This is a genomic window from Spongiimicrobium salis (genome assembly GCF_043678055.1).
Classification (GTDB): Bacteria; Bacteroidota; Bacteroidia; order Flavobacteriales; family Flavobacteriaceae; genus Spongiimicrobium; species Spongiimicrobium salis.
Map to the genome: position 1 here is coordinate 573,519 of NZ_JBHEQA010000002.1, position 57,671 is coordinate 631,189.

The following is a 57,671-nucleotide window of genomic DNA, read 5'->3' on the forward strand; positions in this document are numbered from 1 at the left end:
TGTTGAATACGGGAGGGGTCAAAAACGGTAATGCCCTGCACGCCACCAAACCATAGGTCATGACCTACTTGAAGCACCGATTTACGATTGAACTCAATATTTTCAATGCCGTCATTGGCGGTATACTGATTGATTTCCTTGGTTTTGTGATCGTACATGGCCAACCCGGCTCCCGTTCCTATCCACAAACGATCTTGATCATCCGCAGCAATACTAAAAATAATCTGATTGCTCACCTTTGGCGATAATGTTATTTTTTGGAATTCCCACTGAGAGGTATCCAAATGGAATAGTCCATTGCTGCTTCCCAGCCACAATGTGTTTTCTTGGACAAACAATTCCCAGATAGGGGTATTCTGAATTTTGATAGCTTCAGGGGTATATTCGGATAATAAGCCCATTTTTTCCGTAAGGGTATGGTATACAAAAATACCTTGACCTTCTGTAGCCACAAAAAGGTAGTCCCCTATCAAGGCAATGTCTTGAATGATGGCATTGACTACTTCCGCGGCAAAGGAAACCGATTTTAAAATTTGCCCCTCCTTTTTATCCAATAAATGAATATCACGAGCCGTAGCCACCCAGATATGGTCATCTCCTGCGGAAAGTATTGAGAAGGACACTTTAATGGTATTTGGACCTGTGGAAGGGAAAGAAATTTGTTTGGAGCGCTTTGTCAATGGATCATAGAGCACCAAACCAGCATCGGATGCAATCCAGACCGGATATTGGGAGTCCGGTACTTCTTCGATATCCCAGATAAAATGGACTCCTTCAGATGCGCCAATTTCCCAATCCAACTTATGGAATGTACCACTTGTTTTGGAATATCCATACAGTCCTTCGCCCAATCTATTTAACAAAACTTGATCGTTGTAGGTGCCCATACCCATAATAACGTCCCCTGCGTTGGGAGAGATCTTGAGGTTATTAAACTCCTTTTGATAGGGATCAAAGTGAAAAACCCCACTCAATGTGCCTACCCAAACGGCTCCGGTATCCTCTTGATAGATGCTCTTAATGGATTGCGATAAGGTAGAGGCTTCTTGGCCAAAATTTACTGGGGTCAGGCGATTTTGTTCTGGTTCATAAATGTATAATCCTTGCTCGTTTCCCAGCCATAATTCCCCATTTTCAGTTTCTAGAACGGTTTTAGGCAGTGTATTGTCCGGTAGTTGTGGTAGCGCTTTCATTTGTGTGTTTCCTTGGGGGACAGGAAAACTGGCATCTACCCATAACTTCTTGGAGTATGGTCCATAGGCCACTGCATAATCACCTGGTCGGGGGCTTTTGCTTACGGTACTCCACTGTTGCGTCTGCGGTTGATGCTCCAAAAGCTTTCCATCTTTGGTCATGATCCATGCCGTATTTTCAGGACCAATTTCCATATCGTACAAGTACAGTGAAGGGCCCGTAAATTCATAACGCCTGGATTGGACGTTGAACTTGCCAATGGTACCTTTATAAAGGAACCAGAGTTTTCCATCTCCGCCCCATCGCATGAATTGCATATCCAGCCGGTCAGTGGGTAATTTCGAATGACCGGAATAACGTGTAAAGGTTTTGGTCTCGGGGCGATATAGATTGATGCCGTTAAAAGTACCTATCCATAGATTGCCCTCCTGATCTTGCTCCAATGAACGGATAATATTACTGGAGATCGAAGTGCTATCTTCTGCATGATGATAGAACACTTCAAAAGTATACCCATCAAAACGGTTGAGTCCATTGTCCGTTGCGATCCAAATATACCCCTGTTGGTCTTTAAGAACATCGTATACAATATTACTGGAAAGGCCAGACTGTGTGTTGATCAAATTAAATGCAGGTATCTTTTGGGCGCTAAGAATGGGAATGCCTAGAAATAAAAAAAACAGGGTATGCCATAGACCACCTAAGCGATTTTTGGGCATATCCTGTCTCTGCATTAATTTATAATTCTTTGCTATTATTCTGCACTGGCTACTGCGGTATCCGCATAAGATACCCTGTAGATCGCTCCGGCAAAATCATCAGAGATTAGAAAAGAACCATCATCCAGCATTAAAATATCTACGGGTCTTCCAAAAGCCTCTTGTGAGGGCTCGTCCAACCAGCCTTCAATAAAGGGCTCATAACGCACTGCTTTATTGTTTTCCAAGGTCACCAGGGAAATCTTGTACCCCACTTTGGAAGAACGGTTCCAAGAGCCATGCTCGGCAATAAAGGCCTTTCCTTTGTATTTTTCAGGAAACATATCCCCAGTATAGAATTTCACGGCCAATGGCGCTACATGTGCCCCTAAATTTTGTTCAGGAACGACAAAATCGGCACAGGGATATTTGTCCCCGAATTCAGGATCTTTTATGGTTCCCCCATGACAATAGGGATATCCAAAATGCTGTCCCAACTGCGTTGCTTTATTCAATTCACAGGGAGGTACATCATCGCCTAAACGATCTCGTCCATTATCCGTAAACCACAATTCTTTAGTTTCTGGGTGCCATGTAAAACCAACAGTATTCCGAACTCCTTTGGCATAAACCTCCCTGTCACTTCCATCTGGATTCATTCTTGTTATGGAAGCGTACATTTCATTGGTATCTTCATTGTCACAGATATTACAGGGCGCACCTACGGGAACATACAATTTTCCATCAGGGCCAAATGCAATGTATTTCCAACCATGGTGCAAATCCGTGGGATAATCATCATAAATGACTTCTGGTTCTGGCAATTTGGTCAAATCCTTTTCAATATCCTTATAACGTAACAGCCTGCTAACATCAGCAACATACAGATTACCATCCCTAAAAGCTACGCCATTGGGCATGGTGTAGGCACTATCTAAAATCATGATATTATCCGCCTTATGATCCCCATTGGTATCCTGGACTGCATATAATTTCTTTTTACTACGGGTGCCAACAAATAGCGTGCCCTTGTCCCCCATGGTCATTGATCTGGCATCCGGAATCCCTTCTGCAAAGAGTTCTATTTTAAAGCCTTCAGGAAGCTGTAAGCGATCCAAAGGAAGTCCTGTTACATTTTCAGTAACCGCCTCTTTTTCTTTGGTTACTTTCTGTTTTTCTTCCTTTTTCTCCTTGCAGGAAAATAAAGAAATGGATAACAATAATAGGGCACTAATTCCAAATAATGCTTTTGTTGGTTTCATTCTAAAGGTGTTTTGTACGCTAAAATAACATTAACTGGGCTTATGTCATAAAATCAAAGTGATTTTCCCATAGGATTCCTATTGTATTTTATTCTTTTGGGGTGAGTTGAATGACATTATCTTCTATATGGCGATCGATCAGTTTATGCTTTGGATCAATACCTGCCCTCCCGGGTTTTTGAGATACGATGATATCTATAGTGGTTTCCTGGGCCATAATATGATGTTTTTTTAGATAGATCAATTCTTCGGAATCTGCAGCATATACCCCAATATCGATCCAATCCCCGATAGGAATAGTTTCCTCCATCCCTTTTTCGTTGAGCTTTAACTTAAGGGCTTTAATATCCAAACTGACCCCATAGCGTTGATCGTCCAGTTTTTCATAAGTGGCATCAATAGTCTTGTTTTCATATAAGATAACCGATTCAAAGAGGTCCTTGATGATATATTGCAGACTGTCCGGAGTTACTTCCCTAAAATAAGGCAATAGATCTTGGGTGGTGCTGTAATTTTCCGTTTTTGTTTTCTTAAGACCAGTGTAGCTATCCCAATCTTTAACGAAGCGTTGTAATGCTACATTTACACTATCTTCAGACACATAATCTTGAAAAGCATTAAGGTTGACCATGCCCTTCCCATAGTGAATATATTCTTGTCCGGATTCTACTAAGGCTAGCGGCAACTCTTCTTCAGATTCCTGTGTTCTTCCGGAAAGGTAGCGGTTCATATGATTTTCTAGGAGCGCAAGCGTTTTTTCCTCTGGATATTCTTGCCGAAATATCATTAAGGCGGCATACTGGGCTAAAGCTTCCGTAATCATAGCGCCTCCTTGTACATTGGCAGGATTCACTTGGTGTCCCCACCACTGATGTGACACTTCATGAGCGGTTACATAAAATACCAGATCAACATCTTGTTGTGGATCTATATCAGTAATAAAGCCAATAGCTTCAGAAAAAGGGACCGTATTGGGAAAGGATTGGGCGAAAGATCGATATCGAGGGAATTCCATAATCCGCATTTGCTGGTATTGATATGGACTGAAATGAGTATTAAAATAGGCTAAGGATTTTTTCATGCCTTTCATCATCCGATCTAGGTTGTATTCATGACCTTTATGATAGTAGATTTCAAGGTCAATGGGGGTATTTTTGTTTTCGTTGGAAAGCATCATTTGATCTGCCCTTTTTTCATAACGGGCGGATACTATGGAGTAAAAATTAGACATGGGCTTGTCCATTTTATAATGAAAGTAATGTCGATCTCCTTCCATCCACTGCTTTTTGAGATAACCCGGTGCAATTGCCGTTTGATCTTCCTCCGTACTCAAGATAACTTCAAAATGGATTTCTTCTCCATTACCCTTGGATAGCGCTTCTTTTAAAGCCTTCGTATTATCTATGGAGAAACTTCGAGGTTTTGGTCCCAGTCCATATTCCTTCCGAAGCGCAAGATCTTCCAATTCAATGGCTTCCTTATACCCTATGGTGGGTAAGCTAAAATTGTCGAAAAAACTTCCATTATAAACTATTGAAGTATTGGTTCTTTCTTTAAAACCTTTGGTCCTGTACCGTTGTTTGAAGGTCATCTTTATGGTATCTCCAGTTTGCAATGGTCGCGAAAGAGTATACCCATTAAAATGATAGCTATTGTGGGTGGAATCCACTATTGCTCCCCCTTCAAAATGAATAACATCGATATGGCTATCCGGGTTTGGGTGTTTCTGGATATAGACTTTTGAAATGGCTTCCTTATGCGGATTGGTAAGCATAAAATAACCTTCCGCATCATAATTTCGTTGTGAAGGATACAAGTCTATGTTCAGGTTGACATCAATGATTTTAGGTTGCGGGATATGTTCCAGATGTTTCAAGGTCCTTTCATAACCCGCACGATACCTATTATTGGTTTGGACCAGCCTGTAATCATTTAAAACATTGGTATTATAGAAAATATAGCTTCCTGTTCCAAGAAATAGTAATAAGGCTACCAAGCCTGTGTTCTTTATTGGTTTTGTTAAACGAAGAGGACTTAGTTTTAGCCTAATTTTTAAGGCGGCTTCCGGACTACGAACAGAAAGTAGAATGCTTAGAAGAAACAGGAGTATGGCAAAAAAGCCCCAGTAAGCCTTAATCCAGAGATAAGGCGTTAAAAAATGACCATAAGCGTTCATATCAGAATATGTCCCCAAATCTCCTCCTCCAAAAGTATATAAGCCATGATCGAATCCGAAAATCCGCAAGCCCAATACACTGATGAAGACGATAAAAATACTGGCGAAATGTGCCATAAACTTATGGTTGACCAATACTTGGAAGAAAAAAGTGATTACCGTAAAAAGAACCAGGAAAGGAAAAACGCCTACAAAGAAGGTCATCAAGTAGACCCCTAGTTCAAACTGATCATAGCCATGTAGGGATTGAAACAAAATACCTCCTCCGATCATTAAGACCAATAAAAGGATATAGGAAAGGACCAAACCTGTAAATTTACTACTCAAACGGAGCGAATCTGATATCGGTAAGGCATCATAGATAGCGTTTAGGCGGGCATCCCTTTCCTTCCAAATGAGTTCTCCAGAATAGAATAAAATGATCAATAGAAAGAATACCAGCGTATTTTCCAATAATTCCTCGATGACGATATAGGTTACTGGATAACTATTCACCCCAAAAGAAGTTCCTAAATTGATGGACCCCATGAATAAAATCCCTATAGCGCAGCCCACAATGGCCCAAAAAGGGACTTCTTTAACGATAGCCTTAAAATAGAATAGGGAATGACGAAGAAAGATTGTAAGGGGATGGCTTTGGCCACTGAATTTAGGATAAGAAAGCGAATGGGATACCTCTTTGTCCGAAATCTTTGGGACGTTCTTCTTTTTATGTTTTTTACCAGGATTCACTTGAAATTTAAAGCGAGAATAGCCTACAACTAAGATCAGGATTCCCATAACTCCCCAAAGAAGTCTATTGTACCCTAGAATACCTTCTAATGGAATCAAATTTATATTCTGTTCCGCTATGGTCCAATATCGGGACAATACATTGATGGTTTGCCGCCCGAAAGGATCGAATAAAGATCCTAAATATTGGTTTTCGGCCGTTCTGATCAATTGAGACGACAATAAATAAATCATTAGTACGGCAAATCCTTGAACATATACTACCATTAATTTGCGACTTAAAGCACCACTGACAAAAAATAGAGCGCCCCCAAAAAATAAGGTAGGGATTACGAGAAACAAGAAAGGTTGCAGGTAATGCCAGAAATTAAACGGTAAAAAAGAATCGGCATCGGCCCAAGGCATAAACGGGGCCAGCATCATCCCTAAGAGCAGGCCACTAAAGACAAGAAGGAGAATGACAAAAGACCCCAAAAATCTACCAAAGAGATACTCCTTTTTTGTTATGGGGTTAACGAACATAAGGGATTCCATATGATGATCAAAATCCCGTAATGCCGCAACGCCCATGATCATGGATACGACCATCATGAAGAGTGCGGAGGAAATGGCCATGGCCTTGGCAATGACTGTTGGCGCATTTGCTTTTAATCCATTGAGCTTACCTTCAAAGGCAATATCCACAGCTACAATGGCATAGAGAAAGAGGATAGCAAAATAGCCATAGGTATCTGGGCGTTTTAAGCGATATTTGATTTCAAACTTGAATATTTCGAATAACATAATGAATAAGAATTGATGTAGGTAGAATAGAAGTTGTTATATGATGAGCGTTATTGAAGCCCTCCAAAAATGTGTGAGAAATAAACGGATTCCAGGTCAGTGGGAATGGATTTGAATCCGTTAGCTGGGTCCTGTTCACTCAGAATATGGATCATGGGTTTTCCCAGCAGAAACTTTTCTGCAATGACTGTGTAGCGCTCTTTGTACTCGGGTATCTCCTCCTTTGCAATAGTTTTACGATAGACTTTTCCAGCCAATTGTTCGATCCCCCTATTGGGACTTCCCTGGAACAATACATTCCCTTGGTTGATAATGGCCATTTTGGTACATAATTCTTTTACATCATCTACGATATGAGTGGATAAAATAACGACTGCATCCTCCCCTAATTCGCTCAACAGATTATAAAACCTATTCCGTTCCGCAGGATCAAGTCCTGCAGTAGGTTCGTCCACAATAATGAGTTTAGGATTGGCCAATAAGGCCTGTGCAATACCAAAACGTTGTTTCATTCCCCCGGAATACCCGCCGAGTTTCTTTTTCCGATGATTGTAAAGATTGGTCTTGTGCAATAAGGCTTTTACAATGGCTTTCCGTTCCTTTTTATCGGTAATTCCCTTTAAAACGGCCAAATGATCCAAGAGCATTTCCGCAGATGTTTTTGGATAGAGTCCAAATTCTTGGGGCAAATATCCCAACAGTTTCCGTATGTTGTCCTTTTCTTGAAGTACATTGATGTCACCAAAAGTAATTGTGCCTTGATCGGCTTCCTGTAAGGTGGCAATGGTACGCATTAAGGTTGATTTTCCCGCACCATTGGGCCCCAGTAAGCCGAACATCCCCTTGGGAATTTCCAAGGAAATAGCATCTAGGGCATGAACGCCATTGGCATAGGTCTTTGATAGGTTGTTGATGTTGAGTAGCATAGTATATATTTTATTAGTTGTGTTCAATGGCTAAAGGCAATAGGCTTCCCTCAAGGGTTCCCCGGGTAAATTTCCCGGTATCCCAAAAGAGCAGTTCACCAGCTTTGCCACTTTTTAAATTGGCGTCTATGACAATTACCTTTCCTTGATAGTGGGTTTCGATATTGCGATGGGTGGTATGCCCAACAATAATGGTAGATGATCGGAAATGTGCCAACAATTGATCGATCTCTTCCATACGGGCACGATCTCCTTGGAAATACCCCCTATAATAGATGGGGCCATTTCCCTGATGGAGGTAGTTTCCCAAGTCATTGCGATCTTTCTCCATTTCTGAGGCCACCAATTGCTTTTGAAATTCATTGTTGAGCATTGCTAAACTGACTCCTTTGGAGACCAGATCGGGATGAAATCCACCATGGGTAAAAAGCAGATCATTTACTTTGATCGCCACAGGTTTTGTGCGCAACCAACTTCCCAAAATACTTTCTTTGGAGAAAAGCGTATTTAGGGGTTGTCCCAATATCTGGGAGACTTCTTTATATTTTGGATGTATGGAACGGAGGTTCCCATTCAGTACCATGACATCATGGTTTCCTAACAAAATATGGACTTTGCCCCCCTTCTCCTCTGCTTGAGCTTCCAGATCATATAAAAACCATAGCACTTCCATAACTTGGGGTCCTCTATCAAAAATATCTCCGGCAACAACAAAATGACCATTACCAAAATTCCATTTGTCATTAGGATCCAGAATACCATGGTTCTGTAATAGCGCTATAAAAGTATCGTACTGCCCATGGATATCACTTACGGCAGCTATCCTGAAGCTACCTTGATATTCTAAAGTTTTTGATACAGCGGATGCCGTATTTCTGGGACGGGCTTGCATTCCCTTGTACACTATAGGGTCTTGAATGTTCAATCCAAATGTTTTTTGGTGTGCTTTGCCCTTATGGACCCACATCGCGGTATAATGGGTCTTGTTTCTCGTGATATAGGGACCATCACTGACTTCTTCATAAGGAATCTGCAATAAAGCTGAAATTTCCCTATGATTCTCTTTCTTCGCCAAGGCCATTGCCGTATGCCCCTTGGAAATTTCCAATTTTGGATCTGCCCCAGCATCCAATAACAACTTAACTGCTTTTGGGTCCCTTCCCCTTATCGCAAAACTCAAAGCGGTTTCTTTATCCGGACTTATACGATTTACGTCAATATCATAGTTGATCAACGCCTGTATGCTATGGTGTTTTTGATAACCTACGGCAAACATCAGGGGACTAATTCCCTCCACATCCAAATTGGGGTCAGCCCCCTGCTCTAATAAGTACTTGACCATCTTAGCATTCCTATCATGCTTAATGGCATAGTGTAATAGACGAAATCCTTTATGGTATAGCGCATTGATATCGTTTCCTTTTTGAAGGAAAGCCGCCACCTTTTCCGTATTGCCCAACTCAATGTATTGATGAATATCATGTTCAAGGGCCTTGTTTGCCGTTCTTTTTAAGAGTTGTTCCTCGGTCAGCTCCCGATACATGTTCAAAACAAAGGATTTTCCCTGCGGCGTGCTCCAAGTACCTTTAATTTCATTATCGGTTATGGTACCTGTATAATGTCCTTCAGACTGAATGGAAAATGCTAACGAGCTTTCTGTATACTGCAATTCTTGCATTTCTAAGGTAGCCACACCCTTGGAAGCAGGTCCCATAAATCCTTTTAATGGTTGAGCATCCGAAGCTTCGAAATGCCAAAGAATACCAACGACCTTGTCTTCACTTAAGATAATATTACCTTCCCAATCCCCGGATAGATAATTGGGGTTTACCGGGCTTTCTTGCGCCTTAACGATTATTGGAAAGCTGCAGAGAAAACATAAGAACATAATAAATGCCAAGACGTATGATTTGCGATACATTTTTGATTTAGGGCCTTTTTGCCAATCCTTGTGACTATAATAAATATTCATGATGTGATTATTTTATGCCCCAAACCTATGGGATGAGGCATCGCTTTAAAAAGAATTGTGATGAACATCAGGGCGTTAGGGAAAGAAAAGCGATTACCGCATAACAACAGTGTTCATCCCAATTTCAGCACAATTTATCCCGCTGTAGTAGCTTCACATCAACTTTTTTGGTCGGCACATTTTATATTGCTAATATTGATCATGATGTCATTTATAAGCAGAAATAAAAGAGTATTCACAACTGTGGTTCTCGCCGCTTTCTTTTTCCTAAGTGGAATTCTTACCATATCGGCAGATATGGTCTATGCCGGAGGTGCTTTTTTTATATCGGCCATCATCGCACTTATTTACCTCCCGGTTTTCTGGTTTTTGGAGCGCAGGGTAGAACACTATTCCAGGGACCGATGGATACGCAAGGAAGTGTGGCTTTTGGCCTTGTTGATGCTCCTTTTAAATAGTATTGGTTTTGTGGAATCTTTACTTTATGATCACATTATTACCCTATTGTTTGCCTTTAATGCCGTTGTGATATTCTTGATTCATTACGATTTTGAAAAAAAGAATAAGATGATGCCTTTTTTAGATGATTGGGGCAAATCCAATACCATCTTTAAACGGTACGGCATGTTTGTGCTCTTTACCCTTCTGTGCTTGTTCTCCTATGTGTTTTATCTAGAAACGGGTGAAAACGAGTTGGTACGGGTACGGACGGATAAGTATTATATTGATTTTCTGCTTTCCTTTTTCTTTTTGTCGCTCCTCTTCTTTATGATCAACTGGGTGTTTCGATTAATGAAGCATATTTATAACCTGAGAAGTGAGCAAAAGAAAATGGAATTGGCCCATTTACAGCATCAGGTCAATCCACATTTCTTCTTTAATATGCTGAACAACCTATACGGTTTTGTTGAGGAAGATGCTGCCAAAGCCCAAGAATTGATACTGAAACTTTCGGATATGATGCGTTATAGTATCTATACAGGACAACAGGACAGTATTTCTATCGCAGAAGAGGTAGACTATTTAAAAAATTACATTGCCTTGCACAGAATGCGCTATCACAAGGACATCTCCATCGTATTTGAAACCGATATTGAAAGGGAAACCCATAGAGTGAAGCCTTTATTGTTTATCCTTTTATTGGAAAATGCCTTTAAACATGGTGTGGAAAATTTAAGGGAAGGCGCTTTTGTACATATGTCTTTGAAATGCACGGAAACAGCGATTCATTTTGTGGTGAAAAACAATTACAACAAAACCCAAGTTCCCAAAATTCCGGGTATAGGACTAAAAAATTTAAAACGAAGATTGGCCTTGATCTATCCAAAACAACATCAACTTACTTTTGAAGTCACAGATGAAGAATACAAGGCTACCCTAATATTAAAAACATTATGATTACCTATTTGATTATAGATGATGAGCATATGGCCCATGGCATTATCAAACGTTATTGCGACTTACTTCCCAATATGGTTTTGAAGAAAAGCTGTTATGATGCTTTGGAGGCTATTGAATACTTAAACAGTAATACGGTAGACCTTATTTTTCTGGATTTGAATATGCCCATGCTCAAAGGATTCGATTTTTTAAAGACTTTGTCAGCTCCTCCAAAAGTTATTGTGACAACAGCTTATAAGGAATTTGCTTTGGAAGGATATGAACTCAATATTGTGGATTATCTATTGAAACCTTTTGGATTTGAGCGACTTTTAAAAGCGGTAAACAAAGCTATGAGCAGTGTAGAATCTTCCAAGAATACCGTTGTAGTAGAACAACAAGGCGCACGTCCGCAGACTATTTTTTTACGCTCGAATAAAAAATACACCCAGGTGGTCCTTCAGGACATCCTGTATATTGAATCAGCGGGCAATTATGCCAAGGTATTTACAGAAAATGAGCAAATAATAGTTCGTGAAAAAATTCCAGACTTGCTAAAATTATTCCCCAAAAATGGCTTTTTGCAGGTGCATAAATCCTTTGCTGTGGCCGTGGCACATATCAAAAATATTGAAGGGAATAGAATTACGATTAAGGAACATGTAATCCCCATTGGAAATATGTATAAGACCAATGTTACCCGATTGCTGGATTCTTGATCTTATCCGTGATATTTATGGAATACTGTTTCAAAAGCAGAAAAGTCATCTACTACGGTAAATAGATAATGTTCATATTCGGGAATCAAAGTAGCCTTCAATGCTGCAATCACTGGCCTCCATATAGCTCCGATAAAATAAAGCTTAGGTTGTTCGTCTAGAGGTTCTTTTCGAATAATATCCAACGCTAGAAAGATTTCGGATAAGGTACCTATGCCCCCGCGTTGCACGATGAAGATATTAGTCCCTTCCATAAGTATCTTTAGACGTTCAAATAAGGTGTTGGTGACCATAGTCTTTGATAAGAAGGCATTGCCCTGTTCTGGTCCCACCTGTTTACAGGTTACTCCAATACTGGTTCCCTTGGCCATGGCAACACCTTTGGAAACAGCCTCCATCATTCCTCCATAGCCTCCATTCTTTACCTGATATCCTGCTTTGGCCAATAGTGTCCCTATCTGAACGGTCTCTAGGTATTCTTTGGTTTCTTGATCATTTCCGGATCCACCGAACAATGCGGCATAACGAGCTGTTTTCATAGGGGTTCTTGTTTTATACAATGAATTAAATCCTGCAAGGATTGCACCTGCCTTATATGATAACGTTCACAAACAATATCTACATTCCCTTTTCTCCAAAAGCCCTCCGGACAGCAGACCAGCATTTTTCCACTCTGGGCAAATAGACCGAGCTCCAAAAGACTTATGGGAGATTTGGTAGAAGGATCAAAATACATGACAATACGCTGTACTTCCTCCAACGCTTTCAATTCCCAGGATACTTGTTCTTTGAATTTTGGGTTGTTAATGTCTTGTTTCCAATTACTGTCCCAGGATGCTCTTCTTGGATTCAATACCATTACATCCATATCGACCAGGGCTTCAATTACCAGGTTTTGCCATGGTTCGGCCGTATCACTTTCAATACTTCCAGCTAAAAAAACACTGTATTGATTATGTATTTCAAACTTTTCTGGAGGAGTAATGACGGTCATACTTTCTTTAATTTTGTGCTATTTCTTTTGAACAGCATATGTGAATCAACGATTTCTTAGGCATGATATCGCTTAAAATCCAATAGGAAATATACATTAAATCGTGCTATAATGATACTAGTAACGATAGCTACACTTCCTTTTTTTAAGAGGGTATTATCTTAAATAAGCTTGTATTGTGTTACAAAAGCGTCTTCAATATCTTTGTAACTATTGGTGCAATACACATGATCGATGCTTTCTTTCAATTCTTCGAACCCATAGTGGAATTGAGCATGGGTAATGTATAAAAACACCTTGGAAGCTCCTTGTTTTTTAAGGGCACTGGCCAGGTACTTAAAGGTTCTTCCCCCATCGGCCAAATCGTCAACGATCAAACATTCTTTTCCTTGGACATCCCCCTGAATGCTAATGATGGGTTTGCCGGCTACTCGGACCTTATTCGATGGAATCAAATCAGCGTTCAGCTGTTCTGCGATTTCATGGGTGGTTTTGTACGCTCCGGCATCTGGACTGACCAGAACAGGATTCCCAATGGCTTTAAATGCCTTTTCTACATAGGGGAAATGGGAAATCTGGACGGCATTGTGAATCAAGGCCAAAGGGATAGGGCTATGCGGGTGTAATATAGCAACTTGGTCGAAACCCATAGCATTGATGAATTTAGCAATCACTTTTAAGTCAAAGGAGGTGTTTTCTTCAAAACGCCTGTCGGATCGCTGCCCTATCAAACACAATAGGGTAAGCGTCGCGCTTGCATTTTTTTGCAATCGATGCGCTGCATCCCAAGCTTCCTTCACCGTAGCTGCTTTGAACAATTCAGTATAACTATTGCCTCTTAGGGTTATATGGATATCCCCAGCTTCCAAGATTTTAGCACTTACCTGCCCGTCCTTGAATGTTTTGATTTCGTAATTCATGCGTTATATATTAACGATTAGAAGGATATTAAAAAAGTTTAAACGATAGTATTCAGTCGTTCCCTAACTTCCTCTAGAGTCACTTTTTGAGTGAATTTCCCATCTTTATAGATGGTTTGTAAGGCACCTTTTCGTTCCTCAACTTCATCTACTTGGTCCACCAATTCATAATCTCCATCTTTTAAATCGACCCGAACCAGTCCTTTAGCCGATTTTTTAACGCCATCATCCGTAATGGGGTCTTTAAAGATTTCCCGACGCTCTCCATTGACGACTACAGAAGTCGCTTTCATCGCAAATCCAAAAGTATCCCGGGTATTGAACTGATACGTAAACGAGCCTATTCCTAGAACAACATTGGTGGAAGCAAAACCTTTATCGTGTAATCTACGACAAATATTCTCGGCCCGTTCCGTAGTGATACTATCGCCGTAAATGGCTCCAATATGGGGATCTAGTACCTTATACCCTTGTTCGTTTACCGTTCCTCCAAAGAGATCCCATAAGAGTTCTACAACTCCCTTGTTTTTAGGGCCATTACTCCCCAGGGTTTCAGATTCACCGCAGATGATGGTTACAGGGTCCCCGCTATCGGGGCGTATCACTAGTTTTCCTTCTCTCGATAACACTTCTTCCTTTAATTGTGGCAGATAAACCGTTAGGACTTTCCATAAATCCCAAGTATCACTTACTACAGATAAAATACCTGTAGGATAGGTATCCATTAAAGTTCTAAAGGTTTCAATTTCGTCATCCTTGGTGCCAGCACACATGACAGAATGCTCAGTGGCATTCACAGAACCTACTACAAAGCCTACGGCTTCGTAATATTTACGTAGGCTACTGATCACGGGTAGTGTATCCGATCCCAAGAAAACGGCAGCGTGTCCCATTCCAGAAGATACGGCGCTCTGTAAGCCTCCCATTCCGCGCATGGAAAAATCATGGCCTTGAAAATCAATAAAAGCAAGATTTTCCTCGTCCGTAAGCATGGCCCAATGTTTAAAAATTCGTTTATAACGCAAGGCAATAGAAGCCGAGGTCATAGGCTGCCATAACATAGTAGACAAAATGGTCTCGAGAAAATTGGTAACCCAGTAAAACTCTTTTTTGGTATTGACCACCGTAAGCATAGGAACTCTAATAGGAACCTCTACCCCTTCTGGTAGGGACTTCACTTGTATAGGCAAATATTGTAGGTCGTGCAATTTTTCGAAATGTTGCACATCATATTCCGTATTGAGATATAAGGATAGTTCGGTTTGAATTTCCGCACAAACTTCCGCTTTGGGCTTTTCAAAAAAATGAGTTTGAAAATACTCATGTAGCCATTGTATCACATATTGCTGCCCAAAAGAAACTACCTTTTCACAACCTGCAGGAGCATACTTATTGCTTCTGGGAGTCCAATTGGAATAGACTTCCTCTGTCCCCTTTGGATATTGTTGATGATGTCCTGTTTTATAACCGTCCGTTAGTAATAATCCGTTCATGATAAATTAAAATTATTTGCGTAAATATGACACAAATATAAATACTTCTTTGAAAGAAACAAATTATTTGCGTAAAAAAAACACAAACTACCCTAAACGAACATACTAAATCTCAAAAACAATACCTTGTTTTTTGAGTTGAAAATATCTCTTTTGATTGAATTTGAATAATTTGGCGGGCCTTCCTGAACCTTTGGAAATGCTTTCCTCAAGGCTGTCCAGCACATTTAACCCCATTATTTTCTTCCTAAAGTTACGCCTGTCGATAGGTCTTCCCAATAAGGTAGTATATAATTTTTCCAAATCTGAAAAGGGAAATTTCCTATCCAATAACTCAAACCCAATAGGCTCATAAGTGATTTTGGCTTTTAAACGGCTTATGGCCGTTTTTAGTATTTCGGCATGGTCAAAAGATAAGTCCGGTAGTTCTGCAATAGTAAACCACCGCACTTCTTCTGCATCGGTTGAGGCCGCTATGGTAAAGGTCTTGGGGCGCACCAACCCAAAATAGGCCACGGATACTACCCTACTCCTTGGATCTCTCTGAGGCGACCCAAAGGTATAGAGCTGTTCCAAATAATTGAATTTTACTCCAGTTTCCTCCTGCAATTCCCGTTCTACGGCTTCTTCCAGAGACTCATCATTCTTGACAAATCCTCCGGGAATTGCCCAACTGCCCTTAAAAGGAGCATACTTTCTTTTAATAAGCAATACTGATATGACACCTTCTTCATAGCCAAATACTACAGCATCTACCGTTAATTTAATTGATTGGGATTTCATATGCGTAATTTGTACACGAAAATACGAAAATTGCAAGATATTTGTCTCGCCCAATGTCTTTCTTGACCTGGAATAGTCTTAGCATAATCCAATTTTTTTAGCAGAACACTTTTGAAAAAAATTAAGGAATCTTTAAATCAATCTATTATGTTTTAGTTGCTTGCGAAACTCTTTAGGGGATACACCACTGTGTTTTTTAAATACCCTGCTAAAATATAAGGGGTCATTAAAGCCAACTTGGTATGAGATTTCCTTTATAGGGGCATTGGAGAGGAAAAGCTTATTCTTGGCACTAGCCACCCGTTTCAAATTGAGAATCGTAATAAAACTATTTTGAAAGTATTTTTTGCAAAACCTATTAAATGATGTCATTGATATACCAAGGCTTTGGGCATAGAATTCAGGAGAGCCCTGATGCCGAAAATGCATCTCAATAAGGCCTTCTAACTGGGCATGCATACCTTCCTTAAAAGATAATTCTTGTTGTTGTTTTCCCATTTTGATTCTAACAGCTTTGATCAAAAACATCTTCAGCTGACTTGAAACCATATCCAATATACCCATCTGTTTTTCTTGAAGCTCCTTTTGGATATCGATATAGTATTGATGTAGTTCATTATATTCTGACTTCGTACATTTTAGTGAGAAATCATTTAAAAAATTGTTGAACAATACCCCTTGGCATCCAATGTCCTTAGCATGAATATCGATGCAAAAAAAATCGGGATGAAATTGAATGAACTTGGCTTCAGATACCGTTTCCAAAACCATTTTCTGATAGGGATAAAAAAAGAAGATGCTGTAATCCGATAAGGTAATTTTGCGATTATCAAGGGATAGGAATCCGCTAGCTTTTTCAAAAAATAATACCCCATAGAAATTTGGAGTGTCCAACAGTGTTGAAAGGGTGCGTTTTGATACCATGGTTGTGGTCAATACCTTTTCATTCTGCTTATTTCTTAAGAGCCATTCCATTGCACCTGTGAGGTTGTTAAAGTTGTTTTTTACGATAGAATATAAGGATAAACCAAGGATTATGCACTACTTCTACTTCCTATATAGGTCGTACAAAAGTGAAGGAGCCACCAAAAGGGCAGCTCCTCTTCAAAATAGTATCCAAGACCTATTTCCAATAATTATTCGCTGCCGAAATGGTCTGAAAATTCAATGCAATTACCTGTGAGGCTGCTGTTAGACCCGAAGCATCATTGGCATAGGCAGGCCTTAACTTTTTTAAAACTTCCATGTCTGGTTGCGTTGATTTTACCCCCATTCTAGACAATTTTATGGCCAATTCAAATCCTTCTTGTGGTGTAGCCGTATGTAAACTTTTCAGCCAAATTTCCTTTTTTTCCATGCGATAAATCCTTTTATTAAAAATAGTATATGATGTGCTTCAAAACTACCCTTTTACTTCTTTTAAGGATAAGGAATATCAATTCAAAACATGGATAATATGACCATTCTCATGCTTTTCATGGGACATAGGAGGTGTATTACCCTTATAGTGTATACTTTTCCCCTCTGACAAAATAGATGAAAAGTTACTTATTGCTTTCATAATAGTCCAACACATGTGAAGGAATGGGAACATCTTTAGGAAGAAGATCATCTGATATAGGGTATTTTGCTATTTGTTGCAAAGGAACAAGTCCCGCCCAAATCGGTAATTGTTCATCTGCTTTTTCATCGGATACGCCAACATCCCTAATTTTAGCGGATGCCGTTATGATTTCCAATTCAATGACCAAGGTAGCCTTTAATTCTTTTTCGTTGATGGGACGTAACTCCTCCCACCGTCCCAGAATCATATGATCTACAACACATTTTAGTGCTTTTTCCTTTAGTAACAGATCATCTATTCTTTTTGTCTTACCGAATACGACCGCAGATCTATAATTTACAGAATGATGCAGGCCAGAACGGGCCAATACCAGGGCATCTAAATGCATCACGGTCATACTGAGGTTGTCAGATCGTAAAATATGTTCAAACATTCTATTTTTTAAGGAACCGTGTAAGTATATTTTATTGTCATCCCGGCCATAGGCCATGGGCAGGCACATGGTCTGCCCTTCATAGGTATAACTGACGTACCCTATAAAACCGGCATCTAAAATTTCGTTTATTTTTTCAACATCATACACCGCTCTCTTAGCACCTCTTTTTACTTTATTCAATGCATTTTTATGATATTCGCTCATCTTCTATGTTTTATAGATATTTGGTTTTAATACTTTCCATATGCCAGATATCGTGACCTATTATACTAAAAGCGGCAGCCCTTGCAGACATAGGATTTCCATTTACATTTCCAATATGACTTAAATCTTCTTCCGATAGACTGTTCAATAGTGCTATAGTGTTATTGCGGTTGATCTGAAATTCTGACAAAAGTTTTTCCATACTTTTTTCTGATGCTTTTGAAGGTATAGTATACCCTGTTTGATCAAAATCACTTAGAAGGGTATTATCCCTACGGGCAATTCTAAAACAGCGATAGCTAAATATGCGCTCTGCATCAATGAGGTGCTGTAGGACTTCTTTTATGGTCCATTTCCCTTCTTCATAGCGATAGTCCCACTTCATCTTAGGCAAAGAGGAGAAAAATTGGACCAACGTTGTTTTTCCATCCTGAAAACCAGTATCTAATGTGGTCGTTTCGGGAAGCATGTTGATATACCTTCCGTAGTAAGGGGCAAATTCGTTAGGTTTTAATGAGGATCTTTCCATTTGTCTTTGTTTTACGGGGTAAAAATACTAGTTTGGTGGGTGGTTATAGTCGTCCAGAATTAAAATACTAAGTAGTCCAGATATGATTCCTTATAAAACCTTGATATCCTTAGATAGAAATCGTGTTCAACCTATCTATCTGCAAATATCCAATCAGTTTATTCAATTGATCAAGACAGGGGTTCTACCTCCAAATACGCAATTGCCCGGAACCAGGAGTTTGGCAGATTTATTGAAAGTGCACCGTAAAACCATGGTCGCCGCCTATGACGAACTTATCCTTCAAGGTTGGGTGGTAACGGTACCTAAAAAAGGGACTTTTGTTCATGGAAATATTCCTTTACTACAACAACGCCTATTATCGGACCAAAGCACCCCTCAAAAAAAGATACATACAGGCTTTTCTTTTTACAAGGATTCCAGGGTCGACATTCCCATCATGCAACCCAAAGCAGGGATTACATATATCGATGATGGCGTTTCGGATTCCAGATTAACGCCCACTAAGGAGATAGCTGCGTTATATAAATCGATCAGCATTAAAAAAAACACCTTGAATCAGCTCTCCTATGGCACCACTTACGGAAATTTAGAATTGCGAAAAGTGTTGAAAACCTACTTGAATCAAACAAGAGGTCTACATATTGATATTGACAATATTATGATTACCAGAGGAAGTCAAATGGGGATCCACTTAGCCTCCAGACTCCTCGTACAAGAAGGGGACTATGTCCTCGTAGGCCATACAAATTATATCGCTGCCGATATGAGTTTGCGCATTTCGGGAGCCCAACTATTAAGTGTTCCTGTAGATCATAATGGATTGGATACCGATGCCATTGCGGAATTGTGCAATAGCTACCCCATTAAGGCAATTTATGTTACCTCCCACCATCATCACCCTAGCACGGTGACCCTTTCGGCGGAACGAAGGATGAAACTTTTGAATTTGGCCAATACGTATAATTTTGCCATAATAGAGGACGATTATGATTATGACTTCCATTATAACCATGCCCCTATCCTACCCTTGTCCAGTCATGACACCAATGGCAATGTCATCTATATAGGATCTTTCTGCAAGACCGTAGCCCCGGTATATCGTGTAGGCTATTTGATCGCGCCCAAGGATTTTGTGGATCAAAGTGCAAAAATAAGACGCTTTATTGACCGGCAGGGTGATGCGCTTTTGGAACTGTCATTTGCCCATTTTATACAAAATGGCAGCTTGGATAGACATATCAAAAAGGTGTTAAAAATATATCGTGAACGTAGAGATTTGTTTTGTAGATTATTGCAATCTGAATTGGGGAACTATTTTCAGTTTGAAATCCCAAAAGGAGGCATGGCGGTATGGATAAAACTCAATCCTCTCTATACCTGGGAACTGGTTCATGCCAAAGCAATGGAACAGGACTTAGAGATTGGAAATTGGGGAAGATATGATACCCGACAAATAGGACATAATTGTATTCGCATTGGATTTGCGGCACATAATGAAAAAGAGATCCATGAGTTGATTCGCAAATTAAAGCTGACCATGAATGCCCTTGGACCTTCTTCCGAAAGTTAGGGTGTTAAAGTTTCATTTTTTTAATAACAGCAAAAAATGATTGCTTGTACGTATCTCCAATGGGTAAGCAGTCCTTCTTAATATAAACGGATAGAGCATCTGTTTTATGTAGGTGTAGTAACGATATAATATAGGATTTATGGATCTTTACAAACATGGTTTCCGGCAAAAAATCCTCAATGTGTTTTAAGGTATTATAGGTAATAATTTGCTTATGCTCTAAGTGTATGGCCACATAATTCTTTAAGCCTTCGATATAACAAATATCTTTTAGGTACACCTTTTCAAAATTGTGTTTGCCATCTGTTTTAACAAAAATAAAGGTGTCGGTTTTAGTGATTTCCTGAGGCTTTTCCAGATGTTTCACTTTAAGGACAGCTTGGTAAAACCGCTCAAATTCAAAGGGTTTTAAAAGATAATCAACAGCATTGAGATCATAACTTTCCAGGGCAAATTGCGGATAAGCAGTCGTAAATATGATTTTTGTACTGCTGTGAATAAGTTTTGAAAGCTGAATACCTGTTAATTCGGGCATCTGTATATCCAAAAAGACCAAATCAATATCATCTCTGTCAATAATAGCCAAGGCTTCCAAAGGATTTGTGCTCGTAGCGATGCACTCTAAAAACGATACTTTGGAAATATAATTCTCCAGCAAGCGTATTGCGGGCGGCTCATCATCAATAATCAAACATTTAAGCTCTTGCATAGGATTCTTGGGTTAAAGGTAATTGCAGAAACGCCTCAAAATACGTTTCCTTGGTCTTATAGTTCAACACGTAGGCCTTGGGAAATAGCACGTCCAGTCGCTTTACTAAATTTTCTCTGCCTATTCCTTTTTGACTATAACTTTGTCCTTTGGATATTCTGTTTTTGGTATATACACAAATATGGGTTTCCTCAATTTCAATTAAGATGCGTGCAGGATGATCTTTGTGATTCAAAATACCATGTTTAAATGTATTCTCTATAAAATGAATCAACACTAAGGACGGAATCCTCTGCTGTGCCACGGTTCCTTTAATTTCATAGTCCAAAAAAAGATTATGCTCAAAACGTTTCCGATAAAAATAAATATAATCTTCTATAAAAGCCAGTTCCTTCTGTAAGGACATAAAATCACTTTTGGCTTCATAGGTAATATAACGTAACAGCTCGGAGAGCTTGTAGATACTTTTGGCCGTTTCCGGTTGTTTATCAATCAATTCGGTATAAAAAGCATTTAAGGTATTGAATAAAAAATGAGGTTCTAATTGTCCTTTCAATAGCTGTAGTTCCGCACTTTGTCGCTCAATTTCCAACCGATGAATGCTATTGATGTTTTTGATGTACATAAACAACAAATACATTGACGTACTGAACAATAGTGATTTTATAGTGTAATAGGTATTGTCAAAAATATAGTACCAAAATACCCTGGTATTGTCGGAATAATTGTGGAACCCAAAAATGTGATATACCAAAATCTCTTCCAGGGTATACCGAATGCCTGCAAATACAAAAGGCATTAGCACTACGGCTAGAAAAAACAAAGCTATTTTTTTCTTTGAAAGGGTACGCGGGCAAATGAAGGCATAGTTCAAGCAATAAACACTATAGAACGATAAAAGAAAGGTGATTTTTAAAAGGATGTAGGCAGGTTCAAAATTTTCTAAGAAATAAGATTCTCCCCGATATACATAATCCCGGAAATAGTCCATGGCCAGAATGATAATTCCTAATAACAGATGATATTTCCATGTTTTTCTAAGTTCCATAGGACGAAAATATCCATTTATTGAAGATATCCTTTGTTCTTAGGACAAAAGCGCTCTTTCTTTATATGAATTCTTCCAAACAACGGACAAAAAAATAAATGGGGTATTCTTCCTGTTTTGTCCAATATATTCTGGCATTCACCCTATTGCCAGAATTTCGGCGAAGTATCCCCATAGTTTTGACTTCAATAACTCTTAAAACAATAGTACAATGAAAATCAAAACTTGCATATTTATTTTTTGTTTGGCCCTACAAGGGACATGGGCCCAAACCACATTTAATGTAAAACAACATTTTAAGGAAGCTGGAATTTCTGAAATAATGATTTTAGGAAGCTTTCATTTTAACAATCCGGGCTTGGATACCTATAAACCTAAATATGAGGTAGATATTCTTTCGGCAACAAAACAGCAGGAGTTACTGGAAGTTATTGAGGCGATTAAAAAGTTTGGTCCCACAAAGATTGCCATAGAAGTTAGGAAAGAAGGTCAAGGCCGCATAGATTCCCTGTATAATGCCTATCTAAAAGGGAAATTTAAACTTAAGAGGAATGAAACCTATCAAATTGGCTTCCGTTTAGCAAAGATGTTGGGGCATAAAAAAGTCTACGCAGTAGATGCTTCTGCCAAACGGGACAACCTTGGTTTAACCGACGCACAATATAAAGAGAAAGAGAATTATTTTATTGGAAAGGCAAGACCGGATCTGTTGCAGCGTGAAGTATGGTTAGATCAAAAATTCAATGCGATGTATGAATTTGAAGATCAATTGAAAACGCAAGTATCCTTATTGGATTATTTCCTATTCATGAACGATCCTGAAATAACAAAGGCAAGTCATGGTCATTATCTTATTGCTAATTTTAAGATGGGCGAAGGCACAGATTATTTTGGACCTGACGACGCCATGTGGTGGTACAACAGGAATCTTAGGATTTTTCACAATTTGCTAAAAATCAATGAACCGGGAAAGGATAAGATCTTTGTGCTTTTTGGCGCCGGACATGTTCCTATTTTAGATTTTTTAGCGGATACCTCTATAGAGTTCGAAAAAAAGGTGTTTCAGGATTATGTAAATAAGTAGATTTCAATCCTCAAGGAAAACGTGCAATGACTTGTTTCATTGCGCGTTTTTTTTCTTGGAATAGCCAAAGATCAATAAGCCGATAATAATGATAACTCCTCCCAATAATTGTACACCATAGATCTTTTCTCCAAAGGGAAAAGCAAGAATTACGGTAAAGAAAGGGATGAGATTCATGTACAAGGAAGAGGTAGTGGCCCCCAACTGCACAATACAATAATAAAAAGCGGAATATGCAATCCCAGTACCCAAAATCCCCATAAATAGAATACTTCCCCAGAAAGAAATATCACTAGGAACAGGGCGTTCCACTAATTCAGGAAAAGAAATCAATGCAAATAATACCAAGGACATAATGGATGTAATCGTAGTCATGACCATCGCATTGATATGCGGCAAATACTTGTTTACTATAATTTGCGAGAGGGAAAAAACAATGGCCATTAAAAGAATATAAATATCGCCAATTTCAAATTGTAACTGTAACAAGGTATGGAGTTGTCCTTTGGTCAAAATGATTACAACCCCTAAAAAACTAGTTAAAATGGCAGCTTGTTGTAGTGTTTTTAGTTTCTTCTTCTGAAAAATATAGGAGAAAATAGCGGTGAGAGCGGGACTAGTGGCAATAATAAGAGAACCGTTTACTGCACTGGTCGATTTTAATCCCAGGTTAAAAAAATAAATCGTCAAAAAGATTCCAAAAAAGGAGGCAAGAAACATATATCCATAATCTTTGGCGGAAAAGTTCCACCGAAATATCTGTTTTCCAAATTGGAAATAGAGAATAACGAGCAAAGCAATTACGGCAAAGAAAAACCGAACGGCCGCTACACCAACAGGGGTGTAAAATTCCATGGCTATCTTGACCACATGAAAATTCACCGCCCAAAATAGCATCGTAAGCAGCAGCAATAGAAGTACGATTCCTCTTTTCATGGAAAGGATTAAGGCATTTTAGTTTTAGTGCCCCAAATGTACTCTCTTTTTCCGCATTTCAATATCATTTTTTAAGGCAAGTTTCTCCTCCTTTCAAATTTTATAAAATCACGGTTTCTAGCATTTTATTAGCTATGGGCTCGCATCCAAAGTTTTGGAATACAAACCAAAGCCAACCCTAAATTAAAGAGTAGGAGTTCGTAATACCAAGGTTCGGATTCCGGTACAATGATAAAGGCGCTGAGCATCAGTGCAACACCTAAAATTTTTAAGATTTTTATAATTTTCATGAACTTGTTTTATACCCTTAGTGACAAAGTTTTATGAAATATGACCGGTAAATCCAAATTCTTCTAAAGATATGAGGACTATAAGCTGTTTTAACATGCATTGTTTAGGGTTTAATATGTTGTTATTTACTTGGGAATGTCCCTTCCACAACCTTTTTACCCTCTTTTACAACAAAATTTCCTGTCATTCTGAAGAAGATTTTAATTTTGAATGCATAATTGAAACAACCAAACCATGAAAAAACGATTATTTACCATGCTCATTGTCTTATCAATGAGCGGATTATTTGCACAAGAAGGCTTCAAAATAGGCATTCAAGGAGGTATTCCCTTAAATGATTTTGATGATCAAATAAGCGTTGCTGTAGCCTTGGATATCGGTTATATGCATGCTTTGGGTGAGGTGGTTGATTTTGGGGTTATTTCAGGTTTCATACACGGATTTCCAGAAACTTTTCAAACCAATACGGTAAATATTGACTTCCCCAGTGTGCAATTTGTTCCCCTCACGGCTGCGATACGAATATGGCCTTCCAATTCCTTTTCCTTTGGTGGAAATGCCGGTTATGCTTTTGGCTTAAACGAAGGCAATGAAGGAGGATTATATTACCGACCCATAATTGGATATTTGCTGGGAGCCAAGACAGAAATAAATGTCTCCTATACTGGAATTTCCTTAGATAACGCCTCCTGGACAACGGCTACCTTGGGAATCTTATATACGTTTTAAAGAAACTAAAGATTCTTCTTAAGGCGTAATGAATACTGTAGGATTGGTGCAGGAATCCATAGGAATATACCGATACCCATCTTGAGTGGTAAAAACAAGTTCGTAAACGGCATTGGGTGGAATATCCATTGGGATGGACACGTTAAAAATTATCTGCTCGTTTTCAGTATTAATATCGGTTAGAGGGTCTAAAGTCAGTTCAAATCGGAGGCCGCTTTGCGGATCTAAAAAGGCAACTTCCGGCGGCAGGTTTGGACAAAAAGCAGTATTAAAAACACCATTTTCTATAGAAACACTTAAGCTTGAGCTTTTGCTGATGGAATTTTGAAGGGGACAATATGCAATATCCAAAACTTCTATGGAGCCTCCCTTTACAGCCTTCAAGGGTACGCCAGAAGCATTGGATCCGGTTAATGTATAGGTTCCAGGAGATAGCCCTGGAGGTACACGAAAACCAGACAGCCTTCTGAAGTTTTCGAAAGGCTCAGGAGCACTGAACAATTTGGGAGCAGCTAAGCCACTAATGAAAATGCGGTCTTCAAAACCATTAGTTCGAACCAAAAAACATTGATTGGGGCTTAATTCTTTAACCAAAACTTCAAAGAGGCTACTCAATTGAAAAATACCAAGGCTAAAGAACTCCCCTGCTTCCATATCTACAAATTGAGCGCCATTATTACCAAAATATAAAAAGAGCTCGTATGGTTCACTGACAGGAATGTTATCACTGAGCAGCAAGGTTAAGCGATCTCTCTTCACTTCAATAATTTCATGATCATTGAGGTCTGCAAAGTTTCCTTCCGTTTCAAAACGCTCATAAATTCTATAATTTTGGGGGTCAATCTCTGGAAAATGCTTTCCATAAACCCTTAAGGTATCGCTATCTTGGAATATAAGTGTGCTACTTACCGAATCAATGACTATGCGCTGATACGAAAATGCATCTTCTTCAATGATAAAATCTTCTGTTGTTGATGTGGATATTCCAATATCTAAGCGATCATCCCCTAGAGGGACTATAGGAACCTGGACGAAGAGGCTATTGGAAGTAGAAATTTGATCTAGAACAATGGCATCTTCAGCATTGAAGCGTACTCTTGTAAATACGGGGTCAATATTGGCATTGTCCAGATCAATCTGAATTGTGTCAAAAGGAATTCCAACCCTTGGTGCTATAGCGCGGATAGATAATGGGAGTTCAGTTTGCATCATAGCATCCTCAGTATCTGTCTTACAGGAAGAAATGAGAACGAAGCATACCAATAGCATAAACAATCTGTAGAATTTCATGGGCAGATAGGCTGAAGAGTTAAAGATTTTAGGAATGCAATACTAGAAGGAAAAATAGGTATAGGTCGTCTCTTTGTATACATTGATACCAATTGCCGAATCTAATTCAAAACAAAAGCTAGCTTTTGAATTTTACGGGACTATAATATCTTTACACTTTATAAGATGATGAAATACTTCTTGTTGTTTGCTCCTTTATTGCTTTTCTTTTTATTTCGTTTGAGGAAGAAGGAGGCCTCTCCACTACCCTTTCCATCAGAATGGCATCAGTTGTTGTTGGACCATGTCCATTTTTATAGAAAACTAGCAGATTCCAAACAGCGCCTCTTCCAAAAAAGAATGATGCAATTTTTAAGCGAAGTTCATATTGATAGCGTTCAGTTTGAGTTGGAAGATTTAGATCGCGTGCTCATTGCTGCAAGTGCGGTAATTCCCGTATTTGGATTTCCAGAATGGCAGTATACCAATTTGACCGGAATTATTGTATATCCCGATCACTTTAACGAAAACCTTGAATTTGGAGACAAGGCAAATGAAAGGAAGATAGCAGGGATGGTTGGTAGCGGTCCATTTGAAAAACAAATGATATTATCAAGAAAGGCCCTTCATCACGGATTTGCTAATACTACGGATAAGAATAATACGGCAATCCATGAATTTGTGCACTTATTGGATAAAATGGATGGTACTATCGATGGTATTCCAAGTCAGCTATTGGCACATCAGTATGCCATTCCTTGGTTAAAGCTTATTCATAAGGAAATGAACGCGATACATCATCAAAACTCCGATATTAGGGGCTACGGAGGGACCAACGAAGCAGAATTCTTTGCGGTAGCTTCGGAATATTTTTTTGAAAGACCCAAGTTGCTCAAAAGAAAACACCCTGAACTTTATGCTATGTTACATACCATTTTCTGCAAAAAAGGAAAGTGACATTTCCTTTGTACATAGCTAACAAAGAACAAAGCTTTTTATAGTTAAAGCTTAGTGAACTCACATTTCGCCTTCATTCCTAAGGTAACCGCTAACTTCTATAGGTTCGATCCATTCTACATCGAGCTATCTTTCGTTTTGTTGTCATAAGATTGATTTACCCATAATGTTAAAAATAGGAATTAAAACTAAAATTTGTAGTTTTTATGATATTTGAAAATAATAATATTCCTACATTTATAGAATATAACATTTTTCTCTAATCTAATATTCTATAAATCATGTTTAAAAACATTAAAACAATTTCAGGAGTTAAATCCCTCAGTAAATCAGAACAAAAAGAAATTTTGGGTGGAAGTTTCGGCCATGGATTCGGCTGTAATCAGCCGATTCTTGCCCAATGCTTCGACGATAGTGATTGTCCTTGCAACAGACGTTGTGGTGTCACCGTAGATGGCGGTCCTCAAGGCCCGATCTTTTTCGCTGATGTATGTGAATTCAACTAAATGAAATACAAGTTTGCTTTTATGTAGAAGCAATTATTTTGCATAATTCATTATTAACTATTTATCCCTAAAAACATGTTTAAAAACATTAAATCATTGAAAGGAGTCAAATCATTGACTAAAGGAGAACAAAAAGCAATTCAGGGTGGCTTCGGCCATTTTGGTTGTCAGCCACAAATTTTGGAGTGTTCCAGTGATCGTGATTGCCCATTTTGCTCCCAAGGATGTGGAATTCAGATTACCTTACCCGATGGAGAAATCCTAAATATCGATGGTATTTGCGCATTCTAAGCCCTAATACAAATCCTAAAATGCCTTGTAAAGTTAATTTTGCAGGGCATTTTTATTTTGGAACAAAGGGGAATTAGGTCTCCGTATACTGTTGGTACTCTTTTTGCAACAAATGTAGCTTTGGGGCAATATATCGCTCACAAAACGGTTTTTGAGGATTTTGCGCATAGTAATTCTGAAATTGCTCTTCCGAAGGTTTGAATGCCTTAAAATCAAGAACTTCTGTTATTATTTGATGGTCAAATTTAGGCTGCAAGTCTTTTAAGATTTTTAGGGCCTCGGCAAACTGCTTTGGTGTAAACGTATAAATCGCCGAACGGTACTTCGTACGCATACGGTGTTGTACCGTACTTTTATGCGTATGCAAATGTATCTCTGTCAATACCTCTAAATCAATAAGATTGGGGTCATAGTATACAATAACCGCTTCCGAAAAACTGGCAGCATTTCCATAGGAAGAAACAAAGCCTTGTTCTACTTTATAAACTCCTTTTAAGGACTGAAAAACAGCTTCGGTGCACCAATGACAGCCACCTCCAAAAGCAATTTTAACCTTTGGTTCCACGCAATACTCCTTTTGTTATAATTATTTTATTCCCAGTATGGCATTAAATTGCCTTACTTCACAGTGGTAAAAATACTTTAATCGTTCTTTTAAATGCTTGTAATTTAATTTTATCTTCATGATACTATTCATTAAGTATATAACATTAGTGTACTTTTACATAAAAAATCACAATTCCATTTCGTTTTTAACTTTTCCTATGGGAATTTCTCTTTGGGAAAGATGAATATTAAACGGTTTAGGCAACACTAAAAATGCATTACAAACTCTACAAACCTTTTGGGATGCTTAGTCAATTATCTTCCAATGATGCCAAAGAAGCCAGAAACAAACGTTTTTTAAGTGAGTTGTATAATTTCCCCTCAGGTATAATGCCCATAGGACGTTTGGATGAAAAATCTGAAGGCCTTCTTTTAATGACTACCGATGGGAAGTTGAGCGATATAATCAATCGTGCGGGCATAGAAAAGGAGTACTATGCCCAGTTGGATGGTGAAATCACCGATCTTGCAATAGATCAATTGGCAAGGGGAGTTGAAATAGGTTTTTCAGGAAAAAAATACATGACTAAAACCTGCGTAGCTAAAAGACTGACGAAAATCCCCATTTTTCCAGAGGCCAATGCCAAATTACGCATAGGAAGACATCGACCTACCTCTTGGGTTTCTATTTGCGTCAAAGAAGGAAAATATAGGCAGATACGTAAAATGACGGCGGCCGTGGGTTTCCCTACGCTACGTTTGGTTAGAGTACGTATTGGTGCTATCGAATTACGAGGTTTGCAAGTTGGAGAAGTAGTTCCTTTGCAACAAATATAAGACGCTTTTACATCAAAGATTTTTTATTTCACCCTTTTATATTTCTTCCTTCGTTTCAATATTTTTCCTTCATATCCTTCAAAAAATATGGGAACGGAGATGTCACGCGCTTCCCGGACCACAAAATGCAAATGTGGTCCACCACTATACCCCGTATTCCCAGAATACCCAATGACCTGACCACGTGTTACCCAATCACCTTTTTTTACCAAAGCCCCATTGTAATTTAAATGGGTATAATTTCCAAAAGTTCCATCATCATGAAGCACTAGAATTTTATTGGCTTTATTAATAAAGTCTATTCCTCCAGATTCTTTAAATTTTGTAATGGTGTATATGACCACACCTTCCCTTGCCGCACATACAAGGTCTCCTATTTTCATATTAAAATCCAAAGCATACTTTGAAGCAATACTATGATGGGATTTTTTCCCGTTAAAGCCCTGAGTAATGGTATATTTTTTTCCTTTTTCATAAGGTAGTGCATATATATAATCATCATTATGCTTGGAGGTTTGGGTATCCCCATAGTAAGCCTTTAAACTAAAGAATTTTCCCATAGTACTGCCCTCTTCTAAGGTATCAATAACACTCTTGTGCACACGAATGATGCCAATAAGAGAATCCATTTTGGGCAATAAACTCAATTTTTGATACCGTGATTTAGGCAAAACAATAGCTTTGGGAATTACCTCTACCTCTATAGGGGCATAGGAGGTGCTCTTTATTCCATAAAAGACAGAATCCCCAACAGTCTCCTTAAACATTTCACATTCTCCAGCTTGCCCCATGATTAGAATAGGAAATAGAAGCAATATCAGAATTGTGGGTGTTTTCATTTGGTATTATTTATAATGTAATAAAGATAATAGTCTTTCATAAATGTTACAGTGTCCTTTAAAAGTAGGGTTTCCAAAGGTACAATTGTTACATTCCTGTAAGTTCCTTTTACTAGGATAGACTATAAAAACATGAAAAAGAAAAGTAGCTTCCTTCCCATAATTTTAATAGTTGTTTTTGGCCTTCTTTTAGTACTGCAAGCATGTAGTTCTGAAGATGGTCAGGAACCTACGATCAATGTCCCAGACACTCCTTCTGGTGATGAGGATACACCTTCGGATAGGGATGAAGGAGATAGTTTAGCTAGCAATGGTTGTCAGAATGTAGTGATATACAACGGCTATGCCTACGCGGCTTGCGGAAGTGAAATAGAAGTGATTTCTTTGGAAAGTATGGCCCGTAATTTGTTAACTATTTCCGCCGACGATATTACTGTGGATGAGAGCACTGGACAACTGTTTACACAATCTGGAAGAACACTCCGGTCTTTTAACCTTGATAATCCTATGGAGCCCGCTGTGGTGGCAACTACGCAGACCAGTTTTAGTATTTTCTCCGGAATTTCCGCAGCTAATGGTATTGTAGCGGTTTCTGGTGGTTCTACCAATTCGGATACTCAAGTGTATACCTATACGGCAAATAGTATTACCTTGGTCAATGATGGCATTCCGGTTGTGGACAATATCACTGGTAATCCTGATGTCCATGTTGCTGCAACCGCAAATGGTGGGGCTACGGCATTTTATTCACAGGATTTAGGGAATGTTGCCAATTGGGGCATACAAATGGTTGCGTTTGATGCCAATGCACAAGTAATTGCTACACCAGAGGTGGTGGTACTTACCCCTGGTGCGTATAGAGGTACTTTTGATGCCCCTGTGGGGCCGGCAAACTTTCCTTTGGAAAGTGAATTCTTAGACAATAGATTATATGTAGCCCATTTTGCTGCCCCAGGTATTCACGTTATAGATTTGAATAATAGCAATGCCCTTTCTTTAATTTCATTACCCTACGAGCCTATTAATATTGGAACGGACGGTTCTCAATTATTCGTTATAGGATTGAACAGTACTGTCATTGATGTGTTAGATCCTACAACGGGTAGTATCGTATCTTCCATACAGGCGCCATTAAGGCAACCCAATGGCGTTGCCGTTTCCGCTTCACATATCGCCATAGCAGATCGAAGCGAGGGCTTATTGGTGGTAAACAGATGATTTTAAAGTACCGTATTTCTGTACTTCTTTGGAGAACTTCCCATATATCGTTTAAAGTATTTTACAAAATAGGAAGCATCCTCAAAACCTAAGCGAAAAGCAATTTCACTAATTTGAAGACTTGTAAATTTTAAGAGGCGTTTGGCTTCTAGGATAATGCGTTCAGCAATGAGTTGTGAAGGCAGTTTATTACCAACTGTTTTGGTTATTGTAGTAAGCGTTTTTGATGAAATGTGCAGTAAGCTTCCATATTCATGTATGGACAAGCCTCCTTTATAGTGCGTTTCAATAAGAGATTTAAAGGTATAGTATTGTAGCTCATAGTAGGTGTGTCCGCTGCTATTGTCCGAATCCGGTTGTTGAATTCGTTCTAAATTGATCAATAATGACTTTAATAGAAAACGAATTACATCTTCGTATCCAAAACGATGGCGTTCCTTTAATTCTGCCTGTATTAAGTCAATATAGGATTCTCCGATTCTCGCCATAGTTGCATCAATAGCATAACATGGATGTTGCAAAGAGCTAAAAATATTGTATTTCAAAAGAATATCAACATCGGAAGGCGTAAAGAAACTTTCATTAAAATGGATCAGCCATCCATCGATGTCCAGGTTGTCATCAAAAGCATGGATTTGATCTTTGGTCACAAACAATAGCGTATTCTCCTTGATGTCATACGATTTAAAATCGATGATATGCGACCCGCCCCCCTTGAAAAACCAGATAATCTGGTAGTAACTATGGGAATGGGGTATCGCCGCTTTCTCTACATTTTTATTTCGATATTCCCATAAAGAATAAAGTTCAAATTGCAATTTTTCCGGATGCGCCTTATGCAAATGATACTGGGTAATTTTTGAATTCGCATCACTCATAACAGTATATTTTTAGTTCGTTTTGAAAACGAATCGTGTAAAACTAACCAATTACTTTCTTGTACGAAATGATTCCTCGCGCTATGGCTCCATCCATATAGCCACCATGTATGGCCGACGTTTCTGCTCCAGAAAAGAACAACTTGCCGTTCATGTAAAAATTGTCATAGGCATCGTTGCCATATTCAGGGCTAATGTAAACCGATTTGATTCTTTTAGAGGAGGTATTTTTATCTTTGGACCAATCCAACTCCTCATACCTTAAAAAATGACGCGCTTCATCCCCCAAATACTTTGAAAGATACGTTATAATTCTTTCCTTTCGCTTCTCTGGAGTCGTATCCCTTAGTCCTTCATTGACAAAACCCATAAGAATATAATTCGCATTGGATTCATCGGTATGGTCATAGATTTCTGTCACTGCTCCTACCTGTCCAACGATAGTTCCTGAAAGACCTTTTTCCCTCCAAAAGGGGCGATCATACTGTATTCCTACCTTAATGGCATTGCTCATCCAAGTATGGGTAGTTTTCATAATTCTTCTTAACTTCTTTGGAAGCTTTGGTGAAAAATCAATATGATGTAGGATTCGTGGGGGAATCGTGACAATTACCTTTTCCGAACTATATTGACCTTGATTGGTATGTAGAATCAACTTATCATGCTGTTCTTCAATGGCATGCACTTTTGTATCCAATACGAGCGATTCCGATATTGGCGCCATCAATTTGGAGATCATCGCCGAAGTTCCTCCACTGATACGATATGGAGGGATAACACTGGGGTCGTTCTCAAAATATTGTTCAGGGGCCATACTACTGTAAACAAGGATACTCTTTCCTGTATTGTATTGATGAAATTTGGAAATATTCAACTCAGCCAACAAGGCTACCACACTTTCATGATGATTGTGGAACCAGGTTGCTCCAAAATCTATCGCATTTCGCGTAAGGATTCTTCCGCCTACTCTTTTTCTTGCATCCAAAACTTTAAAATTGGTCTCACCATGCTTATGTAGCATATACGCGGTGGTAAGTCCAGATAAGCCTGCACCAATTATAAGGTATTTTGAGTGGGAAGAGTCCATAAATAAGCAGTTAAACGAACAATAGAAAGGCCAAAGATAGGGTATCCGTATTGGCCCTTGATCCGCAATTTCTTTTTTTTTTTAGATTTTGGGCACACTAAAAATAACAATAGCGGTACATTCATTTTAGAACGTACCCCTATTGAAATGGAAAAAATATTCTAGTTTCTTCCGGACATCACCCCTCCGTCGGTATCCCAGATGGCACCGGTAACCCATGATGCCTTATCGGATAATAGAAAGGAAATAGCATCAGCAACATCATTAGCCTTACCATTTCTACCTATGGGATGAAAACCATGAAAATCCTGAAGGGCATTTTCCGCAGCTTCTTTCCCGCCAAAGACACTTTCATATACGGGAGTTTCAACAACGGCAGGAGAAACGGCATTTACCCTTATCTTGTGATCTGCCAATTCCATGGCCAAATGTTGCGTTAAGGAATGTAATCCTGCCTTTTGCATAGAATAGGCCGAAGAAGGTGTTGCTTTAACCGCTTGTTTGGCCCACATAGAACCAACATTTACGATAGCTCCACCCCCAGTAGCTGCCATCTTCTTGGCAGCGCGTTGCGTAATAAAGAAAAACCCTCTGTTTAGGTCTTGATAGCTATCGTAATCGGCTACAGTGTGATCCAAAAATGGTTTAGGTCCAAAAACTCCAGAAGCATTTACCAGATAATCCAGATTGTCCAAGTTATCTATGGCTTCATTCAATTTAGCTACTTCTTGGCTATTGGTAATATCTACTTGGTGCGTTTGCAAGTTTCCTGAAACTTCATTCTTAAAAGCTTCCAATTTATTGGCGTTGGTTCCAACAACATGGACTTCAACACCTTCTTGGAGAAGGTTTTGGGCTGTTGCTTTACCAATTCCACTACTTCCTCCTATAATTAATGCTCTTTTGCTCATAATATCTTATTTACGATTTGTATTAAAATTATTTTTCGATACAAAATTATAAAGGATGAACATGCTTTTCTGGTGCATCTTGGACAATGAATGGTAATTTTGCGAAACGGTATTTCCTTACTTAAAAAATGAGATGCTAAACTCCCTTATATTTTTCTTAATGTCGATAGGGGCTGTTGTACTTTGTAATATCTTTGAACCAAATAATAATTGGGAAGCATGCAGCAAAGGCAATTAGATCATATTGTATACTCCGTTTTTGATTTGGATAAGGCTATTGAAGATTTTGAGGCTTTATTGGGTGTTCGACCTATTTTTAGCGGACATCACTCCAGCTTCGGAACAAAAAATGCCTTAATTAATTTAACCGATGGTGCTTATTTGGAATTATTGGCCATCGATACGGCGAACACCGCAGTTCTTCCTCCGAGGTGGATGGGTATTGACCTTCTCAGTAAGCCTTGTATCAGTAGATGGGCCTTAAAAACAACGGCTATTGAGAAGGATAGTCGAATCCTGCAACGGCACGACGAAAAAATGGGACAGCTTGTAGGTGGGTCGCGGAACACCGAAAAAGGAAAGCTTTTGCAATGGGATCTTACCCTGCCCCTAGCCGCCCCTGAAGTGGAATTGGTGCCTTTTAGTATTGATTGGAGTAAGTCGGAAACGCATCCCACCCAAGAACTTCCGGACATGGGATGTAAGCTTATCAAAATTACGGCGACACATCCTTATCCAGAGACGTATACTAGTATATTTGAGCAATTGGACTATCACCTTACGATTGAAAAAGCAGCAACCGTCCAACTTAAAATGACCTTGGAAAGCCCTTTAGGAATCATTGAATTATAACCATAAGAAATTACAATCGAACATGAACATCAAAGAAGCTACCATTATTCTACTTATTAGTTTAGCACTTTTTTCCTGTAACAACAAAGCAAAAAAAAACGTAGAAACTGTAGAAGTCAAAGAAATGGTAAAACCCGCCTCCGAGGCGTTGGACAAGGCTTCCCTGTTATTGGATGAGGCCTTTGAAGCTCATGGCGGAGCATTGTATGATAATGCTCATTATACTTTTGTTTTTAGAGATATGACCTATACCTTCAACAACACCAATGGCTATAGGTATACTAGAAATGGAAAGGATAAAAATGGAGATGAGATTTATGATGTTCTTAAAAATGGAACCTTGACCAGAACGCTTAATGGAAAAGAAACCACACTTTCCAAAAAGGAGGCCGATACCTATGCTGCTTCTGTAAATTCGGTTATCTATTTTGCGACGCTTCCCCATAAATTATATGACAAAGCTGTTCAAAAGACGTATAAGGGCACAACAACCATTAAAGGCTTGGCCTACGACATTATGGAAGTTACTTTCGCCCAAGAAGGCGGAGGAAAGGATTTTGATGATCAATTTCATTACTGGATCAATTCAGATACCAAAATAATAGATTATATCGCTTACAACTATCAAGTAGATGGTGGTGGTGTTCGTTTTAGAAGTGCCTATAATCCAAGAAGGGTAGATGGAATACATTTTCAGGACTATGTAAATTATAAAGCCCCCATAGGAACAGCATTAAAAGACCTTCCTAAATATTATGAGGAAGGGAAATTGAAAGAACTATCCCGCATTGAAACTGAAGAAATCAGAAGTCTTAGATAAAGGCTTTTGGTTTATGGCGGGTGATAATAATGTGCCTTAAGGGATATGCTTTATCTCCTCTTGTTGCGTTTATTGTTATTTTTATCCCCCTTTGTTTTCGGTTTTTTATACTTCTGCTTAATTTTTCTTTTATAGCTCCCCCCTTGATTCTCTCTTTTGTTTTTTTCCTTCTTTTCATGGAAACTGGGGCCAGGAGCATCTTTATCGGCCATTTTAGTAGGGTTATATCGCTCTAAAATTTTGGGCCGTTCCTCATAGATTAGTTCATCGGAAATGGCAACAGCTTCCGGGAGTTCCAATTTGGGAATAACATAATCCATTAGTGTTTCTATGGCTTCCAAAGATTTTTCTTCCGTAGGCGTATATAATAAAATTGAGTTTCCTTTGGTTTTCGCTCTACCCGTTCTACCAATGCGATGCATATAATTTTCTGGAAAGCTCGGAGTATCAAAATTAATGACATGCGAGATTTTGTCTAAATCCAGCCCTCTGGACATGACATCGGTAGTGACTAAAATGCGATTTTTCCCTTCATCAAATTGTCGAATGGAACGCAGCCTATAATTCTGCGTTTTATTGGAATGAATTACACAGACCTCGGTGGTATAAAAATCATCTAGAGCTTCGAAGAGGCGATCGGCCATCCGTTTATTGGAAACAAAAATCAATACCTTTTTAAATGTTTCGGCACTTCCCAGAAGGTGGGTCAATACATTTACTTTTGTATTAAAGTTGGGAACGGCATAGGCTTGTTGCGCTATATTGGTCAAAGGAGTCCCGCTTACGGCTACCGATATTTTCCGTACATTTTTAAAGAAGTCTTTGATCAATGCTTCAATATCATCTGTCATTGTAGCCGAGAACATAATATTTTGGCGTCGCTCTGGCAATAATTCAAAGATATTGTTCAATTGAAATCGAAATCCAAGATCGAGCATGACATCCACTTCATCAATGACCAATTTCTTGATCGATTTCAACTTCAAAGCCCTGCTCAAAACAAGATCATAAAGGCGCCCAGGGGTAGCTACAATAATATCCGCTCCTTCGGCTACAGCTTCTTTTTGACGATTGATATTCGTTCCTCCGTAGACTCCAAGTACCTTCGTAGACGTATATTTTCCAAATTTTTCAATTTCTTCAACTACTTGCAATACCAATTCACGTGTTGGCACTAAAACCAGCACTCTTGGCATTTTTTCTTTGCTAAAGGGTAGCATCTGTAAAATGGGCAACATATAGGCCAATGTTTTCCCGGTGCCCGTTTGTGCAATACCAATGACATCACTACCTGAGGACACTACCGAAAAAGCGGCAGCCTGTATTTCCGTAGGCTGTAGAAAACCTAAATCCTTAATGGCATTTCTTAAAGGATTGGAAATGGCAAATTCTTCGAAAGATGACATGGATTTTGGTTTAGGGTTTTAAAGGTACAAAGAACAGTGGAGATTTCTCTCTTTCCATAATAATGTATTCTCCTAAAAGTTTGGAATATCTTATTCTTCAGGCGGAGGATATCCATGGATTTCCTCATATACCTGATCAAAATTAGTACGTAGATACGAATTCAACTTCTTTTGATAATCATCCTTTAACCAGCTTAGGAAATTATGGGTACTTCTACTGATACATTTTGCGTAAGTTTCAATGCGTTGATCAATATCACCTCCCAATAATTTGGCAAGTGCCAGTGCGTCGTATACATCCTCGCTATTTTCAATACAGATTTTTGCGTGTTGGGCAATGGACCTTTCCAATACTACTTTGGAAGATTCACCTTTTGCTGTTGCGGAAATATAGGTTTGCCGTACATCAAAATAAACCTCTTCAGATTTAGAGAACTCACTGCGAAGTTCCTCGGGCATTTCATGTTTAAATTTACGTTCTATTTCCTCATCGCTCTCCAAACGTTCCATATAGAACTTAGGAGATTTAAATATCGCTTGCCAATCCAAATCTGCCCCCCAAGGACCAAAACGATAGTAATTGTTCCCTAGATCGACTACCGTAAATTTAGACTTGTTGTTTAAGATTCTGGACCCACGACCGATCATTTGATAATACAGGGTCAGGGATTTGGTCGCCCTATTTAAAATTATGGTATCAATAGTGGGTTCATCAAAACCTGTAGTTAAGATACTAACGGAAGTCAAGATCGCGTTGGGGGTCTCTTTAAACCAATCCAGAATTTGCCTGCGTTGCTTCTTGGTGGCAGAATTGTCCAAATGCATTACAGGTAAACCGGCATCCTTAAAAGTATAATATACCTGAATGGACGTATTGATCCCGTTGTTGAAAATTAAGGTTTTCTTCCCTTGGGAATGTTTTTGATAGGCCTGTAGCAACTTATCCAGCATGGCTGTGCTGGTATACAAATCTTCTGAAGATTTAACCGTATAATCCCCGTTTGATCCCACCTCTAGTGAGGTAAGACCCATATCGTATTGGAATACTTCGGCCCTTGCCAAAAATTCATTCTCTATCAGAGCACCAATGCTCTCTCCTGGTATAAGTTCATGATAATTGTCCTTCATAGGAAGGTTTTTGTTGGAACTTAGCGGTGTTGCGGTAACCCCAAGGATAAAGGATTTTTCAAAAAACTTAAAGAGTTTGGTAAAAGAATTGTAGTGCGCCTCATCAATGATTACCAAACCGATGTCGGAAATATCCAGCATATTATCGTTCAATCGGTTATTGAGGGTCTCTACCATGGCTACAAAACAGCTATACCGTTCCTGGTCATCTAGATTTGCAGTACTATTGACCACTTTGTTTACTACCCCAAAACTATCTAACATGGCCGAAGTTTGATTACAAAGTTCAACCCTGTGGGTCATTACCAATACCCTCTTGGAGTGCAACTTTAAATATTGTCTGACAATTTCAGAGAAGATAACCGTTTTTCCACCACCAGTAGGCAATTGATAGAGCAAGTGGTAATCACTTGGAGCGGATTCAAACTTTTCGAAAATCTTATCTATAGCCCCCTTCTGGTAGCTGTATAATTCTTTATCTGTTTTCCGTTCCTGTAGTCCTATTTTCGTATTCATTGACCTTTATCAAAATTAAGATTTGCAAAATTACAGCCTTTCTTTTGCTATAACGAATAAAACAGAAGAAAACTATTCAACACTTTACTTTTCTTCTATGCTACCCTAGACAGGGTGTATATGAAATATGAATATCTTTGTGCAACATAGAAACAGCCTATTGCATCCCAAAAATTTACATAATATCCCTTATGATTTTAGCAAACTGTGTGCGAATCATCCCGATCTTGTATCGCATTTAATCATCCTGAAATCTGGTAGAAAAACCATTGATTTTTCTAATAAAGACAGTGTTTTTCATTTGAATAAAGCCATTTTATTAACGCATTACGGGCTTAAAGACTGGTACTTGCCAAAAGATTATTTGTGTGCTCCTATTCCAGGGAGAGCGGATTATATCCATCATATATACGATATCCTCGATCAAAAAGAAAAAACAGCTCCTTTAAGAGGTTTGGACATTGGCGTTGGCGCAAATTGCATCTACCCTATTTTAGCCGTTCAGTTATATGGGTGGCAGATGGTGGGCACGGATACTAATACACTGGCTGTAGCAACTGCAAAAAAAAATGTCCATGCTACTCCAGCGTTGCAGGAACGCATTGAAATTAGACAGCAAACAGACCATGCCCATATTTTTGAAGGAGTCATTGAGAGAGATGATTTTTTTGATTTCAGTATGTGCAATCCCCCATTCTATACTTCCCGGGACGAAGCTCTTAAAAACAACCTGAAAAAGAACCTCAAATTAGGCTCGTCCTCCAAAGCGTTAAGGAATTTTGGTGGTCAGGCCAATGAATTATGGTGCAATGGTGGGGAAGCCCTATTTATAAAAAGAATGATTAAACAAAGTATAGCTTTTAAACATCAGGTGGGATGGTTTACTACTTTGATCGCAAAAAAAGAACATCTCCCCAAACTGATCAAACAATTGGATAAAGTTAAAGCCAAATACCAGCTTGTACCGATGCAACAAGGGCATAAAAAAAGTAGGATATTAGCTTGGACTTTTCGTTAATAGTGCTGTTGCCGCTATTTTTTTAATGTTTCATTTGGATAAAAGGTTTTTCATTGACGAATAGGATACTATTAATATAAGACTTCCATTTTTGAGGAGTATTGTAATTAGACATCACATTCCCTAACACGTAAAAACCGGCTTTCAATCGGAAATCTACTCTTTCTATAATTTTTCCCGCTTTCCTGAAATCCTTTTGTTCTACGGCAGCGATAAAATCTTGCATAGACTTTTCTTCAATTCCATTTTCTTTTAACATGTCCATATAAACACCTGTATCTTTATTATTGCGGACAGTCAAGCCTAAACTGGACCAGATATTCATGGAAGTAATCCCTTCATTTTCGTCAAGCTTGTCAAATTCAGTTGAAATATGCTCTGGAACTCCTTGCGAGGCTGCCAATAATCGAAGAACATAAGGCCGATCTTCTTCAAAATTTGCAATAAAATCATAGGCTTCCTGAAGTTTGCCCTGCCCTATTAAATAAAAAACATGATCAGAGGTATCCAAACTATTGGCCAAAACTCCTTTTTCCATATTGTCGTATGCTGTGATTACATCACTTGTAATCGTGCGAGAAGAAGGTATTTCTATATTAAAATCATCTCGTAACAGGCGTCTGACGCGCTCACTATCCAGACTAATTTCCTGAGCTAGTGCCAAATTATTTTGTGTAGCACTATAAAATGCACGATAGGCCTTTTCCCAAGCCTCACTTTCCGTATAGGAATAGGCTGCGGCAAATGCAAGCCATGGATGATCTTGCCATTTTTCATATCCGCTAATAAAAGCCTTATTTTTCTCTAAATCATCTTCCATACACCTTGTGGCCAAATAATACTTGTCTGGATCATTGGGTGCAGCTGTTTTTGCTTTTAGATTCTTTGCACATAAAGCGGCCCGTTGAATGGAATCGGACTGATCCTGTAAGGCACGCATTGTCTGAACTTCATCCGGATGGTTTTTTAAACGCTCATTTAAAACCGCAATAGCATTATCATTAAAACTTTGTAGTACGTTCATCCAAGAGAGAAGAAAAGGGCTTTCCCCACTATCCCATTTCACATGCGAAAGAATAAGGTTTTCTATTTCTTTTTCATTTTCAATAATGGAGATCATATTACCGGGCGAAAGATTACTATATCCTGTTAGAACATCCCTAATTCCACCTTTGCTCGTAGAGGAAGTGGATATTGATGAAGGAGGTTCTTCCAAAATATGATCGGCGTCTGAGGAAAACCATTTTTTAGCCCCTAAAAATTCTTGTGTTTCAACTCCTTCATACCCATAGTATACTGGATATTCTACGAAAACGCCAGCATTGGCAATATTGTAAACATATTCTTCTGAAGGATTCTCAAAATCAGAAGTTATGGTTTCAATTTCAGCACCTTCAGTTGTAGTAGTCTTAATGACATAGTCTTTATCGTAATTTAAAGATACATACTCATGATCATTGGGGTCAATAAGAATTGTTTGTTCATCTACAATAACATACACAGGAATATGAAGTCCGTTGTATAGGTGCAATCTAGATTTTTGAGAAACGCTTCCAAAAAGAAGTGCACCCAATATTATAGCGCCCGAAACTCCAAATTTGGCGGTTGAAGCAAACAAACCTTCTCCAACAATGAATCTATCCCAAAACCCTAATTTTCGCTGAATCGATCTTTCTTTCCCAGGCAATAGAAGATCATACTTTTCAACCAGATGAATACCTGTTGGAGCTTTCTCAACTACTTCTTTTTCGGCAAGAAAATGATTTTTAACGGTTTCCTCAACATCCAGAAGACGTTCCAGAGCTGCATTTCTCAAGTTGTTAAGGCCGTTTCTTGCAACATTTCCCCAACCATCAATTACCTGAATCCACTCGTTGATATTATTTTTTTCAGGAGGTCCCAATTTAAATTCTTCATAGGCCTTTTTATAGTCTTCCAAATCTAATCTATGCAATAAAGAGGCATCCAATTTTAAGGCAAGACTATCCACAAAAGGTTTCCTCACCGTTCTATAGTAATCATTGGAGGCCGTTAGAACATCATTTAATTCTGAAGAACTAACACGTCCATCGGCAAGGACAACATTTAAGACATTATGAAATTTTAAGGCGCTATCATTTAAATTCGTTAGCGTATGCTCTGCATAATGCACAATGGAAGCCAAATTCTTTAAGTAACGAGACCAGCCATTACCTAATTTTAAAGCCGCTGCATAAGGTACCTTCCTGCAGAAACGATCATGTTCTATTAAAGATTCCATTATTGTTTTCTCTTCTTCCTTCAAACTTTTAATGATCGTTGTAATGTCTTTGCGCTTAATTTGTTCGCCTCTATGCCAAATACGGCGCTTTTCCACGGTAACTACTTCATTTTCAGAAATAATAAGAGCATCAATTTCCTCTCTAACTTCCTTGATTTGGTCCATTTTTAAACGGATTTCCTCGGGATATAACTCGGTAAAGGCATTGTTTAAATTGGTAGTGATTATTGAATTTCCATACACCTCATCTATAGAGGCATAGTTCACAAAAGAAAACCTGTTTAAATAAAAAGAATGGTATTTAGGGTCTAAAAAAGTCCAATTGAAGTATTCTTTATTTTGGGCTTTAACACCTTCTTCATCGGTCATTACCATAGTTTCTACTTTAGCAGTTGCTATCAATGCTGCGGTCATTTCCTGCTCGTTCCGAAGAGGATCGGACAATAAGGATTTGGCTTGACGGTCATCAATTTCTGCTGAAATGTAGAGTGCTTTTGCATTTTCTTCCCTATCCTTATCTGCCGGATGCGTTGCCCACATTTGGGGAGGATTATAACTCCTAGCAGTGAATATTCTGTGGGAATCTGGATTGCTATTGACAATTTCAGGGGACTTTCCATACATGGGATCCCCCAATAAGGTCGCCATTTTGCTAATGTAGTTGGATTGAATAACATACATATTGGAAATAGCTTTCTTATGCTGTAATTGATTATTTACGAATTCTTGGGTATTGGCATAGGCTTCATCAGCGATTTGTAGTTTGTATAGGGCATGAATCAAGGCATCACTACCGGTTAAGGAAACGGCGACGAGGTCTGCTTGGAATTCCATTTCTCTTGAAAGTGCCCTTTCTGCCATGGATACAACGCCAAAACAAGTTTCGATCAAAGAACGGATGGCCCAAACCAAAATGGATAAAATCCAACCTATCCATGCAATTCTAATATCAATGCTAGATATGCCGGACAAAAAAGAATCAAAAATATCCCGTTTCCCTACAATTTGAGCAGCTACCTGCTGTGCCGTATATACATAACGTCCCAGTAGCATAGAACGTTGCGCAAAATGTCCGTATTCATGGGCTAAAACAGCTTTGAATTCACCAAGATTGAGAACATTAACTAAGCCAAGGCCAATTTCAAGATTCTTTTTGGATGGAAATAAGAGATTGAGGATGGAAAGATCATAGGATACGCTGGCATTTACACGATCGGTCAGGAAAACCTTATGAGGTCTTGGTGCCCCCGCTTCATCCGCCAACTTATAGAGGTAGTCAAATAATACAGGCTCGTCCTTCGCCGTTAAATCCACTCTAAGCGGATTCTTTTCTCTTTTTGAAAAAAAGAATAAAGATTTTGCCATAAAAAGGGATAAAAATGCAAATCCCGCCCCCATAATATAATTTATAAAACCGGAGGGGCCTCTGAATAAATTATATGCCAATTTGCCAAACCAGATCGTAAGCACAAAATAAAGCGATATAAAAAGAAGCAACGCAAGTACGGAAAGCCATACATGTTTTTTAAAAGAACTTTTAGGTTTTGTCAATGTGTTAGGCACATTTTGAGGCCCACTGGTGTAGAAACTGGTCATATTGTTTGGTAATGGTCGTGAACAAAGCATTCAATTCCATACGACTATGAAGAATTTGAAAAGCCTTGTGTATTATTGGTGGTGAAAAGATAGAAAAAATTCATAAATATTTATACATTTTTCGATTAAAGTATCTAATTTATTGAAAAATGTAATGAAGATCTGGTAAGGCAAGCAATACAATGCTATATACGTCAATGACTTACATCTTTTTTATTTTTCGCGCATATCGTATGTTAAGTATGAATAATCCCAAGGAAATAAGAGGTATCAACAAGAAGAAATCGTTATCATATTCGGGAAGCAGCACCATGCTCAATGAGAGGGCTATAAAAGATAGGAAATGAAGTACAGATAACCCCCAATGCAGCGTATATCCCAACAAGGCCAAAAAACCATACCCCAAGACATATAGTATCCAAACATAAGAAGCCGTATACCAATAGAACAGTGAGATTAGTGTTTCTACACTATACCTCCAACCTACGGTATAGTTGATTCCATATACGGAATCCCCTTTAAAAAAAGCGATTAGAAAATGAGCCATCAATATTAAACAAAACATAAATCGCTCAAAAATGACACGTATAGTCTTCATTGTATGAAAGCTATCATTTATGGTAAGGAGCCATTCTTTATTCTCCTAATATTATCTTTATCTCGTAAGTCCTCCCCTTTTCAATTCCACGCAATATAGTGCCCTTCAATGGCTTTCCATCAACTTCAATTTCCATCTGATGTACAGGGCCCCGTTCCATCTGAACATTAAAGATCGCTCCTCTAAAAAGACGTTTTGCACTTGCTTTCGTCCAATGTTTGGGCAATTGGGGTTTGATCTGTAATCCTTTTGGATGCCCTACCAATCCAAACAAGCCTTCTAGGACACAACGATATACCCACGGCACTGTACCTGTATTAAACAGCTGACTGGAACGCCCTGCGGTTCTCGGAAATTGTTTGTAGGCTCCGCGATAATAATTGGGAATGAATACGGGTAATTGACCTCGCTGCAAAATATCGGCTTCATCAGGACCGGGAATCATCTTTCGTAAGAGTTCATAGGCTTTCTCTGTTTTTCCGTGACTGAAAAGGCCAAAGATATAGAAGGCAGCGGCATGATTATAAATAGATCCATTTTCTGCCGACCCGGGATGTTTTTGTGTCACTCTACCAACATCGTCGCGCATGGCAGTAAATGATGGAGATAGCATTTCTACACCATAGGGGGTTTCCAGATGTTCTGTAACCGCCGCAAGCATAGATTTGGTCTTTTCTACGGAGGCTCCTCCGCTCAATAAGGCCCAAGCTTGCGGATTTAAAAAAATACGTCCTTCCGGATCATCCTTAACACCAAAAACAACATTGTCATCCGTAATACCACGGGCGTACCATTTTCCATCCCATAGGTGCGTATTAACCGCCTCATTAAGGCTATTCGCAGCCATTCTAAATTCTTCCACAACATCGGATTGTCCAGCAGTTTCACAAATGGTGGCCCAAACCTTGAGCGCATAGGCAGTAGCCAAAGATAACCAGCCGGACACCCCCTTTCCTTTAGGTCCTACCATGTTCATGGGGTCGCACCAATCTCCCTGATCAATATAATTTAGCCCCCGTTCATCGCGATTTTGCAATAACCAACGCATCGCCAAATCCAAGTGTTCTTTTACAGTAGCCTTTTTTTGATTTTCAGCGAACGGAACCACTACATTCAATAAGTCATAATCATTGGTTTCATCCAAATATGCCTTTAAACAAACGGGCAACCAGACACAATGGTCCGTATGTGGCACTTGGTTGATATACTTTAACTCGGCATCTTTTTGAATAAGAATTCCATCGGGCATGGCCCCGCTCTCCTTTTGTTGGCTTAAGGCTGTGATATATACTTCACGGGCAATATGCGGTTTTAAGTAACCCATACCCATATTATCCTGCAAATAATTTCGGGTTTGGGGATCGGTACTCAGCCTATTGGTCTCTCCGTGATAAAAGATTTGTCGTGGCAACCAATGATTGATAAAATTGTCAAATTCGGGTTCAGGAGTATTGATGGTTATACAAGTTTCTCCCTCACTGATATAAGCGGCATACTCTTTTTTTACTTGATTGAAATTTGATGTAGTGAAGTAGCGTTGACGAATTTCAGCAATGGCTGTTTCTGTACGTGCAGGACCAAAAATGAATTCATAGGTCTTTTGTTCCCCTGCGTCTAACGATTCTCTGTATTGGAGAATACAGGCCGGGGTTTCATATCGAGCATCGCCTTTGGATAGTTCTTCTTGAGCAATTCCTGTGGGGTAATGTAGGCCACCTTCTCCTTCAAATGTATTTTGGTTAACTTCATAAGAAGTAGGCACAGTCTTGGCCAAGAGAAAAGTCTTGTCTTTTAAGGTTTTGATTTTATCGTATTCCTTGTACTTTTGATAGGGTGTCACCGAACTACAAACAATACCGCAGAGTTCTTCATTAAAAGCACCAGATTGATTCATCCATGACATATAGCCAACAGGGAAATAAGGATAAACACTGACCTTTTTTTCACTATTGGAAAGGTTCTGCACCTTTATGGTCCATAACTCCAATGCCTCGTCTTTTGGAAGGCTCAGGCGCATCTCTATACGCAGGTCATTCTTTTGGACCGTCCACAATAAATCACTTTTCCCTACAGAAAATTGATATTCATCCAAAGGAGCTTTTACTGGGGCATAGGGTATGGAAAACAACGCCCCATTGCTTTCCTCTTTTATATAACAAAAACGACCGGGATGATGGGCATAATACGGTTGTTCGGGCTGCATGAAGGTTTTTGCTTCTAAATTTGGCGCATGGTCATATTTTGCAGGTTCCGGTTGCATAAATTGCGCCACGGCATAACCCCTGCAATTCATATGAATCATCATATGCTTGTTCCATAAAAAACCAGAGGCATTGGGTAATTGGGTAGGTGTTGTAAGTTCAAAACGCTCCCCCCCTTCTATTGGTCCAATCATAACTTATTCTTGTTTCTGCTTGCGTTCTTTTAATTCCGATTGCACCTGTTCTAATAAGGTATTGTCCAAAGTATAATAACGCATGACAAAAGCGGCCAGTAAGGCAATGATCCCCGGAATAATACTAATTACCAGCACTATCCCTGTTTGTGAAGCATCGGACTGCGCTTCATTGGCTACATACCCCATGGTGGCCAGTACTCCTCCAATGGCAAAAGAAGCTAAAGCTCCTCCCAGTTTTTGGGAAAAGATGGCTGCTGAAAATGTCATGGCCGTGGCTCGCCTTCCGGTTTTCCACTCCGTATAATCGGCAGTATCCGCATACATAGAAAATGCCAAAGGCGATTTAGGACCTAGGGCCAATCCTATTAAAATATGGATTCCAAACATGAGCCAAATGGCATCACTGGGTACAAAAAAGAACGCTATGGATAAAATGCCCGTGATGGTCATTAGCAACATCATAAGCCGTTTTTTATCAAGAAATTTGGTCATTACCGGCGTAAGTGCAGCCCCTGCCGCTAAAGCTAAACCGTAAGCCGTTAGGAAATACTTGATCAGGTCTGGCCTATTTACATAATACTTCACATAATAGATGGAAGCCCCCGCCCGCATCGTAATCGTAATCATAATGATCAAGGCCAAACTAAAAAGAACCAACCACGGTCGGTTTCCAAGGAGGTCTTTTAAATCCCCAATAGGGTTACTTTTTTGATTTGCCGGCGGAGTAATGCGCTCTTTGGTGGTAAAAAACACAATAGCGAATAAAATAGCGGCCAATATACCATACACGGCCATAGTAAGTTGCCATCCCAAGATTTCATTTCCATTTCCTAGGTATTCTACCAAATCCAAGGTATAGAAGTTTACCAATGTTGTTCCTGTAAAAGCTGCGATGAATCTAAAACTAATCAATTCGGTGCGGTCTTGACTTCTTCCCGTAATTACTCCGGAGAGTGCTGAATAAGGAACGCTAAGAATGGTATACATAAGCATCATAATCGTGTAGGTTCCATAGGCCCATATTACCTTTCCCCCTTCTGCCATATCTGGAGTGGTGTAGGTCAAAACACCTGCAGCTGCCATGGGCAAGCCTGCCCATAAAAGATAGGGTCTGTACTTTCCCCATTTTGTCTTGGTACGATCAGCAATAGCTCCCATGATGGGATCTGTGAATGCATCCACTATTTTGGTGACCAACATCATGGTACCGGCAGCAGCAGCTGTGATTCCAAATACATCGGTATAAAAAATTAAGAGAAAGGCAGAGATATTGGCCCAATAAAAATTGAATCCTAAATCTCCAAGGCCGTAACCAATTTTTTCTTTGTAGCTTATTGGGGCTAAAATACTATCGGAAGAGGCCGTATTTTGATCAGACATAAAGTGCTATATTTTTGGTGTTTTCGTTAGTAAGCCTCCAAAAATATAAAAATATAAGTACTGGCAAAACGACTTTGTTATAATGCTTCTTAATTCATAGATAATGCATCATTTGTGGCATTATTTTATGGAATTCATAATGATTTCCTTGGATTTATTTCCATTCTAACGAAATACGACTTTTTCAATAAAAGAAAACAAAATGCATTTATTCCATCTTGAAGTCCAAAAACTCCATCAAAACAGCTTCGGATTTTAAGGCTGATTTGTCCAAGTCCCGATCAAAAACATGATTGAGATTGTTGCCGGCCAAATCTTCTAATTTTGCTGCAATTTGAATCTTGTAGTCCCCTTTTTTCCAGGATTCATCTGGATAAAAAGAGATTCCTTGCTCCTTGTTTTGTAATTTAATTTTTCCCTTTAGAATCTCCCCTTTTGTGGTATAAAATTGAATGGTTTCCCGTAATAACATCGCATCCAAAGATTCATTAAAGTCAATTTTCAGCATATCCCTGGTTCCAATCTTGGGGCGCTTAATTTTCCAGTCCGAAACTTTTGGACTCCGATCGTCACGTGCCGAAACATAAAGGTGTTTTTCATACGTCCGTTTCAAGGGAGTTCCATTTGCTGAACGCCAAGTGGCATTCACCTGAATCAAATATTCTTTATTCTCTCTAATCGGAAGCCCTTTTTCTTTGTTGGGAATTAAATCTGTTTTTATTCTCCCTGGATCCAACCAAAGCGTCAATTCTGTATGTGCTGCATTCCATAATTGGGCTTCCAAATCCAAGAAAATGGTTTCTTCCTTTTGATCGGTTTTATTTTTTATGCTGATGTAGTCTAGAGGATTCCCAACTTCCTGCATGGGTTCGGAAAATACAAAGTACATTTTCAGTAGATTTTCCGGAACCGTATCCCTTGTAGGGTATATTGCCATTAACTCTGGCTGACTTCCTTTATTTTCTTTTATATAAAATTCAGAAAAGAGGGTGTTTTTTCGATATATGGAATAGCTTTCTCCTTCGGTAAAAGGCACTATAGGCTTAAAAATATACCTATTGTTTTTTAACGTTAAGGCCCCAAGGATTGGAGTTTTTGTACCTTCTCCCAAGAACACCTTATATGGACCATCCGCACTATTGGTATAGAATTGAATGGCTACGGCTTTATTTCCCTCATATACCACCTTTAGGTTGGTTTTAGGGGAATCAGGATGGCACCCCGGACCTAGTACAAAACAAAAAAAGACCAAGCAGTACTTGATCTTTTTTAGTATTGTCTTGTTATTGCTTACATCCATTTTGTAGGTCTACTTCTCAACACCAGATTACCTGATGATGTTCGCTGCAAATAAACAACATTTTCAGCATCCAGATTATCCAATTGTAAAACATTGACCATAGGTAGGGAAACGTATTCCACACCCACAGCAATATAATCATTTACAGGCTCTGTCAAGGACTCCTTAAAGTTGGCAATGGTATTATAATCCATTCGCATTACAGGTCTATTGGTATTTGACATGACAAAATAGGGTTTTCCTTCCTTTTTAAAACTGATCATATCCAAAGGTGAATTTCCAGCTCCTAACTCGGCCACAGTTCTACCTTTCATATGTTTGCCCTGCTTTAAATCTTCCAAAGGAAATAGTACTAGCGGGGTACAGGTATAACTGGCCATAAGATATTCTTTATTTTCCAAGGTGATGACATCAAAAGTTTTGATGGGGGCATGGGTTTCGAATTTTCCATGAGCCGCATGGTAAATTTCCAAAGAAGCATAATCTTGACTTCCTTTAAAAGGGAAAGGGATACTTCTGAAAGTAGAACTGAATTCTTTATTGGATAGCCCAGAAACCATTACGGTCCCATTGTGATATTTCATATCGGATATTGCCCAAACTCGTCTGGAACGACCTCTACGGTCTTTTGCATCTGCGGCAATGGCATTAGAAAGTTCAATTTTAGAATGATCGGCAGCTGTGAGGGAAACATTTTCAATGGCTTCACCATTCAATTTTAGCAATACTGCTGTTCCATCCATGGTATTGACAGCAAAATACGGCTGTTTGGAAATTGGATTCACAGCCATATCGTTTATACGTATCTTATCTACGGTAGTTCCTAAGGAAGCCGCAATTTTTTGATCAAAATCCCCAATATTAATGCGATCGGATTTTGATTTGTTTTCAGTGTCCTTTGTATCAAGGGCATAGATCATAGCGTTTTTTGAATCTCCAATAAACAAGATTCCTTCCGGACCAAAACTCAAAGCGTTGATGGAACCTACATTTAAATCGCCAGTGGTAAATCCATCTTTAAGCGGAGTCTCATTGTTGGTAATACCAGCCGAAATGCCAATTAAAGCAAGACATAGGATACCAACACCTAAAAATATTTTTTTCATGATAGTGTATTTTTCATAAAATTAAATCCTTAGTTGGCAATTTGTAATGAATAGCGGTCAATTAACTAAATTTTAACGCATTGTTGGTGTCCTGTTTTACGTCTTTTATCATAGAAACAAACGAAATCTCTTAACAACAATAAGTTGTTTTTGAGCACAATTATTTTTAAATTATAGGAAAATTTTAAGGTATGAACATTAACTTTGAATACGATGGTGTTAAAGCCAGCGGACGTCTCGAAATTATGGCAGCTGCAAAGCTCAAAAAGCTCTTCGACAAGTATGATTTTGTCATGAGGGCCGATGTCTTTTTTAAGAAGGAAAATACTTCTTCTCCAGATACGGGAATGATATGTAATATGAGGTTAAGCATTCCTGGCCCTAGAATTTTCGCAGAAGCAAGTGAAGCTAGTTTTGAAGCTTCCATAGCAGAGTCCATCACCTATTTAAGACAACAATTACAAAAACGAAAAGGGAAAATGTACGCACGCTTTCGCTAAGGGGGAAGCGAAGCAGTCTTTTAGTGTTGGTGATATAGATAAAAGGGAGCTATTCTTTTTCTTTATCCTTTTTTTGCGGATCCGAAGCGGCCAACGCTTTTGATAAGCGTGTAGAATATGGACTTCGATACAATTCCAACAGGAGTTTGCGTCTTTTTCGATTGGATATACTCATCGTATCGATAATTGCCCGTTTTCTTTTGATTTCGGCCAAACGATTCTTTTTTTTCTCCAAACGTTCTTCCGCAGATAGCACCAGTCCTGGCTCATAACGTTCCATTACGGTATGCTTTTTGACTTTTATAGCTTCATCGGTATCTTTTTTTGCTTTTTCCTGAGCTGTAGTGTAATTTACGCTCAAAAAAAGCAACAAAAAGAATGAGGCTAATTTAGGTAGCGCATTCATTTTCATTTCATTATAAGGTCTCGTATGCAAAGTACCGAATTTTATTGATATGCCGTAGGTGCACCGGACCCCATTACAACGATTTTTTTGGTCATATGGCGTTTTAATTGCATGGAAACCTTAAACAAGAAGATAAAAACACTCAAAAAATGAAGATTCTCAATATCATATTAACCGTACTTTTTTTAACTATTGCGACCTCTTTTTCACAAAATGACGCAAAAATTTCCAATGCTGAAATCACCTATGTTTATACATCCAGTAATGTCAAAGGAAGTATTAAAGGTTTTAGCTCCTCTTCCACTATTGATTGGAATGATATAGCGAATTCTAAATTTAAAGGCTCTGTGAAAACGGAGACCTTAAAAACCGGAAATGTTTTTAGGGATTGGAGCATTCGAGGAAAAAAATATTTCAATAAGGATAAATACCCCTTGATTACTTTTGAAAGTACCGCCATTGTTCCCAAGAATAATGGATATGCGGTTACGGGCAACCTAAGCTTGAAGGGAATTACTAAGGAAATTGAAATTAGCTTCAAAAAAGAAGGTAAAATGCTTATTGGTAAAACCACTTTATACTCTTCTGATTTTGATATCAATGTCAAAAAGAAACGGGAAGCCAATAAGGTTGTGGTTACCTTTAAATTTGAAGTAGGCTAATGGACTTGTATTAAGAAAACTTAGGCCTTTTTCTGAACAAATATTGCGTTGTATATCTTTTCCACACCCCAATTCCCTAATGGAAAATACAATGAAAAGAATAAGGCCATACCCAAACTAAAATTTCGGATACCAAAAAATTGCTCTAATAGATTGTTGGGATAGGCATAGGAAGTTTCCAATGCATACCCACCAAACTCCAACAATCCCATGGCTACAAGACCATAAGCGTATTGCGTATGAAAGGGTAGTTTTCGCAAGAGCAAAGAGATAGGAACCATATAAAGTATGTAGCAGCTAATCACCTGCCACCAATAGGTAAATCTGGCAATTTCCATTATTTTACCAAATTCGTTCATCCCCAACCCCCATGTAAAATACACCAGGCAATAGGTAAGTAGTAAGCGTTTGTCTACATTTAATTTTGACTTGGCCCAAGCAATGATTTCCTTCACTTTCATGCGCTATTTATACTTTATCTGCCAATTTGGTGTCAATAATCATTAAGGCATCTCTAACCGTTTGCATGTCCTCCATATCATTATTTTCCAGGAGGATATCAAAAGCATCTTCTACATCCAATACAATATCGACCAAATTTGCTGAATTGATATTCAATTCATTAATAAAGTTGCTTTCCTCAGAAATGTCATTGACCGTAACTCCCTCTGGAAGATAAATTTTAATAATATTCCTTAGAATTTGATAACGTTCTTCTTTATTCATGTACTGCTTTTAGTTCGTTCATTTTTCTTCTTTACCACCTTTTAAAAAAAGCAATGGCATCTTATAAGTCGTGATAAGATTTAAAAATAACACAGGCATTTACATCTCCGAAGCCAAAACTGGCCTTTGCAATGATTTTTGGCGAAAAATTAATGGTTTTTTGGGGGATTTTAACCTTATCAATATGCTTAACGATTTCAGGATGAAGGTCTTCCGCATTGATATTCCCAAATAGTTTCTGCTCTTTAAACTGCAGTACAGTGGCAACACATTCAATACTGCCGGCAGCGGCAAGGCAATGCCCAATGCTTCCTTTAAATGAATTTATAAAGGGAAACTCATTACCGGAACGTTCCAAGGCTTGGGACCAATTCTTAATTTCCAAGGAATCTTTTGCCGTGGCGGTTAAATGTCCGTTAATGCTATCAATATCGGTTTTCTTGATCTTGGCGTCCTTTACAGCAGCAATGATACAACGTTGCACTGCTTCGCTATTAGGAGCCGTCATTGTTCCCTCTCCTCGTTGTCCACCACTGTTGATAGCACCTCCCAAAACTTCTGCATATATCCGTGCTCCTCTACTTAGAGCGCTATCTAAGGATTCCAACACTAGGGCTCCTGCCCCACTTCCAGGTACAAAACCCGCAGCAGAAGCACTCAATGGCCTACTAGCTTTAGTAGGAGCCTCATTATATTGCCTGGGTAAAATACGCATGGCATCAAAGCCTCCCCAAACATAAGGACCGCTATCGCTGCAGCTTCCCGTTAATATGCGTTCTGCCTTTCCCGCTTGTATCCTTTCAAAAGCCAACAATAGTCCCTCAGTACCCGTAGTACAGGCAGACGAATTTGTGGTGACTTGATTCCCACACCCCAAAATTCCCCCTAGGAAAGCACTAATGCCACTAGCCATAGTCTGCACTACAGTAGTACTTCCCAAGCGTCTGGTTTTACCTTCATCTACAAGATATATCGATTCCCTAAACTTGTCTACCCCTAAAATACCCGTTCCGAAGATGATTCCATTTTCCCAATCTGGCTTATCTGAAGGGGCCAAGGGCAAGTTAGCGTCATCCCAAGCATCTTTACCAGCAATGACCCCATAGAGAATGCCACTGGCGTTTAAGCCACGTAATTGCAAAGGAGTGAAATAATCCTCTAAATTAACGGTATCAAGATCTGGTTGCCCGGCAATCTGACATCCAAAATTAAGCTCCTTAAGCTGTTCGTCAAAGGCTATTCCACTTTCTCCTTTGATCAATGCTTTTGTAAACGATTCCAATCCTATGCCATTGGGCGCACAAACGCCTAAACCGGTAATAACAACTCTCCTATTCATCGGCATTGGATTTGAGCATTCCAGATAATATTCCTTTACAAATCAACTTGCCTTCCGGGCTGTACATTTTAACGGCACATTTTAATTTGTGAAATCTAAAATATATTTTTTCTGAAACCACTGTTACGCTTTCTCCGGGATACACAGGCAGATAAAATTCCATTTCGGAGCTGCTAAAAGCGATAGCAAAATCATTTTTATTGCTTAAACTATTACTTTCAATTAAATCATATAAACCCATGCAAACCAATCCTATTTGAGCACAACATTCAGTAAGTATAACTCCTGGGGTAACAGGGTTATCCTTAAAATGTCCTTCATAAAAGTATTCCTCTTTCTTAAAGGTATATTCCCCTTTTACGGTATCGCGATCTACATGATGTAGCTTATCCACAAATAAAAATGGAGCCGTATAAGGCAATTGACCCATAATCTGTTCTTTTATCTTCATGCGATCTCTAGAAACGCTGCTGTCTCCTTAATTCAATGGCACTATTGTCCATAAGGGTTACTATAATTTTATCATCAACATCAACCAATCCTCGTTGATATTTGGTTATTTCACAGAAATTGGAAAAGGTTTTTCCATTAAGTGCCTTTACTTCATCTCCTTGTCGAATCCCTTTTTCCCATGCCTCACTATCTACAACCACATGGCCCACAATAATAGCTCCATCGTTAAAAACAAAAGAGCAGTCATAGTTGCTTCTAAATTCGTCCAAAACGGGATTTTTTACCAAAAACATTTTTTTGTTCTCACTGAGAAAAAGACGATTGTCTTTCCATAGGCGGTTCCCTATCTTACTGCTTTGTATTCCATAATCGAACACTCCATTAATGGTGACTTTTTCTGAGGTAAATGGTCGTTTCAATACCTTTAAAAAGCTATTCTTTCTTTTTCCGTTGAAATCATATGAGCCACTATAGATCTCATAATCTAAAGGATTCTCAGAACTAGTGTCCAATAGTACTTTTTTGTTGATATCCGAAGAAGTTGCTCCGGTATCCAACAAAAACCGGACACTTTTTCCCTTTTCAGTTTTCAAAATAAGAAAGGGCCTTCTTTTATGCTGCAATTGCATTGGATGCATCAGCTGCGTACTCTCCGGGACAAAAGTCTTGGGGTACATGATCAGGTACTTTTCCTTAAAATCTATGGTCCAATTGAATTCTGAAATAATATCTACCCCCAAGACACCATCAATATTATAGCAGCTGAATATCTCGCTATCTCTCGTTTTAAGAATACGATGTTTATTGATTTTGACAGATCCCAATTCTATTTTTCCACTTTTGTGATAACGTAATTTGCTCACCCTACCCCCTGAAGAAGAAACATTAATGGTTTTTCTTGTACTTTTCAATTCCTTTCCCACCCAAGAGAAACCTATACTATGACTCGCTCCGGTATCGAATAAGAATTGTTTTTCAATACCATTAAAAATTATGGGAATAGTGATGAGCCCCAAATGCGTTTTAAAGGGTATGGTATCTTGATAATGTCTCTGACCATTTGCACATAAACAAAAAAATAAAATAAATAACACTAAATACTTTAATTTCATTGATTTACATTTTTACGAAAGGTGTTCTCCTCCATCTACTTTCAATACTGTTCCAGTAATCCATGCCGCTTCTTTCCGTGTTAATAAATATACAACGTTGGCTACATCTTCCGGTTGTGTGAGTCTCCCGCTGGGATTTCTTTCCAGAGCGTTTGCCTTTAATTGAGCGCTTCCAGGAATCATCTGAAACGACTTCGTATCTGTCATTCCCGCCTGAATACAATTTGCTTTGATGCCCAAAGGAGCAAATTCCAAGGCAATATTCCTAGTAATGGCCTCTAGTGTTGCTTTCGCAGCGGAAACGGCCGCATAATTAGGCCATGCTTTACGATTCCCTTCACTGGTAAAAGAAATAATACGACTATCCTCAAAAAAGAGGTTTTCTTGCACCAGGCTTTTCGTCCAATCATACAAACTTATTGCCATGGCATCCAGTGTTAGTCTAAAATCCTGATGATCCAGCGTTCTTTCTTGTTCCGAGAACATCGGTTTTAGGTTTCCTTTGGCTATGCTATGTACAAGCACATGTATACAAGATTCTTGCCCTAGCGTATCTTTTATTTCCCGAATCAACTTCAGCCGCCTTTCAGGCTGTATGGCATCTTGGTTCCAACTACGGCATTGTACGCCATAGTCCGAAATACGATGAAATTGCTGTTCTATGCCGGGCACGTCTGTTTTGCGATCTCGATGAACAATCAGGATGTTGAAGCCGTGTTCAGCTAATTTTAACGCAGAAGCCAGTCCTAAACCACTACTCCCTCCTAGTATCAATGCCCATTTATCTTTTTTCACGCTATTTTCTCCTTTGCTGTAGCCAACTGTTAGCTTCTATTTTGGATTTCGAAGTTAAAAAATAAATTTTACCAAGCGATTAAAACACGTTGTGCCGAAAAACCGGGACCAAAACTTAAAATCAAGCCTTGTTCCCCTTTGGGGATATCTTTTTCCAAAAACCGCTCTAAAACATAGAGCACAGTTGCGCTGCTCATATTCCCATATTGTCGCAAGACTTCCCGGGTATCGTCTATGTTCTTTCCTAACTTTCCAAATAACTCCTGTACGGTTTGCACAATTTTCTTTCCCCCGGGATGAAAAATAAGATGGTCTACATCTTTAATCGAAGTACCATGGCGCTCCAGAAACGGATGGACAATATCTGGAAATTGTGCTGCAATAGTTTCAGGGACAGCCGGGTCAAGAATCATCTGTAAGCCATTATTTGTAAGGTCGAACCCCATAAGGTGGGTCGCGTCTGTAAAATGATACATTTCTTCTCCTATGATACTCGGGCCTTCGGCATCCTCTTCAGAAGATAAAAGCACACAGGCAGCACCATCGCCAAAAATAGCGGCACTTACCATATTGGCCATGGAATGATCATCGAGCTGAAAGGTTGCAGTGGGACTTTCAACGGCTACCACAGCCGCTCTTTTTCCAGGATTGGCCTTTAAAAAATTACTGGCATAAATGAGCCCGGAAACTCCAGCGGCACAACCCATTTCGGTTACGGGAAGGCGAACCACATCCTGTCGTAACCCCAAACTGTTGATCAAATAGGCATCCAACGAAGGAATCATGATTCCCGTGCAACTCACTGTAATGATATAATCTATGGAAT

55 protein-coding genes (2 of these 55 cut by a window edge) are annotated in these 57,671 nt (G+C 39.0%); 15 read left to right on the plus strand and 40 right to left on the minus strand.

Features of this window, described 5'->3' with window-relative positions; all coding sequences use genetic code 11:
• From ACEXOE_RS11850 to ACEXOE_RS11870, 5 genes are all read right to left on the minus strand, one after another.
• Positions 1–1,928: the 5' portion of a ligand-binding sensor domain-containing protein gene (locus ACEXOE_RS11850; RefSeq protein WP_394749014.1), read on the minus strand. The gene continues 1,045 nt to the left of window position 1, outside the view; only the first 1,928 of its 2,973 coding nucleotides appear in the window; the start codon lies at positions 1,926–1,928; its stop codon lies beyond the left edge, outside the window.
• Positions 1,929–1,948: 20 nt separating this feature from the next.
• Positions 1,949–3,154: a PQQ-dependent sugar dehydrogenase gene (locus ACEXOE_RS11855; protein ID WP_394749015.1), complete on the minus strand. Its 1,206-nt coding sequence runs from the start codon at positions 3,152–3,154 to the stop codon at positions 1,949–1,951.
• An 88-nt stretch (positions 3,155–3,242) separates the two neighbouring features.
• Positions 3,243–6,845, minus strand: coding sequence for an ABC transporter permease/M1 family aminopeptidase (locus ACEXOE_RS11860; RefSeq protein WP_394749016.1), 3,603 nt, complete (start codon positions 6,843–6,845; stop codon positions 3,243–3,245).
• Positions 6,846–6,895: 50 nt separating this feature from the next.
• Positions 6,896–7,771, minus strand: coding sequence for an ABC transporter ATP-binding protein (locus tag ACEXOE_RS11865; protein ID WP_394749017.1), 876 nt, complete (start codon positions 7,769–7,771; stop codon positions 6,896–6,898).
• A 13-nt stretch (positions 7,772–7,784) separates the two neighbouring features.
• Positions 7,785–9,743 carry an ankyrin repeat domain-containing protein gene (locus ACEXOE_RS11870; RefSeq protein WP_394749018.1) on the minus strand — a complete coding sequence of 653 codons (1,959 nt, stop codon included), beginning with the start codon at positions 9,741–9,743 and terminating at the stop codon, positions 7,785–7,787.
• Between the two features lie 60 nt (positions 9,744–9,803).
• Between ACEXOE_RS11870 and ACEXOE_RS11875 the strand changes: the two genes are divergently transcribed.
• On the plus strand, positions 9,804–11,141 hold the full coding sequence (locus ACEXOE_RS11875; RefSeq protein WP_394749019.1) for a sensor histidine kinase: 1,338 nt from the start codon (positions 9,804–9,806) through the stop codon (positions 11,139–11,141).
• Positions 11,138–11,842 (plus strand): LytR/AlgR family response regulator transcription factor, encoded by a 705-nt coding sequence (locus ACEXOE_RS11880; protein WP_394749020.1) that lies wholly within the window; start codon positions 11,138–11,140, stop codon positions 11,840–11,842. Before ACEXOE_RS11875 ends, ACEXOE_RS11880 begins: the two co-directional genes overlap by 4 nt.
• A gap of 2 nt (positions 11,843–11,844) precedes the next feature.
• Here ACEXOE_RS11880 and ACEXOE_RS11885 read toward each other — a convergent pair whose 3' ends face one another.
• The 9 genes from ACEXOE_RS11885 to ACEXOE_RS11925 all read right to left on the minus strand — a co-directional run bounded on the left by ACEXOE_RS11885 (position 11,845) and on the right by ACEXOE_RS11925 (position 18,765).
• Positions 11,845–12,381, minus strand: a complete 537-nt coding sequence (locus ACEXOE_RS11885; protein ID WP_394749021.1) for an LOG family protein — start codon at positions 12,379–12,381, stop codon at positions 11,845–11,847.
• Positions 12,378–12,836 (minus strand): nucleoside 2-deoxyribosyltransferase domain-containing protein, encoded by a 459-nt coding sequence (locus tag ACEXOE_RS11890; protein WP_394749022.1) that lies wholly within the window; start codon positions 12,834–12,836, stop codon positions 12,378–12,380. The genes ACEXOE_RS11885 and ACEXOE_RS11890 overlap by 4 nt, the downstream gene beginning before the upstream one ends.
• 161 nt (positions 12,837–12,997) lie before the next feature.
• Positions 12,998–13,756 carry a phosphoribosyltransferase family protein gene (locus ACEXOE_RS11895; protein WP_394749023.1) on the minus strand — a complete coding sequence of 253 codons (759 nt, stop codon included), beginning with the start codon at positions 13,754–13,756 and terminating at the stop codon, positions 12,998–13,000.
• A gap of 38 nt (positions 13,757–13,794) precedes the next feature.
• Positions 13,795–15,249 carry a nicotinate phosphoribosyltransferase gene (locus ACEXOE_RS11900; RefSeq protein WP_394749024.1) on the minus strand — a complete coding sequence of 485 codons (1,455 nt, stop codon included), beginning with the start codon at positions 15,247–15,249 and terminating at the stop codon, positions 13,795–13,797.
• Between the two features lie 105 nt (positions 15,250–15,354).
• Positions 15,355–16,032: an NUDIX hydrolase gene (locus ACEXOE_RS11905; RefSeq protein ID WP_394749025.1), complete on the minus strand. Its 678-nt coding sequence runs from the start codon at positions 16,030–16,032 to the stop codon at positions 15,355–15,357.
• A 132-nt stretch (positions 16,033–16,164) separates the two neighbouring features.
• Complete coding sequence (locus ACEXOE_RS11910) at positions 16,165–17,007, minus strand: helix-turn-helix domain-containing protein (protein ID WP_394749026.1); 843 nt, start codon at positions 17,005–17,007, stop codon at positions 16,165–16,167.
• Between the two features lie 148 nt (positions 17,008–17,155).
• The gene (locus ACEXOE_RS11915; protein WP_394749027.1) at positions 17,156–17,389 is read right to left on the minus strand and encodes a hexameric tyrosine-coordinated heme protein; all 234 of its coding nucleotides are present in this window, start codon (positions 17,387–17,389) and stop codon (positions 17,156–17,158) included.
• Between the two features lie 187 nt (positions 17,390–17,576).
• Positions 17,577–18,236 (minus strand): pyridoxamine 5'-phosphate oxidase family protein, encoded by a 660-nt coding sequence (locus tag ACEXOE_RS11920; RefSeq protein ID WP_394749028.1) that lies wholly within the window; start codon positions 18,234–18,236, stop codon positions 17,577–17,579.
• A 10-nt stretch (positions 18,237–18,246) separates the two neighbouring features.
• Positions 18,247–18,765 (minus strand): DinB family protein, encoded by a 519-nt coding sequence (locus tag ACEXOE_RS11925; protein WP_394749029.1) that lies wholly within the window; start codon positions 18,763–18,765, stop codon positions 18,247–18,249.
• Between the two features lie 82 nt (positions 18,766–18,847).
• Between ACEXOE_RS11925 and pdxR the strand changes: the two genes are divergently transcribed.
• On the plus strand, positions 18,848–20,338 hold the full coding sequence (gene pdxR, locus ACEXOE_RS11930) for a MocR-like pyridoxine biosynthesis transcription factor PdxR (RefSeq protein WP_394749030.1): 1,491 nt from the start codon (positions 18,848–18,850) through the stop codon (positions 20,336–20,338).
• Between the two features lie 4 nt (positions 20,339–20,342).
• Here the strand turns inward: pdxR and ACEXOE_RS11935 are convergent, their stop codons facing one another.
• Together ACEXOE_RS11935 and ACEXOE_RS11940 are read right to left on the minus strand one after the other, a co-directional pair.
• Positions 20,343–21,047: a LytR/AlgR family response regulator transcription factor gene (locus ACEXOE_RS11935; RefSeq protein WP_394749031.1), complete on the minus strand. Its 705-nt coding sequence runs from the start codon at positions 21,045–21,047 to the stop codon at positions 20,343–20,345.
• Complete coding sequence (locus ACEXOE_RS11940; protein WP_394749032.1) at positions 21,034–22,095, minus strand: sensor histidine kinase; 1,062 nt, start codon at positions 22,093–22,095, stop codon at positions 21,034–21,036. The genes ACEXOE_RS11935 and ACEXOE_RS11940 overlap by 14 nt, the downstream gene beginning before the upstream one ends.
• A gap of 211 nt (positions 22,096–22,306) precedes the next feature.
• Here ACEXOE_RS11940 and ACEXOE_RS11945 point away from each other — a divergent pair, with 211 nt between their 5' ends.
• Positions 22,307–23,179 (plus strand): DUF5694 domain-containing protein, encoded by an 873-nt coding sequence (locus tag ACEXOE_RS11945; RefSeq protein WP_394749033.1) that lies wholly within the window; start codon positions 22,307–22,309, stop codon positions 23,177–23,179.
• A gap of 36 nt (positions 23,180–23,215) precedes the next feature.
• Here the strand turns inward: ACEXOE_RS11945 and ACEXOE_RS11950 are convergent, their stop codons facing one another.
• The gene (locus tag ACEXOE_RS11950) at positions 23,216–24,115 is read right to left on the minus strand and encodes a DMT family transporter (protein WP_394749034.1); all 900 of its coding nucleotides are present in this window, start codon (positions 24,113–24,115) and stop codon (positions 23,216–23,218) included.
• Positions 24,116–24,243: 128 nt separating this feature from the next.
• Entirely contained in the window at positions 24,244–24,405 is a 162-nt protein-coding gene (locus tag ACEXOE_RS11955) for a hypothetical protein (protein ID WP_394749035.1), read from the minus strand.
• A 235-nt stretch (positions 24,406–24,640) separates the two neighbouring features.
• On the opposite strand from ACEXOE_RS11955, the gene ACEXOE_RS11960 reads away from it, so the two are divergent.
• Positions 24,641–25,135, plus strand: coding sequence for a hypothetical protein (locus ACEXOE_RS11960; RefSeq protein ID WP_394749036.1), 495 nt, complete (start codon positions 24,641–24,643; stop codon positions 25,133–25,135).
• Positions 25,136–25,153: 18 nt separating this feature from the next.
• On the opposite strand, the gene ACEXOE_RS11965 is transcribed toward ACEXOE_RS11960, so the two are convergent.
• Positions 25,154–26,425, minus strand: a complete 1,272-nt coding sequence (locus tag ACEXOE_RS11965) for a hypothetical protein (RefSeq protein WP_394749037.1) — start codon at positions 26,423–26,425, stop codon at positions 25,154–25,156.
• A 168-nt stretch (positions 26,426–26,593) separates the two neighbouring features.
• Between ACEXOE_RS11965 and ACEXOE_RS11970 the strand changes: the two genes are divergently transcribed.
• The 3 genes from ACEXOE_RS11970 to ACEXOE_RS11980 all read left to right on the plus strand — a co-directional run bounded on the left by ACEXOE_RS11970 (position 26,594) and on the right by ACEXOE_RS11980 (position 28,158).
• The gene (locus ACEXOE_RS11970; protein ID WP_394749628.1) at positions 26,594–27,361 is read left to right on the plus strand and encodes a M90 family metallopeptidase; all 768 of its coding nucleotides are present in this window, start codon (positions 26,594–26,596) and stop codon (positions 27,359–27,361) included.
• A 281-nt stretch (positions 27,362–27,642) separates the two neighbouring features.
• Positions 27,643–27,867 carry a hypothetical protein gene (locus ACEXOE_RS11975; protein WP_394749038.1) on the plus strand — a complete coding sequence of 75 codons (225 nt, stop codon included), beginning with the start codon at positions 27,643–27,645 and terminating at the stop codon, positions 27,865–27,867.
• Between the two features lie 75 nt (positions 27,868–27,942).
• Positions 27,943–28,158 (plus strand): hypothetical protein, encoded by a 216-nt coding sequence (locus ACEXOE_RS11980; RefSeq protein WP_394749039.1) that lies wholly within the window; start codon positions 27,943–27,945, stop codon positions 28,156–28,158.
• 73 nt (positions 28,159–28,231) lie between these two features.
• Here the strand turns inward: ACEXOE_RS11980 and ACEXOE_RS11985 are convergent, their stop codons facing one another.
• A complete protein-coding gene (locus ACEXOE_RS11985; RefSeq protein ID WP_394749040.1) occupies positions 28,232–28,723 on the minus strand; it encodes a peptide-methionine (S)-S-oxide reductase in 492 nt (163 codons plus the stop codon).
• 254 nt (positions 28,724–28,977) lie between these two features.
• On the opposite strand from ACEXOE_RS11985, the gene ACEXOE_RS11990 reads away from it, so the two are divergent.
• Positions 28,978–29,541 (plus strand): pseudouridine synthase, encoded by a 564-nt coding sequence (locus ACEXOE_RS11990; protein WP_394749041.1) that lies wholly within the window; start codon positions 28,978–28,980, stop codon positions 29,539–29,541.
• Between the two features lie 23 nt (positions 29,542–29,564).
• Here the strand turns inward: ACEXOE_RS11990 and ACEXOE_RS11995 are convergent, their stop codons facing one another.
• Positions 29,565–30,380 (minus strand): M23 family metallopeptidase, encoded by an 816-nt coding sequence (locus ACEXOE_RS11995; RefSeq protein ID WP_394749042.1) that lies wholly within the window; start codon positions 30,378–30,380, stop codon positions 29,565–29,567.
• A 132-nt stretch (positions 30,381–30,512) separates the two neighbouring features.
• On the opposite strand from ACEXOE_RS11995, the gene ACEXOE_RS12000 reads away from it, so the two are divergent.
• Positions 30,513–31,598 carry a YncE family protein gene (locus ACEXOE_RS12000; protein WP_394749043.1) on the plus strand — a complete coding sequence of 362 codons (1,086 nt, stop codon included), beginning with the start codon at positions 30,513–30,515 and terminating at the stop codon, positions 31,596–31,598.
• Positions 31,599–31,600: 2 nt separating this feature from the next.
• Here the strand turns inward: ACEXOE_RS12000 and ACEXOE_RS12005 are convergent, their stop codons facing one another.
• The 3 genes from ACEXOE_RS12005 to ACEXOE_RS12015 all read right to left on the minus strand — a co-directional run bounded on the left by ACEXOE_RS12005 (position 31,601) and on the right by ACEXOE_RS12015 (position 34,474).
• On the minus strand, positions 31,601–32,476 hold the full coding sequence (locus ACEXOE_RS12005) for a helix-turn-helix domain-containing protein (RefSeq protein WP_394749044.1): 876 nt from the start codon (positions 32,474–32,476) through the stop codon (positions 31,601–31,603).
• 43 nt (positions 32,477–32,519) lie between these two features.
• Entirely contained in the window at positions 32,520–33,563 is a 1,044-nt protein-coding gene (locus tag ACEXOE_RS12010) for a flavin monoamine oxidase family protein (protein WP_394749045.1), read from the minus strand.
• Between the two features lie 161 nt (positions 33,564–33,724).
• The gene (locus ACEXOE_RS12015; RefSeq protein ID WP_394749046.1) at positions 33,725–34,474 is read right to left on the minus strand and encodes an SDR family NAD(P)-dependent oxidoreductase; all 750 of its coding nucleotides are present in this window, start codon (positions 34,472–34,474) and stop codon (positions 33,725–33,727) included.
• A gap of 219 nt (positions 34,475–34,693) precedes the next feature.
• On the opposite strand from ACEXOE_RS12015, the gene ACEXOE_RS12020 reads away from it, so the two are divergent.
• Both ACEXOE_RS12020 and ACEXOE_RS12025 read left to right on the plus strand, forming a co-directional pair.
• Positions 34,694–35,326, plus strand: a complete 633-nt coding sequence (locus ACEXOE_RS12020) for a VOC family protein (protein WP_394749048.1) — start codon at positions 34,694–34,696, stop codon at positions 35,324–35,326.
• Positions 35,327–35,348: 22 nt separating this feature from the next.
• A complete protein-coding gene (locus ACEXOE_RS12025) occupies positions 35,349–36,146 on the plus strand; it encodes a DUF6503 family protein (RefSeq protein ID WP_394749049.1) in 798 nt (265 codons plus the stop codon).
• A 50-nt stretch (positions 36,147–36,196) separates the two neighbouring features.
• Here ACEXOE_RS12025 and ACEXOE_RS12030 read toward each other — a convergent pair whose 3' ends face one another.
• Together ACEXOE_RS12030 and ACEXOE_RS12035 are read right to left on the minus strand one after the other, a co-directional pair.
• Positions 36,197–37,552 (minus strand): DEAD/DEAH box helicase, encoded by a 1,356-nt coding sequence (locus ACEXOE_RS12030; protein WP_394749050.1) that lies wholly within the window; start codon positions 37,550–37,552, stop codon positions 36,197–36,199.
• 90 nt (positions 37,553–37,642) lie between these two features.
• The gene (locus tag ACEXOE_RS12035) at positions 37,643–39,196 is read right to left on the minus strand and encodes a DEAD/DEAH box helicase (RefSeq protein WP_394749051.1); all 1,554 of its coding nucleotides are present in this window, start codon (positions 39,194–39,196) and stop codon (positions 37,643–37,645) included.
• A 127-nt stretch (positions 39,197–39,323) separates the two neighbouring features.
• On the opposite strand from ACEXOE_RS12035, the gene rlmF reads away from it, so the two are divergent.
• Positions 39,324–40,214: a 23S rRNA (adenine(1618)-N(6))-methyltransferase RlmF gene (rlmF, locus tag ACEXOE_RS12040; RefSeq protein WP_394749052.1), complete on the plus strand. Its 891-nt coding sequence runs from the start codon at positions 39,324–39,326 to the stop codon at positions 40,212–40,214.
• A gap of 22 nt (positions 40,215–40,236) precedes the next feature.
• Here the strand turns inward: rlmF and ACEXOE_RS12045 are convergent, their stop codons facing one another.
• The 6 genes from ACEXOE_RS12045 to ACEXOE_RS12070 all read right to left on the minus strand — a co-directional run bounded on the left by ACEXOE_RS12045 (position 40,237) and on the right by ACEXOE_RS12070 (position 50,852).
• The gene (locus ACEXOE_RS12045) at positions 40,237–43,839 is read right to left on the minus strand and encodes a M48 family metallopeptidase (protein ID WP_394749053.1); all 3,603 of its coding nucleotides are present in this window, start codon (positions 43,837–43,839) and stop codon (positions 40,237–40,239) included.
• Positions 43,840–44,272: 433 nt separating this feature from the next.
• Positions 44,273–44,668, minus strand: a complete 396-nt coding sequence (locus tag ACEXOE_RS12050) for a hypothetical protein (protein ID WP_394749054.1) — start codon at positions 44,666–44,668, stop codon at positions 44,273–44,275.
• Positions 44,669–44,705: 37 nt separating this feature from the next.
• Positions 44,706–47,063, minus strand: a complete 2,358-nt coding sequence (locus ACEXOE_RS12055; protein WP_394749055.1) for a GH36-type glycosyl hydrolase domain-containing protein — start codon at positions 47,061–47,063, stop codon at positions 44,706–44,708.
• 3 nt (positions 47,064–47,066) lie between these two features.
• Positions 47,067–48,446, minus strand: coding sequence for an MFS transporter (locus ACEXOE_RS12060; RefSeq protein ID WP_394749056.1), 1,380 nt, complete (start codon positions 48,444–48,446; stop codon positions 47,067–47,069).
• Positions 48,447–48,654: 208 nt separating this feature from the next.
• Positions 48,655–49,746 carry an Ig-like domain-containing protein gene (locus ACEXOE_RS12065; RefSeq protein ID WP_394749057.1) on the minus strand — a complete coding sequence of 364 codons (1,092 nt, stop codon included), beginning with the start codon at positions 49,744–49,746 and terminating at the stop codon, positions 48,655–48,657.
• Positions 49,737–50,852 carry a hypothetical protein gene (locus tag ACEXOE_RS12070; protein ID WP_394749058.1) on the minus strand — a complete coding sequence of 372 codons (1,116 nt, stop codon included), beginning with the start codon at positions 50,850–50,852 and terminating at the stop codon, positions 49,737–49,739. The genes ACEXOE_RS12065 and ACEXOE_RS12070 overlap by 10 nt, the downstream gene beginning before the upstream one ends.
• Before the next feature lie 191 nt (positions 50,853–51,043).
• Between ACEXOE_RS12070 and ACEXOE_RS12075 the strand changes: the two genes are divergently transcribed.
• Positions 51,044–51,352 carry an HPF/RaiA family ribosome-associated protein gene (locus ACEXOE_RS12075; RefSeq protein WP_394749059.1) on the plus strand — a complete coding sequence of 103 codons (309 nt, stop codon included), beginning with the start codon at positions 51,044–51,046 and terminating at the stop codon, positions 51,350–51,352.
• A gap of 49 nt (positions 51,353–51,401) precedes the next feature.
• Here the strand turns inward: ACEXOE_RS12075 and ACEXOE_RS12080 are convergent, their stop codons facing one another.
• Complete coding sequence (locus tag ACEXOE_RS12080) at positions 51,402–51,788, minus strand: hypothetical protein (protein WP_394749060.1); 387 nt, start codon at positions 51,786–51,788, stop codon at positions 51,402–51,404.
• A 119-nt stretch (positions 51,789–51,907) separates the two neighbouring features.
• On the opposite strand from ACEXOE_RS12080, the gene ACEXOE_RS12085 reads away from it, so the two are divergent.
• Positions 51,908–52,420, plus strand: coding sequence for a YceI family protein (locus tag ACEXOE_RS12085; RefSeq protein WP_394749061.1), 513 nt, complete (start codon positions 51,908–51,910; stop codon positions 52,418–52,420).
• 20 nt (positions 52,421–52,440) lie between these two features.
• Here ACEXOE_RS12085 and ACEXOE_RS12090 read toward each other — a convergent pair whose 3' ends face one another.
• The 7 genes from ACEXOE_RS12090 to ACEXOE_RS12120 form a co-directional block, all read right to left on the minus strand.
• Positions 52,441–52,881 carry a hypothetical protein gene (locus tag ACEXOE_RS12090; protein ID WP_394749062.1) on the minus strand — a complete coding sequence of 147 codons (441 nt, stop codon included), beginning with the start codon at positions 52,879–52,881 and terminating at the stop codon, positions 52,441–52,443.
• Positions 52,882–52,888: 7 nt separating this feature from the next.
• The gene (locus ACEXOE_RS12095) at positions 52,889–53,146 is read right to left on the minus strand and encodes an acyl carrier protein (RefSeq protein ID WP_394749063.1); all 258 of its coding nucleotides are present in this window, start codon (positions 53,144–53,146) and stop codon (positions 52,889–52,891) included.
• Between the two features lie 61 nt (positions 53,147–53,207).
• Complete coding sequence (locus ACEXOE_RS12100; RefSeq protein ID WP_394749064.1) at positions 53,208–54,485, minus strand: beta-ketoacyl-[acyl-carrier-protein] synthase family protein; 1,278 nt, start codon at positions 54,483–54,485, stop codon at positions 53,208–53,210.
• On the minus strand, positions 54,478–54,936 hold the full coding sequence (locus ACEXOE_RS12105; RefSeq protein WP_394749065.1) for a 3-hydroxyacyl-ACP dehydratase FabZ family protein: 459 nt from the start codon (positions 54,934–54,936) through the stop codon (positions 54,478–54,480). Before ACEXOE_RS12105 ends, ACEXOE_RS12100 begins: the two co-directional genes overlap by 8 nt.
• Positions 54,937–54,943: 7 nt before the next feature.
• Entirely contained in the window at positions 54,944–56,050 is a 1,107-nt protein-coding gene (locus tag ACEXOE_RS12110) for an aspartyl protease family protein (protein ID WP_394749066.1), read from the minus strand.
• 12 nt (positions 56,051–56,062) lie between these two features.
• Entirely contained in the window at positions 56,063–56,845 is a 783-nt protein-coding gene (locus ACEXOE_RS12115) for an enoyl-ACP reductase FabI (protein ID WP_394749067.1), read from the minus strand.
• Positions 56,846–56,913: 68 nt separating this feature from the next.
• Positions 56,914–57,671, minus strand: the 3' portion of a protein-coding gene (locus ACEXOE_RS12120; protein WP_394749068.1) for a type III polyketide synthase. It continues 292 nt past the right edge of the window; 758 of the gene's 1,050 nt are visible here — the last part of the coding sequence; its start codon lies off the right edge, out of view — the gene reads right to left on this strand; its stop codon occupies positions 56,914–56,916.

What these genes read in the sequence shown, in the direction of transcription:
- ACEXOE_RS12010 (WP_394749045.1), bottom strand. Translation starts at nt 33,563, where the DNA reads ATGGACTCTTCCCACTCAAAATACCTTATAATTGGTGCAGGCTTATCT.
- ACEXOE_RS12050 (WP_394749054.1), bottom strand. Translation starts at nt 44,668, where the DNA reads ATGAAGACTATACGTGTCATTTTTGAGCGATTTATGTTTTGTTTAATA.
- ACEXOE_RS11920 (WP_394749028.1), bottom strand. Translation starts at nt 18,236, where the DNA reads ATGAGCGAATATCATAAAAATGCATTGAATAAAGTAAAAAGAGGTGCT.
- ACEXOE_RS11900 (WP_394749024.1), bottom strand. Translation starts at nt 15,249, where the DNA reads ATGAACGGATTATTACTAACGGACGGTTATAAAACAGGACATCATCAA.
- ACEXOE_RS11955 (WP_394749035.1), bottom strand. Translation starts at nt 24,405, where the DNA reads ATGAAAATTATAAAAATCTTAAAAATTTTAGGTGTTGCACTGATGCTC.
- ACEXOE_RS12085 (WP_394749061.1), top strand. Translation starts at nt 51,908, where the DNA reads ATGAAGATTCTCAATATCATATTAACCGTACTTTTTTTAACTATTGCG.
- ACEXOE_RS11880 (WP_394749020.1), top strand. Translation starts at nt 11,138, where the DNA reads ATGATTACCTATTTGATTATAGATGATGAGCATATGGCCCATGGCATT.
- ACEXOE_RS11945 (WP_394749033.1), top strand. Translation starts at nt 22,307, where the DNA reads ATGAAAATCAAAACTTGCATATTTATTTTTTGTTTGGCCCTACAAGGG.
- ACEXOE_RS11960 (WP_394749036.1), top strand. Translation starts at nt 24,641, where the DNA reads ATGAAAAAACGATTATTTACCATGCTCATTGTCTTATCAATGAGCGGA.
- ACEXOE_RS11980 (WP_394749039.1), top strand. Translation starts at nt 27,943, where the DNA reads ATGTTTAAAAACATTAAATCATTGAAAGGAGTCAAATCATTGACTAAA.
- ACEXOE_RS12065 (WP_394749057.1), bottom strand. Translation starts at nt 49,746, where the DNA reads ATGGATGTAAGCAATAACAAGACAATACTAAAAAAGATCAAGTACTGC.
- ACEXOE_RS12025 (WP_394749049.1), top strand. Translation starts at nt 35,349, where the DNA reads ATGAACATCAAAGAAGCTACCATTATTCTACTTATTAGTTTAGCACTT.
- ACEXOE_RS11925 (WP_394749029.1), bottom strand. Translation starts at nt 18,765, where the DNA reads ATGGAAAGATCCTCATTAAAACCTAACGAATTTGCCCCTTACTACGGA.
- ACEXOE_RS12045 (WP_394749053.1), bottom strand. Translation starts at nt 43,839, where the DNA reads ATGGCAAAATCTTTATTCTTTTTTTCAAAAAGAGAAAAGAATCCGCTT.
- ACEXOE_RS11885 (WP_394749021.1), bottom strand. Translation starts at nt 12,381, where the DNA reads ATGAAAACAGCTCGTTATGCCGCATTGTTCGGTGGATCCGGAAATGAT.
- ACEXOE_RS12110 (WP_394749066.1), bottom strand. Translation starts at nt 56,050, where the DNA reads ATGAAATTAAAGTATTTAGTGTTATTTATTTTATTTTTTTGTTTATGT.
- ACEXOE_RS11975 (WP_394749038.1), top strand. Translation starts at nt 27,643, where the DNA reads ATGTTTAAAAACATTAAAACAATTTCAGGAGTTAAATCCCTCAGTAAA.
- ACEXOE_RS11995 (WP_394749042.1), bottom strand. Translation starts at nt 30,380, where the DNA reads ATGAAAACACCCACAATTCTGATATTGCTTCTATTTCCTATTCTAATC.
- ACEXOE_RS11915 (WP_394749027.1), bottom strand. Translation starts at nt 17,389, where the DNA reads ATGGAAAAAAAGGAAATTTGGCTGAAAAGTTTACATACGGCTACACCA.
- ACEXOE_RS11890 (WP_394749022.1), bottom strand. Translation starts at nt 12,836, where the DNA reads ATGACCGTCATTACTCCTCCAGAAAAGTTTGAAATACATAATCAATAC.
- ACEXOE_RS11905 (WP_394749025.1), bottom strand. Translation starts at nt 16,032, where the DNA reads ATGAAATCCCAATCAATTAAATTAACGGTAGATGCTGTAGTATTTGGC.
- ACEXOE_RS11870 (WP_394749018.1), bottom strand. Translation starts at nt 9,743, where the DNA reads ATGAATATTTATTATAGTCACAAGGATTGGCAAAAAGGCCCTAAATCA.
- ACEXOE_RS11855 (WP_394749015.1), bottom strand. Translation starts at nt 3,154, where the DNA reads ATGAAACCAACAAAAGCATTATTTGGAATTAGTGCCCTATTATTGTTA.
- ACEXOE_RS12015 (WP_394749046.1), bottom strand. Translation starts at nt 34,474, where the DNA reads ATGAGCAAAAGAGCATTAATTATAGGAGGAAGTAGTGGAATTGGTAAA.
- ACEXOE_RS12055 (WP_394749055.1), bottom strand. Translation starts at nt 47,063, where the DNA reads ATGATTGGACCAATAGAAGGGGGGGAGCGTTTTGAACTTACAACACCT.
- ACEXOE_RS11965 (WP_394749037.1), bottom strand. Translation starts at nt 26,425, where the DNA reads ATGAAATTCTACAGATTGTTTATGCTATTGGTATGCTTCGTTCTCATT.
- ACEXOE_RS12070 (WP_394749058.1), bottom strand. Translation starts at nt 50,852, where the DNA reads ATGAAAAAAATATTTTTAGGTGTTGGTATCCTATGTCTTGCTTTAATT.
- ACEXOE_RS12100 (WP_394749064.1), bottom strand. Translation starts at nt 54,485, where the DNA reads ATGAATAGGAGAGTTGTTATTACCGGTTTAGGCGTTTGTGCGCCCAAT.
- ACEXOE_RS12090 (WP_394749062.1), bottom strand. Translation starts at nt 52,881, where the DNA reads ATGAAAGTGAAGGAAATCATTGCTTGGGCCAAGTCAAAATTAAATGTA.
- ACEXOE_RS11865 (WP_394749017.1), bottom strand. Translation starts at nt 7,771, where the DNA reads ATGCTACTCAACATCAACAACCTATCAAAGACCTATGCCAATGGCGTT.
- ACEXOE_RS11910 (WP_394749026.1), bottom strand. Translation starts at nt 17,007, where the DNA reads ATGGAATGGCTCTTAAGAAATAAGCAGAATGAAAAGGTATTGACCACA.
- ACEXOE_RS12020 (WP_394749048.1), top strand. Translation starts at nt 34,694, where the DNA reads ATGCAGCAAAGGCAATTAGATCATATTGTATACTCCGTTTTTGATTTG.
- ACEXOE_RS11875 (WP_394749019.1), top strand. Translation starts at nt 9,804, where the DNA reads ATGAACATCAGGGCGTTAGGGAAAGAAAAGCGATTACCGCATAACAAC.
- ACEXOE_RS11895 (WP_394749023.1), bottom strand. Translation starts at nt 13,756, where the DNA reads ATGAATTACGAAATCAAAACATTCAAGGACGGGCAGGTAAGTGCTAAA.
- ACEXOE_RS12000 (WP_394749043.1), top strand. Translation starts at nt 30,513, where the DNA reads ATGAAAAAGAAAAGTAGCTTCCTTCCCATAATTTTAATAGTTGTTTTT.
- ACEXOE_RS11940 (WP_394749032.1), bottom strand. Translation starts at nt 22,095, where the DNA reads ATGGAACTTAGAAAAACATGGAAATATCATCTGTTATTAGGAATTATC.
- ACEXOE_RS12105 (WP_394749065.1), bottom strand. Translation starts at nt 54,936, where the DNA reads ATGAAGATAAAAGAACAGATTATGGGTCAATTGCCTTATACGGCTCCA.
- ACEXOE_RS11950 (WP_394749034.1), bottom strand. Translation starts at nt 24,115, where the DNA reads ATGAAAAGAGGAATCGTACTTCTATTGCTGCTGCTTACGATGCTATTT.
- ACEXOE_RS12030 (WP_394749050.1), bottom strand. Translation starts at nt 37,552, where the DNA reads ATGTCATCTTTCGAAGAATTTGCCATTTCCAATCCTTTAAGAAATGCC.
- ACEXOE_RS12060 (WP_394749056.1), bottom strand. Translation starts at nt 48,446, where the DNA reads ATGTCTGATCAAAATACGGCCTCTTCCGATAGTATTTTAGCCCCAATA.
- rlmF (WP_394749052.1), top strand. Translation starts at nt 39,324, where the DNA reads ATGAATATCTTTGTGCAACATAGAAACAGCCTATTGCATCCCAAAAAT.
- ACEXOE_RS11860 (WP_394749016.1), bottom strand. Translation starts at nt 6,845, where the DNA reads ATGTTATTCGAAATATTCAAGTTTGAAATCAAATATCGCTTAAAACGC.
- ACEXOE_RS12095 (WP_394749063.1), bottom strand. Translation starts at nt 53,146, where the DNA reads ATGAATAAAGAAGAACGTTATCAAATTCTAAGGAATATTATTAAAATT.
- ACEXOE_RS11990 (WP_394749041.1), top strand. Translation starts at nt 28,978, where the DNA reads ATGCATTACAAACTCTACAAACCTTTTGGGATGCTTAGTCAATTATCT.
- ACEXOE_RS12075 (WP_394749059.1), top strand. Translation starts at nt 51,044, where the DNA reads ATGAACATTAACTTTGAATACGATGGTGTTAAAGCCAGCGGACGTCTC.
- ACEXOE_RS11970 (WP_394749628.1), top strand. Translation starts at nt 26,594, where the DNA reads ATGAAATACTTCTTGTTGTTTGCTCCTTTATTGCTTTTCTTTTTATTT.
- ACEXOE_RS12035 (WP_394749051.1), bottom strand. Translation starts at nt 39,196, where the DNA reads ATGAATACGAAAATAGGACTACAGGAACGGAAAACAGATAAAGAATTA.
- ACEXOE_RS12005 (WP_394749044.1), bottom strand. Translation starts at nt 32,476, where the DNA reads ATGAGTGATGCGAATTCAAAAATTACCCAGTATCATTTGCATAAGGCG.
- pdxR (WP_394749030.1), top strand. Translation starts at nt 18,848, where the DNA reads ATGATTCCTTATAAAACCTTGATATCCTTAGATAGAAATCGTGTTCAA.
- ACEXOE_RS11935 (WP_394749031.1), bottom strand. Translation starts at nt 21,047, where the DNA reads ATGCAAGAGCTTAAATGTTTGATTATTGATGATGAGCCGCCCGCAATA.